Annotated in this window: 53 protein-coding genes, 3 tRNA genes and 1 other RNA gene (2 of these 57 only partly in view); 34 read left to right on the forward strand and 23 right to left on the reverse strand. The window is 72.5% G+C overall.

Annotated features, from left to right (window positions below; translation table 11 throughout):
* The 4 genes from GGG17_RS12335 to GGG17_RS12350 form a co-directional block, all read left to right on the forward strand.
* On the forward strand, positions 1-483 hold the 3' portion of the coding sequence (locus GGG17_RS12335; protein WP_311966654.1) for an isoprenyl transferase. Its footprint begins 327 nt before the window's first position; 483 of the gene's 810 nt are visible here — the last part of the coding sequence; the start codon falls outside the window, past its left edge; the stop codon is at positions 481-483.
* Positions 484-551: 68 nt separating this feature from the next.
* A complete protein-coding gene (gene argG, locus GGG17_RS12340; protein WP_154594022.1) occupies positions 552-1976 on the forward strand; it encodes an argininosuccinate synthase in 1425 nt (474 codons plus the stop codon).
* 96 nt (positions 1977-2072) lie between these two features.
* Entirely contained in the window at positions 2073-2849 is a 777-nt protein-coding gene (gene map, locus GGG17_RS12345) for a type I methionyl aminopeptidase (protein ID WP_288797768.1), read from the forward strand.
* A 74-nt stretch (positions 2850-2923) separates the two neighbouring features.
* Positions 2924-3424 (forward strand): PaaI family thioesterase, encoded by a 501-nt coding sequence (locus GGG17_RS12350; protein WP_154594023.1) that lies wholly within the window; start codon positions 2924-2926, stop codon positions 3422-3424.
* 51 nt (positions 3425-3475) lie between these two features.
* Here the strand turns inward: GGG17_RS12350 and GGG17_RS12355 are convergent, their stop codons facing one another.
* Entirely contained in the window at positions 3476-3769 is a 294-nt protein-coding gene (locus GGG17_RS12355; protein WP_154594024.1) for a DUF6703 family protein, read from the reverse strand.
* Between GGG17_RS12355 and GGG17_RS17220 the strand changes: the two genes are divergently transcribed.
* The 6 genes from GGG17_RS17220 to dusB all read left to right on the forward strand — a co-directional run bounded on the left by GGG17_RS17220 (position 3756) and on the right by dusB (position 8529).
* On the forward strand, positions 3756-4190 hold the full coding sequence (locus tag GGG17_RS17220) for a His/Gly/Thr/Pro-type tRNA ligase C-terminal domain-containing protein (protein ID WP_154594025.1): 435 nt from the start codon (positions 3756-3758) through the stop codon (positions 4188-4190). The two genes, GGG17_RS12355 and GGG17_RS17220, sit on opposite strands and share 14 nt — an antisense overlap.
* A gap of 89 nt (positions 4191-4279) precedes the next feature.
* Positions 4280-4537, forward strand: coding sequence for a DUF2277 family protein (locus tag GGG17_RS12365; protein WP_154594026.1), 258 nt, complete (start codon positions 4280-4282; stop codon positions 4535-4537).
* A 130-nt stretch (positions 4538-4667) separates the two neighbouring features.
* A complete protein-coding gene (locus GGG17_RS12370; RefSeq protein ID WP_154594027.1) occupies positions 4668-5810 on the forward strand; it encodes an LLM class flavin-dependent oxidoreductase in 1143 nt (380 codons plus the stop codon).
* Positions 5807-6478 (forward strand): FMN reductase, encoded by a 672-nt coding sequence (locus GGG17_RS12375; RefSeq protein ID WP_154594028.1) that lies wholly within the window; start codon positions 5807-5809, stop codon positions 6476-6478. Before GGG17_RS12370 ends, GGG17_RS12375 begins: the two co-directional genes overlap by 4 nt.
* A 71-nt stretch (positions 6479-6549) precedes the next feature.
* Positions 6550-7188 carry a phosphatase PAP2 family protein gene (locus GGG17_RS12380; protein ID WP_154594029.1) on the forward strand — a complete coding sequence of 213 codons (639 nt, stop codon included), beginning with the start codon at positions 6550-6552 and terminating at the stop codon, positions 7186-7188.
* A 153-nt stretch (positions 7189-7341) separates the two neighbouring features.
* Positions 7342-8529, forward strand: coding sequence for a tRNA dihydrouridine synthase DusB (gene dusB / locus GGG17_RS12385; protein ID WP_154594030.1), 1188 nt, complete (start codon positions 7342-7344; stop codon positions 8527-8529).
* A 39-nt stretch (positions 8530-8568) separates the two neighbouring features.
* Here dusB and GGG17_RS12390 read toward each other — a convergent pair whose 3' ends face one another.
* The gene (locus GGG17_RS12390; RefSeq protein WP_230082951.1) at positions 8569-9435 is read right to left on the reverse strand and encodes a sulfurtransferase; all 867 of its coding nucleotides are present in this window, start codon (positions 9433-9435) and stop codon (positions 8569-8571) included.
* Positions 9436-9529: 94 nt separating this feature from the next.
* Here GGG17_RS12390 and GGG17_RS12395 point away from each other — a divergent pair, with 94 nt between their 5' ends.
* From GGG17_RS12395 to GGG17_RS12410, 4 genes are all read left to right on the forward strand, one after another.
* Positions 9530-10795, forward strand: a complete 1266-nt coding sequence (locus GGG17_RS12395) for a deoxyguanosinetriphosphate triphosphohydrolase (protein WP_154594031.1) — start codon at positions 9530-9532, stop codon at positions 10793-10795.
* 62 nt (positions 10796-10857) lie between these two features.
* On the forward strand, positions 10858-12765 hold the full coding sequence (gene dnaG, locus GGG17_RS12400; protein WP_288797762.1) for a DNA primase: 1908 nt from the start codon (positions 10858-10860) through the stop codon (positions 12763-12765).
* Positions 12765-13310, forward strand: a complete 546-nt coding sequence (locus GGG17_RS12405; protein WP_154594032.1) for a hypothetical protein — start codon at positions 12765-12767, stop codon at positions 13308-13310. The genes dnaG and GGG17_RS12405 overlap by 1 nt, the downstream gene beginning before the upstream one ends.
* Before the next feature lie 89 nt (positions 13311-13399).
* Positions 13400-13472 (forward strand) — tRNA-Asn (locus tag GGG17_RS12410).
* 154 nt (positions 13473-13626) lie between these two features.
* Here the strand turns inward: GGG17_RS12410 and GGG17_RS12415 are convergent.
* Positions 13627-14451, reverse strand: a complete 825-nt coding sequence (locus GGG17_RS12415) for a transporter substrate-binding domain-containing protein (RefSeq protein ID WP_195849229.1) — start codon at positions 14449-14451, stop codon at positions 13627-13629.
* Positions 14452-14565: 114 nt separating this feature from the next.
* On the opposite strand from GGG17_RS12415, the gene GGG17_RS12420 reads away from it, so the two are divergent.
* Positions 14566-15396 carry a DUF1206 domain-containing protein gene (locus GGG17_RS12420; protein ID WP_154594034.1) on the forward strand — a complete coding sequence of 277 codons (831 nt, stop codon included), beginning with the start codon at positions 14566-14568 and terminating at the stop codon, positions 15394-15396.
* A 13-nt stretch (positions 15397-15409) separates the two neighbouring features.
* Here GGG17_RS12420 and GGG17_RS12425 read toward each other — a convergent pair whose 3' ends face one another.
* Together GGG17_RS12425 and GGG17_RS12430 are read right to left on the reverse strand one after the other, a co-directional pair.
* Positions 15410-16483 carry a hypothetical protein gene (locus tag GGG17_RS12425; RefSeq protein ID WP_154594035.1) on the reverse strand — a complete coding sequence of 358 codons (1074 nt, stop codon included), beginning with the start codon at positions 16481-16483 and terminating at the stop codon, positions 15410-15412.
* Positions 16484-16612: 129 nt separating this feature from the next.
* Positions 16613-16686: transfer RNA gene (locus GGG17_RS12430), tRNA-Ile, on the reverse strand.
* 223 nt (positions 16687-16909) lie between these two features.
* Between GGG17_RS12430 and GGG17_RS12435 the strand changes: the two genes are divergently transcribed.
* The 3 genes from GGG17_RS12435 (at position 16910) to GGG17_RS12445 (ending at position 20717) form a co-directional block, all read left to right on the forward strand.
* A complete protein-coding gene (locus GGG17_RS12435) occupies positions 16910-18547 on the forward strand; it encodes a DUF1800 domain-containing protein (RefSeq protein WP_195849230.1) in 1638 nt (545 codons plus the stop codon).
* Between the two features lie 12 nt (positions 18548-18559).
* Positions 18560-20038: a DUF1501 domain-containing protein gene (locus GGG17_RS17225; RefSeq protein ID WP_311966655.1), complete on the forward strand. Its 1479-nt coding sequence runs from the start codon at positions 18560-18562 to the stop codon at positions 20036-20038.
* Positions 20039-20180: 142 nt separating this feature from the next.
* The gene (locus GGG17_RS12445; RefSeq protein ID WP_154594037.1) at positions 20181-20717 is read left to right on the forward strand and encodes a DUF3145 domain-containing protein; all 537 of its coding nucleotides are present in this window, start codon (positions 20181-20183) and stop codon (positions 20715-20717) included.
* 150 nt (positions 20718-20867) lie between these two features.
* On the opposite strand, the gene fabF is transcribed toward GGG17_RS12445, so the two are convergent.
* The 5 genes from fabF to GGG17_RS12470 form a co-directional block, all read right to left on the reverse strand.
* Positions 20868-22121, reverse strand: a complete 1254-nt coding sequence (gene fabF / locus GGG17_RS12450) for a beta-ketoacyl-ACP synthase II (RefSeq protein ID WP_154594038.1) — start codon at positions 22119-22121, stop codon at positions 20868-20870.
* A gap of 94 nt (positions 22122-22215) precedes the next feature.
* Entirely contained in the window at positions 22216-22464 is a 249-nt protein-coding gene (locus GGG17_RS12455; protein ID WP_019284666.1) for an acyl carrier protein, read from the reverse strand.
* A 116-nt stretch (positions 22465-22580) separates the two neighbouring features.
* Positions 22581-23624 carry a beta-ketoacyl-ACP synthase III gene (locus GGG17_RS12460; protein ID WP_154594039.1) on the reverse strand — a complete coding sequence of 348 codons (1044 nt, stop codon included), beginning with the start codon at positions 23622-23624 and terminating at the stop codon, positions 22581-22583.
* Complete coding sequence (locus GGG17_RS12465) at positions 23621-24574, reverse strand: ACP S-malonyltransferase (RefSeq protein WP_311966656.1); 954 nt, start codon at positions 24572-24574, stop codon at positions 23621-23623. The genes GGG17_RS12460 and GGG17_RS12465 overlap by 4 nt, the downstream gene beginning before the upstream one ends.
* Before the next feature lie 131 nt (positions 24575-24705).
* Complete coding sequence (locus tag GGG17_RS12470) at positions 24706-25884, reverse strand: PucR family transcriptional regulator (protein ID WP_311966657.1); 1179 nt, start codon at positions 25882-25884, stop codon at positions 24706-24708.
* A gap of 103 nt (positions 25885-25987) precedes the next feature.
* Between GGG17_RS12470 and GGG17_RS12475 the strand changes: the two genes are divergently transcribed.
* A complete protein-coding gene (locus tag GGG17_RS12475) occupies positions 25988-27208 on the forward strand; it encodes a glycerophosphodiester phosphodiesterase (RefSeq protein ID WP_230082952.1) in 1221 nt (406 codons plus the stop codon).
* 189 nt (positions 27209-27397) lie between these two features.
* On the opposite strand, the gene aceE is transcribed toward GGG17_RS12475, so the two are convergent.
* Complete coding sequence (aceE, locus tag GGG17_RS12480) at positions 27398-30154, reverse strand: pyruvate dehydrogenase (acetyl-transferring), homodimeric type (protein ID WP_288798196.1); 2757 nt, start codon at positions 30152-30154, stop codon at positions 27398-27400.
* A 162-nt stretch (positions 30155-30316) separates the two neighbouring features.
* The gene (gene fdhD, locus GGG17_RS12485; RefSeq protein ID WP_154594041.1) at positions 30317-31204 is read right to left on the reverse strand and encodes a formate dehydrogenase accessory sulfurtransferase FdhD; all 888 of its coding nucleotides are present in this window, start codon (positions 31202-31204) and stop codon (positions 30317-30319) included.
* A gap of 155 nt (positions 31205-31359) precedes the next feature.
* On the opposite strand from fdhD, the gene GGG17_RS12490 reads away from it, so the two are divergent.
* The 6 genes from GGG17_RS12490 to GGG17_RS12515 all read left to right on the forward strand — a co-directional run bounded on the left by GGG17_RS12490 (position 31360) and on the right by GGG17_RS12515 (position 35507).
* Positions 31360-31788, forward strand: coding sequence for a DUF3052 family protein (locus GGG17_RS12490; RefSeq protein ID WP_311966658.1), 429 nt, complete (start codon positions 31360-31362; stop codon positions 31786-31788).
* Between the two features lie 84 nt (positions 31789-31872).
* A complete protein-coding gene (locus tag GGG17_RS12495; RefSeq protein ID WP_154594042.1) occupies positions 31873-32355 on the forward strand; it encodes a peroxiredoxin in 483 nt (160 codons plus the stop codon).
* A 192-nt stretch (positions 32356-32547) separates the two neighbouring features.
* A tRNA-Val gene (locus tag GGG17_RS12500) sits at positions 32548-32620 on the forward strand.
* 1 nt (position 32621) lies between these two features.
* Positions 32622-33551, forward strand: a complete 930-nt coding sequence (locus GGG17_RS12505) for a Nif3-like dinuclear metal center hexameric protein (protein WP_154594043.1) — start codon at positions 32622-32624, stop codon at positions 33549-33551.
* The gene (locus GGG17_RS12510; RefSeq protein ID WP_311966659.1) at positions 33541-34281 is read left to right on the forward strand and encodes a zinc ribbon domain-containing protein; all 741 of its coding nucleotides are present in this window, start codon (positions 33541-33543) and stop codon (positions 34279-34281) included. Before GGG17_RS12505 ends, GGG17_RS12510 begins: the two co-directional genes overlap by 11 nt.
* Positions 34278-35507: a bifunctional RNase H/acid phosphatase gene (locus GGG17_RS12515; protein WP_311966660.1), complete on the forward strand. Its 1230-nt coding sequence runs from the start codon at positions 34278-34280 to the stop codon at positions 35505-35507. The genes GGG17_RS12510 and GGG17_RS12515 overlap by 4 nt, the downstream gene beginning before the upstream one ends.
* Positions 35508-35669: 162 nt before the next feature.
* Here GGG17_RS12515 and GGG17_RS12520 read toward each other — a convergent pair whose 3' ends face one another.
* Complete coding sequence (locus GGG17_RS12520) at positions 35670-36416, reverse strand: YaaA family protein (RefSeq protein ID WP_288798181.1); 747 nt, start codon at positions 36414-36416, stop codon at positions 35670-35672.
* Between the two features lie 33 nt (positions 36417-36449).
* On the opposite strand from GGG17_RS12520, the gene GGG17_RS12525 reads away from it, so the two are divergent.
* The 5 genes from GGG17_RS12525 to GGG17_RS12545 all read left to right on the forward strand — a co-directional run bounded on the left by GGG17_RS12525 (position 36450) and on the right by GGG17_RS12545 (position 41990).
* On the forward strand, positions 36450-37904 hold the full coding sequence (locus GGG17_RS12525) for an RNB domain-containing ribonuclease (protein WP_154594045.1): 1455 nt from the start codon (positions 36450-36452) through the stop codon (positions 37902-37904).
* Between the two features lie 13 nt (positions 37905-37917).
* An RNA gene (rnpB, locus tag GGG17_RS12530) (RNase P RNA component class A) lies at positions 37918-38288 on the forward strand.
* Positions 38289-38370: 82 nt separating this feature from the next.
* Complete coding sequence (locus GGG17_RS17230) at positions 38371-39909, forward strand: GGDEF domain-containing protein (protein ID WP_154594046.1); 1539 nt, start codon at positions 38371-38373, stop codon at positions 39907-39909.
* Positions 39906-41333 carry a GGDEF domain-containing protein gene (locus GGG17_RS17235; protein ID WP_154594047.1) on the forward strand — a complete coding sequence of 476 codons (1428 nt, stop codon included), beginning with the start codon at positions 39906-39908 and terminating at the stop codon, positions 41331-41333. Before GGG17_RS17230 ends, GGG17_RS17235 begins: the two co-directional genes overlap by 4 nt.
* Positions 41334-41342: 9 nt before the next feature.
* Complete coding sequence (locus GGG17_RS12545) at positions 41343-41990, forward strand: MBL fold metallo-hydrolase (protein WP_154594048.1); 648 nt, start codon at positions 41343-41345, stop codon at positions 41988-41990.
* A gap of 231 nt (positions 41991-42221) precedes the next feature.
* Here the strand turns inward: GGG17_RS12545 and ppgK are convergent, their stop codons facing one another.
* Both ppgK and map (GGG17_RS12555) read right to left on the reverse strand, forming a co-directional pair.
* The gene (gene ppgK / locus GGG17_RS12550; RefSeq protein ID WP_154594049.1) at positions 42222-42998 is read right to left on the reverse strand and encodes a polyphosphate--glucose phosphotransferase; all 777 of its coding nucleotides are present in this window, start codon (positions 42996-42998) and stop codon (positions 42222-42224) included.
* Positions 42999-43018: 20 nt separating this feature from the next.
* Positions 43019-43888: a type I methionyl aminopeptidase gene (map, locus tag GGG17_RS12555; RefSeq protein WP_154594050.1), complete on the reverse strand. Its 870-nt coding sequence runs from the start codon at positions 43886-43888 to the stop codon at positions 43019-43021.
* Positions 43889-43985: 97 nt separating this feature from the next.
* Between map (GGG17_RS12555) and GGG17_RS12560 the strand changes: the two genes are divergently transcribed.
* Positions 43986-44201, forward strand: a complete 216-nt coding sequence (locus GGG17_RS12560) for a methionine aminopeptidase (protein ID WP_154594051.1) — start codon at positions 43986-43988, stop codon at positions 44199-44201.
* A gap of 106 nt (positions 44202-44307) precedes the next feature.
* Here GGG17_RS12560 and GGG17_RS12565 read toward each other — a convergent pair whose 3' ends face one another.
* The gene (locus GGG17_RS12565) at positions 44308-44727 is read right to left on the reverse strand and encodes an SRPBCC family protein (protein WP_154594052.1); all 420 of its coding nucleotides are present in this window, start codon (positions 44725-44727) and stop codon (positions 44308-44310) included.
* A 234-nt stretch (positions 44728-44961) separates the two neighbouring features.
* Between GGG17_RS12565 and glnA the strand changes: the two genes are divergently transcribed.
* From glnA to GGG17_RS12580, 3 genes are all read left to right on the forward strand, one after another.
* Positions 44962-46311, forward strand: a complete 1350-nt coding sequence (gene glnA / locus GGG17_RS12570) for a type I glutamate--ammonia ligase (RefSeq protein ID WP_154594053.1) — start codon at positions 44962-44964, stop codon at positions 46309-46311.
* Positions 46312-46319: 8 nt separating this feature from the next.
* Entirely contained in the window at positions 46320-49370 is a 3051-nt protein-coding gene (locus tag GGG17_RS12575) for a bifunctional [glutamine synthetase] adenylyltransferase/[glutamine synthetase]-adenylyl-L-tyrosine phosphorylase (RefSeq protein WP_154594054.1), read from the forward strand.
* A 203-nt stretch (positions 49371-49573) separates the two neighbouring features.
* Positions 49574-51601 carry a PhoX family protein gene (locus tag GGG17_RS12580; RefSeq protein WP_154594239.1) on the forward strand — a complete coding sequence of 676 codons (2028 nt, stop codon included), beginning with the start codon at positions 49574-49576 and terminating at the stop codon, positions 51599-51601.
* 131 nt (positions 51602-51732) lie between these two features.
* Here GGG17_RS12580 and GGG17_RS12585 read toward each other — a convergent pair whose 3' ends face one another.
* The 7 genes from GGG17_RS12585 to GGG17_RS12615 all read right to left on the reverse strand — a co-directional run.
* On the reverse strand, positions 51733-52602 hold the full coding sequence (locus tag GGG17_RS12585) for a diacylglycerol/lipid kinase family protein (protein WP_154594055.1): 870 nt from the start codon (positions 52600-52602) through the stop codon (positions 51733-51735).
* A 41-nt stretch (positions 52603-52643) separates the two neighbouring features.
* Positions 52644-53573 carry a triphosphoribosyl-dephospho-CoA synthase CitG gene (gene citG, locus GGG17_RS12590; protein WP_154594056.1) on the reverse strand — a complete coding sequence of 310 codons (930 nt, stop codon included), beginning with the start codon at positions 53571-53573 and terminating at the stop codon, positions 52644-52646.
* The gene (locus GGG17_RS17240) at positions 53557-54030 is read right to left on the reverse strand and encodes a citrate lyase holo-[acyl-carrier protein] synthase (protein WP_154594057.1); all 474 of its coding nucleotides are present in this window, start codon (positions 54028-54030) and stop codon (positions 53557-53559) included. Before GGG17_RS17240 ends, citG begins: the two co-directional genes overlap by 17 nt.
* A gap of 78 nt (positions 54031-54108) precedes the next feature.
* The gene (locus GGG17_RS12600) at positions 54109-54813 is read right to left on the reverse strand and encodes a SanA/YdcF family protein (RefSeq protein ID WP_154594058.1); all 705 of its coding nucleotides are present in this window, start codon (positions 54811-54813) and stop codon (positions 54109-54111) included.
* Between the two features lie 222 nt (positions 54814-55035).
* Positions 55036-55365 carry a hypothetical protein gene (locus GGG17_RS12605; protein WP_154594059.1) on the reverse strand — a complete coding sequence of 110 codons (330 nt, stop codon included), beginning with the start codon at positions 55363-55365 and terminating at the stop codon, positions 55036-55038.
* On the reverse strand, positions 55362-55958 hold the full coding sequence (locus GGG17_RS16620; RefSeq protein WP_230082953.1) for a head-tail connector protein: 597 nt from the start codon (positions 55956-55958) through the stop codon (positions 55362-55364). The genes GGG17_RS12605 and GGG17_RS16620 overlap by 4 nt, the downstream gene beginning before the upstream one ends.
* 2 nt (positions 55959-55960) lie before the next feature.
* On the reverse strand, positions 55961-56196 hold the final stretch of the coding sequence (locus GGG17_RS12615) for a phage major capsid protein (protein WP_154594060.1). It continues 664 nt past the right edge of the window; 236 of the gene's 900 nt are visible here — the last part of the coding sequence; its start codon lies beyond the right edge, outside the window; its stop codon occupies positions 55961-55963.

Raw genomic sequence — 56196 nt, forward strand, 5'->3', positions numbered from 1 at the left:
GTGATCCACCGGCGCCGCGACCAGCTCGCGCAGTGGGGCGTGCGGATGCGCTGGGTCGGGCGGCGGCCGCGCCTGTGGTCCAGCGTCATCAAGGAGCTCGAATACGCCCAGGAGCTGACCCGCGACAACGACGTGCTGACGCTGTACTTCTGCGTCAACTACGGCGGGCGCGCCGAGATCGCCGACAGCGTCCGCCGGATCGCCGAGGAGGTCGCGGCCGGCCGGCTGTCGCCGCGCGGCATCGACGAGCGCACCGTCGCGCGCCACCTGGACCACCCGGACATGCCCGACGTCGACCTGTTCCTGCGCTCGTCGGGGGAGCAGCGCACCAGCAACTTCCTGCTGTGGCAGAGCGCGTATGCCGAGATGGTCTTCCTCGACACGTTGTGGCCCGACTTCGACCGGCGTGACCTGTGGCGGGCCGTGCAGATCTACGCCGAGCGGGACCGGCGGTACGGCGGGGCGGTCGACGCGCCGGCATAGTGCGAGAGGGGCGCCGGCACGGCATACGCAAATGTGCATATCCATGCAGTGCCACGTATGATGTGGGCATGCCCAAGGTCCTCACCTCCCTCCCCATCGGCCGGCGCGTCGGCCTGGCCTTCTCCGGCGGCCTCGACACCTCCGTGGCGGTCGCGTGGATGCGCGAGAAGGGCGCCGTGCCCTTCACCTACACCGCCGACATCGGCCAGCCGGACGAGCCGGACATCGAGGGCGTCCCCGGTCGCGCGATGGAGTACGGCGCCGAGGCTGCCCGTCTCGTCGACTGCCGTCCCCAGCTCGTCGAGGAGGGCCTGGCGGCGCTGACCTGCGGGGCCTTCCACATCCGGTCCGCAGGCCGGCACTACTTCAACACGACGCCGCTCGGACGCGCGGTGACCGGGACGTTGCTCGTGCGCGCCATGCTCGAGGACGACGTCCACGTGTGGGGCGACGGCTCGACCTTCAAGGGCAACGACATCGAGCGCTTCTACCGCTACGGCCTGCTCGCCAACCCGGGCCTCAAGATCTACAAGCCCTGGCTGGACGCGGAGTTCGTCGACGAGCTCGGTGGCCGCACGGAGATGTCGGAGTGGCTGTCGACCCGCGACCTGCCCTACCGCGACGCGACGGAGAAGGCGTACTCCACCGACGCCAACATCTGGGGCGCCACCCACGAGGCCAAGACTCTCGAGCACCTCGACACCGGCCTGGAGTCGGTCGAGCCGATCATGGGCGTGAAGTTCTGGGACCCCTCCGTGCAGATCGACACCGAGGACGTGAGCATCCGCTTCGAGCAGGGACGGCCGGTCGCCATCGACGGCAAGCGGTTCGACGACGACGTGACCCTGGTGCTCGAGGCCAACCGCATCGGCGGACGCCACGGCCTCGGCATGTCCGACCAGATCGAGAACCGCATCATCGAGGCCAAGTCGCGCGGCATCTACGAGGCGCCGGGCATGGCGCTGCTCTACATCGCCTACGAGCGGCTGCTCAACGCGATCCACAACGAGGACACCCTCGAGACCTACCACGAGATGGGCCGCAGGCTCGGCCGCCTGATGTACGAAGGCCGCTGGCTCGACCCGCAGTCCCTGATGCTCCGGGAGTCCGTGCAGCGCTGGGTCGGCTCCGCCGTGACCGGCGAGGTGACCCTGCGGCTGCGTCGTGGAGAGGACTACTCGATCCTCGACACGCAGGGCCCCGGCTTCAGCTATCACCCGGACAAGCTGTCGATGGAGCGCACCGAGGGGGCGGCCTTCGGTCCCGTGGACCGCATCGGCCAGCTGACCATGCGCAACCTGGACATCGCCGACTCGCGCTCGCGGCTGGAGCAGTATGCCGGGATGGGGCTGCTCGGCGTGGCTCAGGGCAGGCTGATGGGCGAGCTCGAACCCGGTGGCGCCGAGCGCATCTCGCGCGACCGTCGCTACCTGGAGGCGGACGAGGACGTGGAGAGCCTGGACCACGCCGCGATCGAGTTCGGTGTGGACTGACGACGAAGGCGCGCTCCGGCGCAATCGGGACGTTCGTGCTCGCTCTACGGGCACGAACGTCCCGTCCTCGCGAGGTGGGAATGAGAGGGTGGGCTGGTGATCGACTACAAGACGCCCGCCGAGGTCGAGGCGATGCGTCCCGCGGGGGAGTTCGTGGCGGGGGTGCTGGCGACGCTGCGCCATGAGGTGGGTGTCGGCAGCGACCTGCTCGAGATCGACGCACGGGCGCACGAGCTCATCCGGGCGCGCGGGGCGACCAGCTGCTACCTCGACTACCACCCGAGCTTCGGGGACTCGCCGTTCGGGCATGTCATCTGCACCAGCGTCAACGACGCTGTGCTGCATGGGCTTCCGCATCGCTACCGGCTGCGCGACGGGGATCTCGTCAGCCTCGACTTCGCTGCCGCGGTGGATGGCTGGGTGGCCGACAGCGCCATCAGCTTCGTGGTCGGTGACCCGGCGCCCGCCGATCTCGAGCTGATCGACACCTGCGAGCGCGCGCTGGCCGTGGCCATCGACACGGCGCGGGTCGGCCACCGGCTCGGTGACGTCAGCGCGGCGATCGGGGCGGTCGCGGCGGAGGCGGGCTACGGGGTCAACACGCAGTTCGGCGGTCACGGCGTCGGGCGCACCATGCACGGTGAGCCGCACGTCCCCAACGACGGTCGCGCCGGTCGCGGCCTGGTCCTGCGCCCCGGTCTGGTCATCGCGATCGAGCCGTGGCTGATGGCCACCACCGACGAGCTCGCCAAGGACCGCGACGGCTGGACCTTGCGCAGCGCCGACGGCTCCCGCACCGCGCACGTGGAGCACACGGTCGCGGTCACCGAGGACGGGCCGCTGGTCCTCACCGACCGGCGCCACCTCGGCTGATCCCTCGGGGCGCGCGGGCGGCATACGGCCGAGGTCCCTAGGCTCGGTGGGACCGACACGAGAGGGGCAGGGCGATGAGCGACGGCAGGGCGTTCCAGGACGGCTACCCCGAGGACGTGGCGCACTGCTACGGCTGCGGGCGGCTCAACGAGGCGGGGATCCAGCTCAAGAGCTACTGGGACGGCGACGAGACGGTGGCGCGCTACACGCCGCGGCCGGAGCATACGGCGATCCCGGGCTATGTCTACGGCGGGCTGGTGGCGTCGCTGATCGACTGTCACGGGACGGGGTCGGCGGCGGCGGCCGGGTCGCGGGTGGCCGGTGTGGACGAGGCGAGCGAGCCGCTGCTGCGCTATGTCACGGCGAGCCTGCAGGTGGACTACCTGGCGCCCACCCCGATGGGGGTCGAGCTGGAGGTGCGCGGCGTGATCGAGCAGGTCAAGGGCCGCAAGGTGGTCGTCGAGGAGACCGTGTCGGCGGGGGACGCGGTCGTGGCGCGCGGCCGGGTCGTGGCGGTGCAGATGCCGCAGACGATGACGCCCGCCGAGGGGCCGGTCGAGACCCGCCTCCGGTAGGGGCATCAGCCTGGGGGACGAAGGCCGGTCGATGCCCCGGCCCCCGGCGGGTCAGCGGGGGAGCAGGCGGACGAGGACCAGGGCCGCCCCGAGCAGCGCCGTGGCGACGCGGATCAGCTTGGCGTTGGTGGAGGCATACGGCCACGCGAGATAGAGCAGCCACGCGACGAAGGCCACGGCGATGGTGAGCAGCACCCAGCCGACCGGCCCACCGACGACGGCGGCGAGGACCAGCAGGGCCACCCAGGCGGCGGTCGTGGCCCAGCCGGGAAGTCGGGACAGTGCGGTGGCGGTGGGGGTGCTGGCGCGTTCGACGGACTGACGCAGGGGGGTGGGCTCGGGCACCGGACCACCCTACCGACTAGATTTCGGCGCGTGGCTGCGCCGGACCGAGCGCCCGCCGGGGGACCTGGCGCACTTCGCGACGCGGGGCACGGCGCTGGCGTACCACTACCGCGACCCGGAGTCCGAGTGGGGCGAGCTGGAGCGCATCGTCGACCGCTCGGACGACGACCTGGCCCGGCACGCGCGCGCCTCCTGGGCGGACCTGCGCTACTACGACCAGCGGACCGGGGATTGCTACGCAGGCCATCGGGCGGCGATAGCGGCGCCAGGACGAGATCGAAACCCCCACTGCGTCACCGTGGACTCTTACACGCTGGGGGACCGGTCCGTGACCGTCCGGGACCGGGACACCATGCGCCAGGAACGCATGGGGCTGGATGCGTTGGAGGGCTACCTCGCCGAGCGGCTGGTGGGGTGCTGAGGGCACCACCGCCGGTCGTTCAATGGTCTATAAGACCTCATTCGTCCGTATTCACCACCGGACGCGGTGCGCTGTGCCATCGTTGATCCATGGCCCGACAGCTACGAGCACTGCACGACGAGGAGATGATCTCCACGTCGGCCGAGGCGCGCGCCGCTGCCCTGCAGTACGTCCGCGTCGTCACCGGTTCCGCCCGCCCGCGGCCCGAGCACCGCGAGGTCTTCGAGGAGACCGTCCTGCAGGTGGCCGTCGCCACCCAGGCGCTCATCGACCGCATGGAGTCGATCGGCGAGGCCGATGCCGCCGCCCGTCGTGAGGACGGGCATTCGTTCGACGTCGCCGGCTGACCGCACCATCGCGCCGGAGGCCCGCCCGACCACGACGTCGGGCGGGCCTTCTCGGCATACGGGAATGGAACCCGACACCCCGTCTGTTAGTATGATTGAACTTTCAACCAACAGCGTGGAGGAGGACCCCATGCAGTTCGGCGTCTTCTCGGTCGGCGACGTCACCACGGACCCGACCACCGGTCGCACCCCGACCGAGCACGAGCGCATCACGGCCATGACGCAGATCGCCCTCAAGGCCGAGGAGGTCGGCCTGGACGTCTTTGCGACCGGCGAGCACCACAACCCGCCGTTCGTGCCGTCTTCCCCGACCACGCACCTCGGCTACATCGCCGCCAAGACCGAGCGGCTGCAGCTCAGCACCGCCACGACGCTGATCACGACCAACGACCCGGTCAAGATCGCCGAGGACTACGCGATGCTGCAGCACCTGTCCGGCGGCCGCGTCGACCTCATGATGGGGCGCGGCAACACCGGCCCGGTCTACCCGTGGTTCGGCAAGGACATCCGCCAGGGCATCGCGCTCGCCGTCGAGAACTACCACCTGCTGCGCCGGCTGTGGCGCGAGGACGTCGTCGACTGGGAGGGGCGGTTCCGCACCCCGCTGCACGGCTACACCTCGACCCCGGCGCCCCTGGACGGCACCCCGCCGTTCGTGTGGCACGGGTCGATCCGCAGCGTCGAGATCGCGGAGCAGGCGGCGTACTACGGCGACGGCTTCTTCCACAACCACATCTTCTGGGGACCCGAGCACACCCGGCAGATGGTCGGGCTCTACCGCCAGCGGTTCGAGCACTACGGGCACGGGTCCGCGGACCAGGCGATCGTCGGGCTCGGCGGGCAGGCCTTCATGGCCGAGACCGAGGCCGAGGCCAAGCGCCGCTTCCGGCCCTACTTCGACGTCGCCCCGGTCTACGGCCACGGGCCCTCGCTGGAGGAGTTCACGAGCGCCACGCCGCTGACCGTCGGCACGCCCGAGATGGTCATCGAGCGCACCCTGGCCTCGGCCGACTACGCCGGTGACTACCAGCGCCAGCTCTTCCTCATGGACCACGCCGGCCTGCCCCTGGACGTCGTCCTGGAGCAGATCGAGATCCTCGGTCGCGAGGTCGTCCCCACCCTGCGCACCGAGTTCGAGCGGCGTCGCCCGGCACATGTGCCGAGCGACCCGCCCACGCACGCCTCGCTCGTGGCCGCAGGCCCCGAGTCCCCCCACCACCTCGTCATCCCCGCCGCCCCCGTCGCGGCGGCCACCTCGGAGGAGACCGTATGACGCGCCGCATCGTCGCCGTCACCGCCGGGCTCTCGCAGCCCTCGTCCACCCGCCTGCTCACCGACCAGCTGACCGCCGCCGTCACCGCCCAGGTGAGCGCGCGCGGCGAGGCCGCCACCGTCGAGGTGATCGAGGTGCGCGAGCTCGCGACCGACCTGGCCCATCTGATGACCACGGGCATGGCGAGCGCGCGCCTCGACGCGGCCCGCGAGCTCGTGTCGTCCGCCGACGGGCTCGTGCTGGTGACCCCGGTCTTCAGCGCGAGCTACTCGGGGCTGTTCAAGATGTTCGTCGACGCCCTGTCGCCGGACGCCCTCACCGGGATGCCGGTGATCGTCGCCGCCACCGCGGGCACGCCCCGGCACTCGCTGGTGCTGGACTTCGCGATGCGGCCGCTGCTGACCTACCTGCGCGCCGTGGTCATGCCGACCGGGGTCTTCGCCGCGACCGAGGACTTCGGTGGCGGGGAGGCCGGCTCCGGGCTGGCGTCCCGGGTGCGGCGCGCGGCCTCGGAGCTGGCGGCGCTCGTCGTCGCCGAGTCCGGTGCGGTGGCCGGGTTCGCGGAGGACGAGCAGGACCGTGAGCCGGTCCGTCCAGACCGGTCGTCGGGCGTCGGCCTCGGGTCCGTCACCCCGTTCGAGCAGCTGCTCGCCGGGCACCGCGGCTGAGCGTGAGACGGCAGCGGGCGTCATACGATGCTCGCCGCCGACTGCTCGGCTCCTCGGCTAGGGTCGGCGCCATGAGCGAGGTCCGGCAGCCGTGGCTGCGCGAGGTCGTCCTGCCCGGAGCGGTGATCAGCGCCGGCATCGCGGGCGTCGGGCGGGTCATCGAGGGGCCGCTGCGCGGCTGGCCCGCCGAGGACGAGCTCAACCGCTGGTTCGTGCGCCACCGCACGCCGCTGGGCAACGCCCTCACCTGGGTGCCGTCGACGTATGCCGACACGCCCGCCACCATCGCCATGTCGTTCGTCTACGGCGGGTGGCTGTGGCGCGAGACGGGCAGCGTGCGCGAGGCCATCGCGCCGCTGGCCGCCATCACGGTCGAGACGGTGTGCTTCATGAGTGCGGCTCGCGTCGTGGGTCGGGCGCGTCCGGACGTGCCGTGGCTCGACAGGCCGGCCCACACGTCGAGCTTCCCGTCCGGGCACACCGGCGCCACCACCGCCATGAGCCTGACCGTGGCACACGCCTTGGCGCGTCGGGACGTGCCTGGGTCGAGGCGGCTGGCGCATGTGGTGCGGTGGGGTGTGCCGGTGAGCGTGGCGGCGTCCCGCGTCTATCGAGGGATGCACCACCCCTCGGACGTCGTCGTCGGGTCGCTGCTGGGCGCGTGGACGGCGGGTGCCGTGCGGCGGGCCCTCGGCATACCGACGCTGTAACCGGTGATGTGTACCGCTGATCCTGCCTGACCCGCCCCTTGACCCGCGTCGTGACCCGCGTCGTGACCCGCGCGGGGCGGCGGTGCGGGAGGCGGCGGGCATGGCGTCATACGGCACGTGACACCCAGCGCGGGCTGAGACAATGGGCGGGATATGACTGCTGTCCTGCCCCCGCTCGTCATCGGCCGCCACACCTACGAGTCGCCGGTCGTGCTCGCCCCCATGGCGGGGATCACCAACCGTGCCTTCCGCCGGCTGTGCCGCGAGCACGGGGCCGCCGGGCTCGCGGCGGCGGGCACGCCCGGCGCCAAGCAGCTCTTCGTCTCCGAGATGATCACGACGCGGGCGCTGGTGGAGCGCGTGCCGCTGACGATGAAGCTCATCGAGATGGACCCGGGCGAGTCTCCCCGGGGGATCCAGCTGTATGGCGTGGACCCGGTCACCGTCGGCCAGGCCGCCCGGATCATCGCGACCGAGGACCGCGCCGATCACATCGACATGAACTTCGGCTGCCCCGTCCCCAAGGTGACCCGCAAGGGGGGCGGCTCGGCGCTGCTGTGGAAGACCGAGTGGTTCCGGGCGATCGTGCGGGCTGCTGTGAGGGAGGCCGCGCCGTACGACATCCCCGTGACCGTCAAGATGCGTGTGGGGATCGACGCCGACCACGTCACCTACCTCGAGGCGGGCCGGATCGCCGAGCAGGAGGGTGCCTCCGCCGTCGCGCTGCACGGTCGCACGGCCAACCAGCACTACTCGGGGCAGGCCGACTGGTCCACGATCGCCCGGCTCAAGGAGGCCGTGACCACGATCCCGGTGCTCGGCAACGGCGACATCTGGTCCGCCGAGGACGCCGTGCGGATGGTGCGCGAGACCGGATGCGACGGCGTCGTGGTCGGGCGTGGCTGCCTCGGGCGGCCATGGCTCTTCGCGGATCTCGCGGCTGCCTTCGCCGGGGTGACCTATCGCGCCCGGCCGACGCTGGCGGAGGTGGGCGAGACCATGCGCCGGCACGCCGGCTACCTCACGGAGTTCTACGAGGACGAGACCAAGGCCTGCCGGGACATCCGCAAGCACATCGCGTGGTATCTCAAGGGATTCCCCGCCGGCCACGACGTCCGCAACCGCCTGGCCCTGGTGGACTCCCTGGCCGCGCTGGACGAGCTGATCGCCTCCCTCGACGGCGCTCAGCCGTGGCCGGGTGACGCCGCCGAAGGGCCGCGGGGCCGGGCGGGCTCGCCCAAGGCCGTGGCCCTGCCGGACGGCTGGCTGGCGTCGCAGCAGATCGACGAGCGCCAGCAGCGGCTCATCGCCGAGGCCGAGCTGAGCGTCAGCGGCGGCTGAGCACCGGGGGCGGGGGCTGCGGCATACGGCCTGGACCGCTCAGGCGCCGGTCTCGACCGGCCGGCTCGGGTCGGTGATGTAGTCGCTCCACGATCCCGCATAGACGGCCAGGTCGTCGCTGATGCCGACCGCCGCCGCGGCCAGGGCGACGTGGCAGGCCTGCACCCCGGACCCGCAGTAGACGCCGACGGTGCTGCCGTCGTGCACGTCGCGCCGGTGGAACCTGGCGAGCAGCTCGTCGCGCGGCAGGAAGCGGCCGTCCTCGTCCACCAGCTCGAGCGCCGGGAGCGAGACGGCCCCGGGGATGTGCCCGGCCACGGGGTCGACGACCTCGTCCTCGCCCCGGAGTCGGTTGGCGGGACGCGCGTCGAGCAGCGTCCCGCTCTCGGCATAGCGCACCGCCTGGTCGGCATCCAGCACGGTCAGGGCTCCCGGACCCAGCTCGACGTCGCCCGGCTCGGGCACGACCTCGCCGGTCTCGACGGGCAGGTCCGCGGCCTGCCACGCGCCCCAGCCTCCGTCGAGGACGCTGACCTCGGCGTGGCCGGCGTGCCGCAGGAGCCACCAGGCCCGGGACGCGGCGATCGAGCGCCAGTCGTCGTAGACCACGACCGGGCGGTCCCTGCGCACACCGGCGGCGCGCAGCCCGGCCTGCAGCTGCTCCGGCCGGGGGAGCGGGTGCCGGCCACCGGCGCCGTCCGGGCGGATGTCGGCGAGGACAGTGTCCAGGTCCACGTAGGCCGCCCCCGGCACGTGGCCGGCGGCATGCTGCTCGCGCCCGTCCGAGCGACCCATGGCGTAGCGCACGTCCAGCACGACCGGCCGGTGCTCGACGGGGGCTCGCAAGGCCTCGCCGAGCTCGTGGACCGAGATCAGGGGCAGGCGGGACAACGGCATCGTGGTCATGGCACCCAGCGTAGGCCCGGCCACCGACAGACCCCGGGGTCTGTCGGTGGGTGACCCTAGAGTGCTGGCACAGGTGAGGGAGGGGTTGATCGGTATGACGCAGCAGGGACATCCGGCCTACGAGGGGTATGCCGCAGCCGACCGTGAGCGCTGGGTCGGCGAGGACCCGGCGCAGAAGTCGGGGGACCGGGACGACTTCGCGCGTGACCGGGCACGGCTCGTGCACTCCGCGTCCCTGCGGAGGCTGTCGGCCAAGACCCAGGTCGTGCGGCCCGGGACGAGCGACTTCGTCCGCAACCGGCTGACCCACTCGCTCGAGGTCGCCCAGATCGGTCGCGAGCTCGGCGGAGCGCTGGGGTGCAACGCCGACGTGGTGGACACGGCCTGCCTGGCGCACGACGTGGGCCACCCGCCCTTCGGCCACAACGGTGAGCAGGCGCTCGACGAGATCGCCCAGGACATCGGGGGGTTCGAGGGCAACGCCCAGACCTTCCGGCTGCTCGTGCGGCTCGAGGCCAAGCGCTTCCACCCCGGCAGCGACCGGTCGGCGGGTCTCAACCTCACCCGCGCCAGCCTCGACGCCTCCTGCAAGTACCCCTGGGGACGTGGCCAGGGACCGACCGTCACCCGCAAGTTCGGGGTCTACGACGACGACCTCGAGGCCTTCGACTGGGTGCGCGAAGGGTCGCCGACGAGCCATCGGTGCATCGAGGCGCAGACGATGGACTGGTCGGACGACGTCGCCTACTCCGTGCACGACGTCGAGGACGCCATCGCCTCGGGAGGCCTCGACGTCCGTGAGCTCCACCGCGGGGCGGCGGTCGAGCATGTGCTGCCGATCGCCCGCGACCGCTACGCCCGCGACGTCGAGATCGGCTCGCTGGAGGAGGCCTACTGGCGCCTGGTGGTGCCGCACCTCGTTCCCGTGACCTTCGACGGGGGTTCGCGGCGCGACCTGGCGCGGCTCAAGGACCTCACGTCTCGCCTGGTCGGACGCTTCGCCGGGGCCGCCGAGCGGGCCACGCGCGAGCGCTACGGGCAGGGCCCGCTGACCCGCTACGCCGCCAACCTCGTGGTGCCCGAGGACGTCCGCGCGGAGGTCGCCGTCCTCAAGGCCATCGCCGCGCACTACGTCATGCAGACGCGCGAGCGCGTGGACCTGATGGCGCAGGAGCGCGTCGTCGTGGCCGGTCTCGTCGAGGGCTTCCTGGCCGACCCCGAGGCCCGGCTCGACCGCGAGCTGGTCGCCGACCACCGGGCAGCCGCCTCCGACGCCGAGCGCCTCCGGGTCGTGATCGACCAGGTCGCCAGCCTCACCGACGCCCGTGCCCTGGCCCTGCACCGGGCCTGGCACGGGTGAGGGTGCCTCGTGCGCTCCGGCAAACGACCTAGACTCGACCCGACGACGACGGGGAGGTGCAGGTGGCGCTGATCAAGCCCGAGGACATCGCGCTGGTCAAGGAGCGCGCCTCGATCGAGGACGTCGTCCGCGAGCACGTCACCCTCCGCAACGCGGGCCCCGGCAGCCTCAAGGGGCTGTGCCCCTTCCACGACGAGAAGACACCGTCCTTCACGGTGCGGCCCGCGGTCGGCGCCTACCACTGCTTCGGGTGCGGGGAGGGCGGCGACGTCATCCGCTTCGTGCAGGAGGTGGACCACCTCAGCTTCGTGGAGGCGATCGAGCGGCTGGCGGCGCGGGCGGGCGTGGAGCTGCGATACGAGGACGGGGACGCTCCGCAGCGCGAGCCCGCGGGCAAGCGGCAGCGACTCGTCGAGGCCCACCGGGTCGCGTCCGAGTTCTACGCCGAGGCGCTGCTCGCGATGCCCGAGGCTCGCGCGGGGCGAGACTTCCTGCGTGCCAAGGGGTTCAGCGGCAAGGACTGCGCCGTCTTCGGTGTCGGCTACGCGCCTCGTGGGGGCGAGCTGGTCACCGACCACCTGCGCGCCAAGGGGTTCAACGACGACGAGATCGTGACCTCCGGGCTCGCCGCGCAGGGACGACGCGGCCCCTACGACCGCTTCCGTGGCCGCGTGGTGTGGCCCATCCGTGATGTCACCGGGGACACCGTGGGCTTCGGGGCGCGGCGCATCTTCGACGACGACCGGATCGAGGCCAAGTACCTCAACACGTCCGAGACCCCCATCTACAAGAAGACCTCCGTCCTCTACGGCCTGGACCTGGCCAAGCGGGCCATGGCCCGGGACCGGCAGGCCGTGATCGTCGAGGGCTACACCGACGTCATGGCCTGTCACCTCGCCGGCGTCGAGCAGGCGGTCGCGACCTGCGGCACCTCCTTCGGCGTCGACCACATCAAGACGCTGCGACGGATCCTGCGCGACGAGGCGGGGCAGTCCCCGGCCAAGGTGATCTTCACCTTCGACGGCGACGCCGCCGGGCAGAAGGCCGCCATGCGGGCCTTCGCCGAGGACCAGCGGTGGGCCTCGCAGAGCTTCGTGGCCGTGGCGCAGGCCGGTCAGGACCCCAACGAGCTGCGCCAGTCCGGCGGCGACGACGCCGTGCGGCACCTCGTCGAGGACGCGGTCCCCATGTTCGAGTTCGCGGTGCGCACCACGATTGGCCGGTTCGACCTCGAGACCGCCGAGGGCCGGGTCATGGCGATCCGGTCGGTCGCCCCGATCATCGCCGCCATCCGCGACCAGGGCCTGCGCCCTGAGTACATCCGGACCGTCGCCGGCTGGCTCGGCGTCACGGTGGAGCAGGTGGCGCACGAGGTGACGACCGCCGGTCAGGCCGCCACGCGGGTGCCCGTCTCGCCGCCACCGCACGCCCCGGCGCGGGAGGGGACGACCGACCCGCGCAGCACCGCCCTGCCGCGGCCCGACCTGCGCGACCCGGTGGTCTTTGCCGAGCACCAGCTGCTGCAGTGCCTGCTGCAGTACCCCTCCTTGTTCGACCCCGCGGAGGTCGACGCGCTCGCCCCCGAGGCGATGGTCGCCCCGGCCTACCAGCTCGTGCTCCGTGCGGTGCACGACGCCGGCGGGCTGTCGACCGCGGTCGCGGTGTCGGGCCAGGCCTGGACCACCGCCGTCAGCGAGCACGCCGACGAGGAGGTGCGCCCGTTGCTGCACGAGCTGGCCGTGGCTCCCGTTCCCACCCGTCTCGACCCGTCGACCGGCATCCCCAGCCGTCGCTACACCGACGAGCTCCTCCGCCGCGTGCGCGAGGTGACCTTGCGCCGCCGGATCGCCGACGCCATCAGCGCGCTGCAGCGCATGGACCCCACCCAGGCCGACGAGTCCCGCGCGCTCGGCATCCGCATCCAGGGGCTCCAGCGCGAGCTCGCCGTCCTCCGATCGGAGATGTCCTGATGGTGTCCTGGCCCCGGCGCGGCAGGCCCCGCCCCACGCCGACGCTGACGCGCCCCGACGTCGAGCGCCTCGGGCTCGCCAGGCAGGACCGGGTCCTCGCCGTGCTCGAGGCGCCTTCGTCCGACCTGCGCCTCGTGATCACCCAGCACCAGCTGGTCCTGCTCCCGGATGTGGGGACCCCGGTCGCCCGACCCTGGCACCTGGTCGACCGTGGCGCCTGGTCGCGCGAGGACGACGCTCTCACCGTCACGTGGGTCGACGGCTCGGCGGCCTGGCGGTTCGCCCTGCCCGAGCCGGACGCCACCGCGCTGGCTGCGCTGCGCGAGCGGGTGCAGGCCAGCGTCATCACCCACCACGACGTCAAGGTCCACGGGGGGCGGGGGAGCGTCCGCGTCGTCGTCCGCAACGACCTGGCGACCCGCGAGGTGCTCGTGCAGACGCTCTACGGCCAGGGCGTCGTGGCGGGCGACCCCGCCGTGGAGCGTGCTGTGGCTTCGGCCACCGCTGAGCTGCGCGACGCCGTGGGGCTCCCGCCGCAAGACTGACCGGAGTCGTGACGAGGCACAGGTGTCAGGCGGATTCGGCCGCGGGCGCACTTGCTGCTAAAGTCTCTCTCGCGCCGCACGCGGTGTGATCCCCTGTAGCTCAATTGGCAGAGCAGCCGGCTGTTAACCGGCAGGTTATTGGTTCGAGTCCAATCGGGGGAGCAGCGAGGCCCTGACCAGCAAGGATACGGTCAGGGCCGTTCTGTTGGCGGTGCCTTCGCCCGAGGCTGTCGTCCTGACCCTGCTGCCCAGCTACCCAGCCCTGCCCAGCCCAGCCCAGCCCGCTCCCGGCGCGCAGGCCGGGGCGCGGCTCCCCTCATGAGCAGCCGGTCACCGGTGAGGGCGGCGCAGGGACGCTGCCCACGACGCCTGTCTTGACCAGCTGGTCGGCATACAGCCTGGCCCACGAGCCGTCCTTGATGGATTCCTCCAGGGCGGTCTTGACCCGCCCGCACAACGCGGCGTCCTCGTCCGTGACCCGCACGTAGTAGTCGATCGTGCCCATGTCCGCCCCGACCACCCGGATGCTGCCCCGGAAGGGTGCCTCCGAGGCGTAGCCGCGCAGCGCCAGGCCCTCGTCGCTGACCGCGTCGACCGTGCCCTGCCGCAGCTCGGTGAGGCAGGTGGACAGGGTGCGGCGCAGCGCGAGCTTGGCCCCGGGGAAGGTCGTGGCCGCCGCGCGGGCCAGGTGGGTGCCGTCGACGAGGCACACCCGGCGACCGGCCAAGGACCGCGGCGTGACCTGACCCTGCTCCCCGGCTCGCACGGCGATGTCCTGCCCGCCGCGCAGGTACGGGCCCACCAGTCGCACGCCCGCCGGAGGCGTCGTCCCGGTGGGATAGGCCGCGACCAGCAGGTCGTAGGGCACGGCTCCGTTGGTCGGGGTGGCGCGGGGCTCGGGGACGTTGCTGAGGTTGACGTCCTTCTTGCCGGGGTAGCCCAACCGGGCGGCCAGGTCCCGGGCCAGCTCGCTCTCGAAGCCTGACTGGTCCCGCAGCACCCGCAGGCCCAGCCCCGGCCGGTCGTAGGACACCCCCACGACCAGGGAGTCGCGCCCGCACGCCGCGGTGACCAGGGCAGCGACCGTGGCGAGCGCCAGGCCCGCGGCGCGTCGACGACGCGGTCGTGGCGTGCGGGGCATCGCGGTCCTCTCCTCGGGGTGGTCCGTGGCCAACCTATCGGCCCTCGGGCACGATCCCGGCACGGCAGGCCGGAACGGCCCACGCCGAGGACCGGTGACGGGCATCATGTGCCCATGAGCGTGCAGAGACGCAGCGGGTCCGCCTCCGGCGACGTGAGGGACCACCTGGAGGACGTCGCCCAGGCGGCCGGCGACCACCCCGCGACGGAGGCGGCGGTGAGGACGGGCTACGCCGTCAACGGCCTGCTGCACCTGCTGATCGCCTGGATCTGCCTGCAGCTGGCCATGCTCCACGCGACGGGCGACGCCGACCAGTCCGGCGCCCTCGCGGCCCTGTCCCAGCACACGCTCGGCCGGGTCGCGCTGTGGCTGGGGGTGCTGGGCTTCCTCGGGCTCGCCCTGTGGCAGCTGACGGAGGTGGTCGTCCCCGGGCTCGGGGGCGACAGCTGGCAGTCCCGGCTCAAGGACGGCGCCAAGGCCGTGGTCTACGCGATCCTCGCCTGGTCCGCCTTCGGCTTCGCGCGCGGCACGGGCTCGTCGGGCAAGCAGCAGGTGCAGGGCTACACCGCGAGCCTGCTGGGCGCGCCGGCCGGCCGGATCCTCGTCGCGGTGGTCGGGCTCGCCATCATCGGCGTCGGCATGTACCACGTCGTCAAGGGGCTGCGCCGCCGGTTCCTCGGTGACCTCGAGGACGACCCCGGCCCGCTCGCGGTCTACGCGGGGATGCTGGGCTACCCCACCCGCGGGGTCGCCCTGGCCGTCGTCGGCGGGCTCTTCGTCGCGGCAGCTATGGCCAACTCGTCGTCGCGGACCAACGGTCTCGATGGCGCCCTGCGCTTCCTGCTCGCCCAGCCCTATGGTCGGGTGGTCGTCGCCTTCATGGCCCTGGGGTTCGCGGCCTTCGGGGTCTACTCGTTCTTTCGGGCGCGGCACGCGGACGTATGACGGGGGCCCGGCCTCAACGGCCGTAGTCCACGGGGAGCACCTCGAGGCGGTCGATGGGGAACGGCTCGTGCTGGCCGTCGCCGCTGCCGTTGAGCGACTCCCACCCGCTGTCGGCACCGAGCAGCCTCGGGTAGGGGTCGGCCGTGAACGCCGAGGCGTTCTCCGCGCGGAAGCTCACGGCCCCGCTGGTGTCCCACACCACCAGGCCGAACTCCTGGGCCGCGCGGGCGATGGTCCGGGCCGTCCGGGTCAGGCGGAGGGAGTCCAGGTCGAGATCGGCGGGAAGCCGCAGTCGCTGGCCCTGGCGCAGCACCGACAGACCGCGGGGGTTGCGGCCGTCCGAGCGCACCGCGGGCCACGAGTGGGTCGGGGCGGGAGCGGCATACGGGACGGCCACCCCCACGACATGGTCGATGTGCCCACGGCGCAGCTCCTCGGCCCGGACGAGTCCACCGGCGAAGGGAAGCCCGGTGGCCGTCGTGCCGAGGGGGAACGGAAAGACCCCGTCGCTGCGCGAGGCGCCCCGGATCGACCCCCCGCCGCACGCCGTCCACGTCCCGTCCTGCCCGCGGGACAGCCGCCACAGGTCGGTGTAGCGGTCCGTGGCGGGGTCGTGCAGCGCCGCCTCGTGGTCGCTGCCGCCCGCCGGACGCAGGTCGTCCGGGATGCGCAGACCCCGCAGCGAGGAGACGACGCGAGGGTCCAGCCGGCACCCGGGGGCCGCGCGGACGTCGTGGACCGGGTCGTTTGCGGTGGTGGTCACGAGTGGTGGCGTGTAGTCGTGCGTGTTGAGGGTGACGTTGGGCAGGCCTGGTCGGCCGTGCTCGACGGCGGCGACCCGCAGGTCGCGGACGATGGCGGCGCTGTCGGCAGCCGTGGGGGTGGACGCAGGCAGCGGGGTGTACCAGAACGAGGACGCGGCGAACACGCGCTGGGGGACGGGCGTGCGACGAGCCGCCGGCGCCGGCCCAGCGCCGGCGGATCCTGACCCCTCCGTCGTCGTGGGGCCGGACGAGCATGCGCCGAGCGGTGCGCAGAGCAGCGCCGCGAGGGTCAGGCCGACGGTGAGGGCTGCGCGCGGCGGCATACGGCTCCCGTCTGGCCAGTCTTGGGCCACCGAGGTGAGGCCACGGACCACCCTGCGTCGAGTGGCCCGCCCCGAGCTGGTGGGCGGCGGGCCCGGGAGCGAGCGCTCCCGGGCCGTGCTCGCCAGGCGTAGGCCGGGTCGGGCTTGAACCGACGACCGACGGATTATGAGTCCGCTGCTCTGACCGACTGAGCTACCGGCCCTGGGTCCGACGAGGGACCCCTCACCCTACCGTCACCGTCGGTGCGACCCCGCGTCGGGACAAGCGTCACCCACCATGGCTCGACCCAACCCCCATCATCGGCAGGCTTACGCTAAGTCAGCGAAGATCGTTCAGGGATTGGGCTGTGAGGGTGATAAGCCCCGCACTTCTGGTCATTCATGGCTACAGAATGTGTACTCCCTCTCGCTCACGAAGGTGGTCGCATGCCTGCCTCCCCCCTCCTCACCAGGCTCATCTCGGGGTCGACCGGTCCCACCCCTCCTCCCCGGCCGGCGCCTCGGCCGACCACCACGCCCAAGGTCGTGAACCCGGACCCACGTCTCGTCCACACCGTCCCGGCGGTCGCGACGTCCGTGCACGCCCCCACGCTGCCGCTGCGCACGACCCCCGCGTGGCACCTCGCGCGCCGCGCGGCCCAGGCCCCCACAGCGGCCATCGTCGCCGACATCGAGCGGCTGGGCACGAGGGCGTGGATCAACCAGCAGCTCGACCCGGCGTCGATCCCCGACACGACGTGGGACGGCCTCGTCCAGCGCTGCTTCCCGTGGCTCAACCTGACCAACAAGCAGGTGCAGGACCTGACGGGAGGCGGCTTCCGTGGCAGCCCCGTCATGGCCCACGCCAACGCCGCGCGGCCGTTGTTCACCCACCGGGTTCTCTGGGAGAACGTCGTCACGATGTGGGGCGACCTGCTCTACGTCCCCTACCGCAGCAAGGCGGACAGCTTCACCCTCGAGTACGACTGGAAGGTCCTGCGTCGCCACGCCTTCGGGCGGTATGCCGACCTCCTGCACGCCGCCGTCACGCATCCCGCGATCCTCAACAACCTCGACAACGACGTCAGCTCCAGGGACAACCCCAACGAGAACCTCGGCCGGGAGATCCTCGAGCTCTACACGGTCGGGGTCGGGACCTACACGGAGACCGATGTCCGGCAGTCCGCCCTGATGCTGACGGGACACTCGGTCGACTGGGGCACCCGCGACTACGTGTACCACCCCGGGGCCCACCACGTGGGGCCGATCACGGTCATGGGCTTCAGCCACGCCAACGCCACGTCCGCCGGCGGACCGACGGCGCTGCGCGCCTACACGGACTACCTGGCGCGTCACCCGGCGACCGCGCGTCGCCTCGCCCGCGTGATCGCCACGAGGTTCGTGTCGGACACGCCGAGCGACGCCCTGGTGCAGACCCTCGCCTCGACCTACCTGGCGTCGGACACGGCGATCGTGCCGGTGCTCCGGCGCCTCTTCGACCACCCTGAGTTCTGGGCGTCGGTCGGCCACAAGTGGTCCCGGCCGGCCGAGCTCGCCGCCAAGGCCGTGCGTGCCTCCAAGCCCACCGGGTACTCCTTCGCGCAGCCCATCACCGCGAACCCGTGGGCCATGAGCAACTACTTCTGGTTCCTCTACCAGTGCGGTCACGCACCGCGCGACTGGCCGCGCGTGGACGGCTACCCGGACGACGCCGACGCGTGGCGCAGCACCATCGCCACGCTGTCGTCCTGGAATGTCATGCACGCCCTGGCCTGGGGATGGGGCGACGGGCCGACCTACCCGGACGAGCCGGACCAGGACCCCGGCCAGGGCCTCCCGCACTGGCACACCGCCCTCGGCGTCAAGGAGGGCGACAACGTCCTGGCGACGGCGCGGCGCATCACCTTCGCCCTGACGGGCTACGTCTGGCGGGACGAGGACATCGCCCCCATCGCGTCCTGGCTGTGCAGCTACGGCGAGCGGCCGGCCACGGCGGGGGACACGCTGCCGGACTACGCGGCCCGCGGCTGGCTGCGCGAGGCCGTGCGCCTGATCCTCGCCAGCCCCTACTCCTTCCTGCGCTGATCGGAGAGCACCGTGAGCACCCCCCGCAGCACGTCGACGGTCGCGGCCGACCGTCACGCACCCCTGGTCCATGAGGACCTGGTCACCCCGATGCACCATCACGACGAGTCACGCAATCACCTCGTGGTGCGCACCGAGGACGGGCCTCGGGTCATGTCGGCGGCCGACGCGGCGTCATACATCGCCCACGTCCGTCCCCCAGCCTGTCCGCACGAGGTGACCGAGGCAGCCGGCTGGCGCGGGCCGGTGCGGCGCCGCACCGTCCTGCAGGGCGCGGCCCTCGGCCTCGGGGCGCTGCTGGCGGAGTCCGCCGTGCCGCGCTACGCCTTCGCCGAGACGGCGACCCAGCGCGACCTGCTCGTGGTCATCTTCATCCGTGGTGGGGCCGACGGGCTCTCGCTCGTCCCGCCCGTCCAGGACAGCGCCTACCTCGCGGCCCGACCGACCATCCGGGTCACCGCGTCCCAGGCCCTGCCGCTGGGCGGCGCGGTGGGGCTCAACCCCGCGATGACGGGCCTCAAGGCGCTCTACGACGCGGGGGACCTCGCGGTCGTGCTCGGCGCGGGCAACCCGGCGGTGCGGCGTTCTCACTTCGAGGACATGAACGCCATGGAGTGGGCGGCCCCCGCCAACATGCGTTCGGGGTGGCTCGCCCGGCACCTCACCAGCAGCGGACCCACGACCGGGACCATCCGGGCGATCACCCGGGGGTCCCAGGTCGCCCTGTCGCTCAGCGCCCCCAGCATGGAGACCCCCGCAGTCGCCGAGCTGGCGAGCTTCGGGCTGCAGCCGACCTACACCAAGGACGGCGTCACCCGGGAGCGCATCACCGCCATCGTCGACCAGATGTATGCCCGCGCCGGCGGCGGTGCCGCCCTCACCGCGCGCTCCACGCTCGACGCCGTCGCCCGCCTCGCGGACCAGCGCGCGATCGCCGCCGAGGGCAAGTACGTGCCGGCCAACGGCGCCGCCTACCCCGACACGACCTTCGGCAAGGGCATGCGCGACGTCGCGCAGATCGCCAAGGCGGGCAAGGGGCTGGAGGTCGCCTGCATCGATAACGACGACTGGGACATGCACCGCAACCTCGGCGTCGCGCAGGACACCAACGGGTGGATGTGGCGTCGCGCCGCCGACCTGTCGGCCGGGATCACCGCCCTGCGCGCCGACCTCGGTGACCTCTGGCAGCGCACGACCGTGGTCACGATGAGCGAGTTCGGCCGCCGCGTCCAGGAGAACGGCGACCAGGGCCTGGACCACGGGCACGGCAACGTCATGTTCGTGGCCGGCGGGGGAGTCAACGGCGGCAAGGTCTACGGCACGATGCCCTCGCTCGCTCCGGCCAACCTCGTGCAGGGCGACGTCCCCATCACCACGGACTACCGGCAGGTGCTCAGCGAGGTCGTCGGGGGGCGACTGCTCAACGGCGGCAACCTCGCGACGATCTTTCCGGGCTTCACCCCCAGCGCGACCCCGCTCGGCGTCGTCTGAGGTGCTCGCACGGTGTGTCGTTCACCCGGAAGGCCTGGCGTCTCCAGGAATGATGGGGCATGATTGACGACGCAGCGTGACCAAAGCTCTCCTGGGTCCCGAGGTCGTTGGGGAAGACGTCCCTCGCACACAGGAGGTCCGGATGTCCGTTGCAGCCGATCTGCACAGGGGCGGCGACGCCACCCCGACGACGCGAGGCGTGGTGTTCATCCACAGCGCCTCTACTGCGATGTGCCCGCACGTGGCCTGGGCGCTCGAGGGTGTCCTCGGCACCGCGGTGACCCTCGACTGGACGAGCCAGCCTGCTGACGCGCGCCTCCGGCGCACCGAGGTCAACTGGGTCGGGCCGGCGGGCACCGGTGCCGCCCTCGCCAGCGCGCTCCGCGGCTGGGACTCGTTGCGCTACGAGGTGACCGAGGACCCGAGCCCCGGGTGCGACGGCTCCCGGTGGGCGCACACGCCCGACCTCGGCCTGCACCACACATGGATCTGCGCCAGCGGCGACGCCGTCGTCAACGAGGACCGGCTGCGCCACGCGCTGGCCCAGGCGCAGGGCGACCCCCGCGTGCTGGCGGAGATCGTCGACCAGATCCTCGGGGCCCCGTGGGACGCCGAGCTCGAGGCCTACCGCGAGGCCGGCGACGGTGCGCCCGTCCGCTGGTTGCACAAGGTCGGCTGACCGGAGCGTCACCTGGGCGGTGTGCGCGCCCGGGTGACCGAGACCGTATGCCGAGGGCCCGGCCGCTCCCGTGGTGGGAGGGGCCGGGCCCTCGCTGCTGCCACCCCGCGGTCACGGTCACGGTCACGGTCGCGGCGGCGCCACGAGTGCTCAGCCGTGGCTCTTGATCACGAGTGCGACATTGGCCCCGCCGAACCCGAAGGAGTTGTTGAGCGCGGCCAGGTCGCCCTCCGGCAGGGTGCGCGCCGTGCCGGTGACGACGTCCAGGTCGATCTCGGGGTCCTGGGACTCCAGGTTGATCGTCGCCGGGATCGTGCGGTCCCGCAGCGCCAGCACGGTCAGGATCGTCTCCAGGGCGCCGGCGGCGCCGAGGAGGTGGCCGGTCATGGACTTGGTGGCCGTGACGGCGATATCGGCGGTGTGCTCCCCGAACGCCCGGTGGATGGCCCGGGTCTCGGCGACGTCGCCGACCGGGGTCGAGGTGGCGTGCGCGTTGACGTGCACGATGTCCGTGGTGGTCAGGCCCGCGTCCTCGATGGCCTCGACCATGGCGCGGGCGGCGCCGCGTCCCTCGGGCTCCCCGGCCGTGATGTGGTAGGCGTCGGCCGAGGCGCCCGCGCCGGCGATCTCGCCGTAGATGCGGGCGCCACGAGCGGCGGCGTGCTCCTCGGACTCCAGGACCAGCAGTGCGGCGCCCTCGCCGAGCACGAACCCGTCGCGGTCCTTGTCGTAGGGACGCGAGGCGCGCTCGGGCTCGTCGTTGCGGGTCGACAGGGCTTGCATCGCGGCGAACCCGGCGACCGGGAGGGGGTGGATGGCGGCCTCGGTGCCGCCGGCGACGACGACGTCGGCCTTGCCGCTGCGGATGAGGGTGAGGGCCTGGGCGATGCCCTCGGCGCCGGACGCGCAGGCGCTCACCGGCGTGTGGGCGCCTGCGCGGGCGGTCAGCTCGAGCGAGACCGCGGCGGCGGGGCCGTTGGCCATGAGCATCGGGACCGCGAGAGGGAAGACGCGGCGGGGTCCCTTGTCGCGCAGCACGTCCCACTGGTCCAGGAGGGTCTGCACGCCACCGATCCCCGTGCCGAGGCAGACCGCGAGACGCTCGGGCTCGACCTCGGGGGACCCCGCGTCGGCCCAGGCCTCACGCACGGCCACGAGGGCGGCCTGGGTGCTGGGGTCGTTACGACGGACCTCGACCTTGCTGAGGACGTCAGCCGTGGGGACGGCCAGGGTCGCGGCGAAGGTGACCGGCAGCTGGTGCTGCGCGACCCAGTCGTACGGCATGGGGCGGGCGCCGGAACGGCCCGCGAGGATCGCGTCCCAGGTGTCCTGGACGTTACCGCCGACGGGCGTCGTGGCACCGAGACCGGTCACGACGACGCGGCGGCTGCTCGAGGTGGTCATCTCGCTGCTCCTTGGTCGGTGAGGTGGGGGCCGGACGGGGCGGGCCGGGCGTCCAGCCGCGGCTCGCCCCGTCCGGAGGCGGGTGCGCCTCGGGTCAGCCCTGGGCCCCGTTGATGTAGGACACGGCGTCGCGCACCGTCTTGAGGTTCTTGACCTCGTCGTCGGGGATGCGGACGCCGAACTTCTCCTCGGCGTTGACCACGATGGTCATCATCGACAGGGAGTCGATGTCGAGGTCCTCGGTGAAGGACTTGTCCATCTGGACCTCGGCCGCGTCCAGGCCGGTCTCCTCGTTGACGATCTCGGCCAGGCCCTGGAGGATCTCGTTCTCGTTCATGGCCATCTCAGGCTCCTTACTCGGTTGCTCCGACCGTGCGGTGCGGAGGGTGGGATGGTGCGGGCTGACCCGATGGGTCCCGTCGGGCCGCGGGGTACTGGGGGAGGCGCCGGGCGCCACGGTCACGGCAGGACGACGACCTGCGCGGCATAGACCAGACCGGCGCCGAAGCCGATCTGCAGCGCCAGCCCACCGTGCGGTGCCTGGCCCTCGGTCAGCATGCGGTCGGTCGCCAGCGGGATCGAGGCGGAGGAGGTGTTGCCCTGGTGCCGGATGTCGTCCGCGACGGGGACGTGCTCCGGCAGCTTGAGCTGCTTGACCAGCGCGTCGACGATGCGGATGTTGGCCTGATGGGGGATGAAGGCGTCCAGGTCGCCGGCCGTGATCCCGGCCGCGTCCAGGGCCTCCCGGCAGACGGGAGCCATCGCGTAGACCGCCCACCGGAACACGCTCTGGCCCGCCATCGTGAGGTAGGACCACGGCATCGCGTCGCGGGGGCTCTGCTCCTCGAGGCTGCCGACGTGCGCGTGGTCGCGCAGGTCCACCCAGGAGTACTTGTTGCGGATGACGTCCCAGTCCTCGCCCTTGGAGCCCCACACGGTGGGTCCGATGCCCGGGAAGTCCGACGGCCCCACGACGGCGGCGCCGGCGCCGTCGCCGAAGATGAAGGCCGTGCCGCGGTCGTGCTTGTCGGTGAAGTCCGAGAGCTTCTCCACCCCGATGACGAGGACGAACTCGGCAGTGCCGCCGCGGACCATGTCGTTGGCCAGGCCGATGCCGTGGCAGTAGCCCGCGCAGGCCGCCGACAGGTCGAAGGCCGCCGCGGGCGTCGCGCCGATGCGGTGGGCCACGGCCGCGGCGGCGCTCGGCGTCTGGAAGGGGTGCGTCACGTTGGCGACGATGACGGCACCGAGCTGGTCGGCGCCGACGCCGGCCTTGGTGAGCGCGTCCTCGGCTGCGGCGCAGCTCATGTCGATCACGGACTCGTCCTCGCGGGCCCAGCGACGCTCCTCGATCCCCGACCGGCTGCGGATCCACTCGTCGGACGAGTCGATCCACTGGCAGACCTCGTCGTTGGTGACGACACGCTCGGGGCGATAGCCCCCGACGCCCCAGATGCGGGCGTGGGCGGCGCCGGAGCGCTCGGTGATGGTGGGCCTGGTCATGCGCTCGCTCCTTGGGTCGCCGCCTCGCCGTGCTCGCGGATCATCCGGTGCGCGGCCTCGAGGTCGTCGGGCGACTTCAGCGCCAGCAGCTCCACGCCGGGCATGGACCGCTTGGCCAGACCCACGAGGGTGCCGGCCGGGGGGATCTCGATGAGCCCGGTCACGCCCTGCTCGACCATCGTCTGCATGCACAGGTCCCAACGGACCGGGCTCGCGACCTGGCTGACCAGCCGCTGCAGCACCTCGCGACCGTCCCGCACGATCTGGCCGTCCTTGTTGGAGACGATCGGCACCCTGGCGTCATGGCTGGTCACGCCACGGGCGAGGACCTCGAGGCGAGCCTGCGCAGGAGCCATGTGCTCGGTGTGGAAGGCCCCGGCGACGGGCAGGGGGATGACCCGGGCCTTGGCCGGCGGGTCCGCCTTGAGGGCCTCGAGCTGCTCCAGGGTGCCCGCCGCGACGGTCTGCCCACCGCCGTTGACGTTGGCCGGCGTCAGCCCGTGACGCTCGAGGGTGGTCCGCACCTCGTCCGCCTCGCCCCCCAGGACCGCGGTCATGCCGGTGGGGGAGACGGCAGCGGCCTTCGCCATACCGGCTCCGCGCTCGCGCACGAAGACCAGGGCCTGCTCGGCGGTCAGGACGCCGGCGGCGCAGGCCGCGGTGATCTCACCGACCGAGTGGCCGCTGCCCAGTCCGATGGCCGGGTAGCTGGCCGAGGGGTGCTCGAAGAGCGCCAGGAGGCTCAGCAGGCCGGCGCCGACGATGAGCGGCTGCGCGACGTCGGTCTCGGTGATGGTGGGCTTGTCCGACTCGGTGCCGTGGGTGACCAGGTCGGTGCCGGCGACCGCGGAGAACCACTCCAACCGGTTGCGGAATCCGGAGAGCTCCAGCCAGGGGGCGAGGAAACCGGGGGACTGGGAGCCCTGTCCAGGGCACACGATCGCTAGCACCCGACCACTCTCCCCCGAAGCGGCCACCGGCGCCGTGCCGGAACGGCACGAGAATCGGTCTGGTTCCTTGGAGGATTCCTACAAAGCAGGGTCGTATGCCGGAACCTCCCGCGGGAGGGGCCTGCGCTCGCTCATCGCCAGGACTGCGGCGCCGCAGCGCCCAGCCGACCGAGCGCCAGCGCCAGCCGGACCGTGAAGGCGTCCCGGGACGAGGTGAGGTCCTGGCCCGTCACCTGCGCGATCCGCCCGAGGCGGTAACGGACCGTGTTGGGGTGGACGAACAGCACCCGGGCGGTCGCCTCGAGGCTCGCCTCGTCGAGGTACGCCGCTGCCGTCTCGAGCAGGCCGCCCCCGCTGTCGACGAGGGGGCGGTGGATGCGCTCGAGCAGCGCCCGGCGGGCGTGGTCGTCCCCCGCGAGCACGCGTTCGGGGAGCAGGTCCGAGGCGGCGACGGGGCGCGGCGCGTCCGGCCAGGCCCGGGCCGCGGCCAGGCCGGACAGGGCGGCCCTCGCCGAACGTCCGGAGGCGAACAGGTGCGGGACGGTGGGCCCGAGCACCACCGGCCCGTCGCCGAAGTAGGCCAGGAGCCGGCCGGCCGCGTCGGCGACGTCGCCGGTGCCACCCAGGATGACCACGAGGTGGCGCCCCTGGACCGCGCTCAGCGCCTCGACGTGCAGACGTCCGGCCGCTCGCCGCACCGCGTCGATCACCGCCGCGGTGTCCTCGTGCGGGCTCAGCCCCGCCACGACCGTCACGTGCCGGATCGACCCCCACCCGAGCGCGGTGGCGCGCGAGCGCAGCGAGTTGTCGGCCTCACCACGGATGACGGCGTCCACCACCAGGGACTCCAGCCGGGCGTCCCAGGCACCCCGCGACTCGGCGGCCTCGGCATACACCTGGGCGGCGGCGAAGGCCACCTCCCGGCTGTAGCGCAGCACCGCCTCGCGCAGGGCGGGCTCGTCGCCGGCGACAGCCAGTCCCTCGACCTCCTCCTCGACCACCCCCACGACCGACCGGACCAGGTCCAGGGTCTGGGCGAGCGAGACCGACCGCGTCAGCTCGCGCGGTGCCGTGCCGAAGACATCCGCGGTGACCATCGGGGGCGCCGTGGGGTCGCGCAGCCAGCCCAGGAAGCTGCCGATGCCGGCCTGGGCGACCAGCCCGACCCAGCTGCGGTCCTCCGCGCTGAGCGAGCGGTACCACTCGTGCTGCGCCTCGATGCGGGTCGTGGCGGCGGTCGCCAGGCGTCCGGCGCTGTCCTGGACCCGCTGCAGGGTGGCGGGTGAGGGGGCCGGGCGGGGGGAGGGCACGACGGCAGCCTAGTTGTATGACGCCGACAAGCCGTCACGCGGACGGCGGGCGTTCACCCGGTGGCCGGGCGACGGTCGCCTGCCAGGGCTAGCGTGCACGCCCATGAAGCGAACCACCACCCTCGCGGCCGTCGTCCTCGCGGCGGCCCTGCTGCCCGTCAGCGCCTCGATGTCCTCCGCCAGCCCGGCCGGGTCCGGTGCCGCGCGCCCGTCGGCCGATGACGACTCGCGCTCGGCGGACCATCGCGGCAAGGACCACGGCGGCAAGGACCGCCGCTACACCGACGCCAAGGGCATGCCGTCGCCGCTCGTGGTCGCGCACCGCGGCGCGTCCGGCTACCGGCCCGAGCACACGATCGCCGCCTATGAGCTGGCGGTCGCGATGGGCGCCGACTACATCGAGCCCGACCTGGTGATGACCAAGGACGGTCAGCTGGTCGACCGGCACGAGCCCGAGATCTCCGGCACCACCGACGTCGCCGCGCACCCCGAGTTCGCGTCCCGCAAGACCACCAAGAAGCTCGACGGCGTCGACGTCACCGGTTGGTTCACCGAGGACTTCACGCTGGCCGAGCTGCGCACCCTGCGCGCCAAGGAGCGTCTGGCCACCGTGCGTCAGCGCAACACGATCTACGACGGGATGTACCAGATCCCGACCTACGAGGAGGTGCTCCAGCTGCGCGAGCGCCTGTCGCGCCAGTACAACCGCACCATCGGCATCATCCCCGAGATCAAGCACTCCACGTACTTCCACGCCAAGGGCCTCAACCCCGAGCCGGTGGTCGTGCAGCTCACCGAGAGGTACGGCCTCAACAAGCGCAACGCGCCCATGTGGATCCAGTCCTTCGAGATCACCAACCTCAAGGACCTGCGCTTCCGCCACGGCTACAAGGCGAATTCGACCTTTCTCGCATGGACCGGGACCGGCCCGCTGGACGGCCCCTACGACCTGGTGTCGCGCGGCGACAAGCGGCTCTACCAGGACTGGATGACGCCGAAGGGCCTCAAGGAGATCTCCCGCTTCGCCAACGGCATCGGGCCGGAGAAGTTCTTCGTCATCCCCAAGAAGGCCGACGGCACCCTCGGCCAGCCCACGTCCTTGGTCGGCGACGCCCACCGGCTCGGGCTTAAGGTCATCCCCTGGACCTTCCGCAACGAGAACCAGTTCATGGCCAAGGACTTCCAGAACGGCACCAACCCGGCCGACTACGGCAAGGCGGTCCAGGAGCAGGTGACCTATCTGCGCACCGGGCTCGACGGGCTGTTCACGGACAACCCCGACACCGGCGTCGTCGCGCGCGACGTCCTCTGGGGTCGTCTCTAGCCGCCACCTCCGACAGCCCGCGGCCGGCGCCGAGTGGCCGGCCGCGCCGAGGGGTCGCAGAGTCACGCGACACGCCGTGAGACGCGGATCTGCGCCCCCTCGGCGGGACACCGCAGCAGACGTGAGGGCCTGGTCCACGTGGACCAGGCCCTCACGATCTCGGGGCGGGGAGGGGGCGGGGGGCGCCCGTCAGGCGTCGCCGCCCGCGTTGCCGCTGGTGCCCGCCGTGACGTCCGTCAGGCGGTACTTGTCCATCGCCTCCTGGGCGACCGAGCGCTCCACCACACCCTGCTTCGCGAGCGCCGCGAGGGTCTGCACGACGATGGACGGGCCGTCGATGTGCAGGTGGCGACGAGCCGCGGCCCGCGTGTCGGAGAAGCCGAAGCCGTCGGCACCCAGCGTGAAGTAGTCGCCCGGCACCCACGCGCGGATCTGATCCTGCACCGCGCGCATGTAGTCGGACACCGCCACGACCGGGCCCGGACGACCCTTGAGCGCCGTCGTGACATAGGCCTCGGGAGCGTCCTGCGAGGGGTTGAGGAAGGCCTGCTTGTCGACCGCCAAGCCGTCCCGGCGCAGCTCGTTCCACGAGGTCACCGACCACACGTCGGCGGCCACGCCCCAGTCCTTGGCGAGCAGCTCCTGCGCCTCGAGGGCCCACGGGACCCCGACGCCCGACGCGAGCAGCTGGGCCCGCTTGTCGCCCGCGTCACCGGCGTCCTCGGCCTCCTTGAGGAGGTACATGCCCTTGAGCAGGCCCTCGACGTCCAGACCCTCGGGCTCGGCCGGCATGACGATCGGCTCGTTGTAGACCGTCAGGTAGTAGATGACGTCCTCGGCGTTCTCGCCGTACATCCGGCGCAGACCGTCCTGCATGATGTGCGCGATCTCGTAGGAGTAGGCCGGGTCGTAGTGCACGACCGCCTCGTTGGTCGAGGCCAGCAGCGGGGAGTGCCCGTCCATGTGCTGCGTGCCCTCGCCGGTGAGCGTCGTCTTGCCGGCCGTGGCGCCGATCAGGAAGCCGCGGGTGAGCTGGTCCGCGGCGGCCCAGATGGAGTCACCGGTGCGCTGGAAGCCGAACATCGAGTAGAAGACGTACATCGGCACCATGGGCTCGCCGTGCGTCGCGTATGACGTGCCCGCCGCCGTGAACGCCGCCAGCGACCCGGCCTCGTTGATGCCGAGGTGCAGGATCTGACCGTTCTTGGCCTCGCGGTAGGCCAGCATCAGCTCGTGGTCGACGGGGGTGTAGTTCTGCCCGTGCGGGTTGTAGATCTTGATCGTCGGGAAGAACGAGTCCATGCCGAAGGTGCGGGCCTCGTCGGGGATGATCGGCACGACGCGTTGGCCGAACTCCTTGTCGCGCATGAGGTCCTTGAGCAGCCGGACCCACGCCATGGTCGTGGCGATGGTCTGCTTGCCCGAGCCCTTCTTGACCGTCGCGTAGGCCTTGTCCTCCGGCAGCTTGAGGGCCTTGCCGGGGTCGCGTCGCGACGGCAGACCGCCACCCAGCTCCTTGCGCCGCGTCCTCATGTAGGCGATGCGGTCGTCGTCCATGCCGGGGTGGTAGTACGGCGGCTGGTAGGGGTCGTCCTCGAGCACCTTGTCGGCGACGGGGATCTCGAGCCGGTCGCGCAGGTCCTTGAGGTCGTCGAGAGCGAACTTCTTCATCTGGTGCGTCGCGTTGCGGCCTGCGAAGTGCTGCCCGAGGAAGTAGCCCTTGATCGTGTGGGCGAGGATGACGGTCGGCACGCCGGTGGTCTCGGTCGCGGCCTTGTAGGCGGCGTAGACCTTCGTGTAGTCGTGGCCGCCACGGGTGAGACGCCATACCTCGTCGTCCGACCAGCCCTCGACCATCTTGGCCGTGCGCGGGTCGCGACCGAAGAAGTGCTCCCGGACGTAGGCGCCGTCGTTGGCCTTGAAGGTCTGGAAGTCGCCGTCCGAGGTGGTGTTCATGAGGTTGACCAGGGCGCCGTCGCGGTCGGCCGCGAGCAGCGGGTCCCAGCCGCGGCCCCAGACCACCTTGATGACATTCCACCCGGCCCCGCGGAAGAAGCTCTCGAGCTCCTGCATGATCTTGCCGTTGCCGCGGACGGGGCCGTCGAGGCGCTGCAGGTTGCAGTTGACGACGAAGGTGAGGTTGTCGAGCTCCTCGTTGGCCGCCCACTGCAGCGCACCGCGGGACTCCACCTCGTCCATCTCGCCGTCGCCGAGGAAGGCCCACACGTGCTGCTGCGAGGTGTCCTTGATGCCGCGGTTGTGCAGGTAGCGGTTGAACTGCGCCTGGTAGATCGCGTTCATCGGACCGATGCCCATGGACACCGTCGGGAACTCCCAGAAGTCGGGCATCTGGCGGGGGTGCGGGTAGGACGGGATCCCCCGGACCGTGCCGTCCACGACGTGCGAGTGCTCCTGGCGGAAGCCGTCGAGCTGGGCCTCGTCGAGGCGCCCCTCGAGATAGGCGCGGGCGTACATGCCGGGGGAGGCGTGGCCCTGGAAGAAGATCTGGTCACCGCCGCCGGGGTGGTCCTTGCCGCGCCAGAAGTGGTTCATCCCGACCTCGTAGAGCGTCGCGGCGGATGCGTAGGTCGAGATGTGGCCGCCCACGCCGATGCCGGGGCGCTGGGCACGGTGCACCATCATCGCGGCATTCCACCGCAGCAGGCGGCGGTAGCCGCGCTCCGTGGTCTCGTCGCCCGGGTACCAGGGCTCACGCTCGGGCGGGATGGTGTTGACGTAGTCCGTGGACGTCAGCGAGGGGACGCCGACCTGGCGCTGGCGGGCCCGCTCCAGGAGCTTGAGCATGACGTAGCGGGCACGCTGCCGACCGCCCTCGTCGATGATCCCGTCGAGCGACTCGATCCACTCCTGCGTCTCCTCCGCGTCGATGTCGGGGAGCTGGTTCGGCAGTCCGTTGATGATCGGACCGACACCATCGCGTGCCACCACGCCTGTGTCCTTTCCTAGAGGAACCTCCCGGCGCACCTCGGATCTGGGCGCCGGGCGGGACGATCGCCCCCATCCTCCACCCAAGATGGGGTGCAGGTCACACCGTGGGCCGTTTGCCGGAAGGGCGAGCCCATTTGGCGGGGATCGGGCCGTGCAAAATCAGGCCGCCGTCGTCTCGTCGATCCGGTCGGGACGGCTGTATGCCGTGAACCGGGGCGGCCGGACGAAGGCCGCGAGGGTGACCCCCACGTCCCTGGCGAGGTCGACCGCCAGGGACGAGGGCGCCGACACGGCCGAGAGCACGGGGACCCCCGCCATGGCGGCCTTCTGCGTCAGCTCGAAGCTCGCCCGCCCGCTGACCTGCAGCACGTGACCGGTCAGGGGGAGCAGACCCTCGCGCGCCGCGGCCCCCAGGACCTTGTCGACCGCGTTGTGCCGCCCTACGTCCTCGCGGACGAGCAGCGCCTCGCCCCCGGGGGTGAACAGGCCCGCGGCGTGGACGCCGCCCGTCCTGTCGAAGGCCCCCTGGTGCTCGCGCAGCCTGTCCGGCATACGGACCAGGTCCGTCGCCCGGACGCGGACCGGGTCCGCGGCCACGTCGTGGGGGAGGCGGGTGCGGATGGCGTCGATCCCGGCCTTGCCGCAGACCCCGCAGGAGCTGGTGGTGTAGGTGCTCCGCGTCGCGCTGGTCAGCGCCTCGGCGGACCCGGCCCCGTCGCGCAGCGTCACGTCGACGACGTTGTAGGTCGGGGAGCCGTCCTCGCCCTCGTCCAGGCAGTGCATGAGCCCCAGGACGTCGTCGGCCGCCGCGATGACCCCCTCGGTGACCAGGAAGCCGATCGTCAGGTCGAAGTCGTCCCCGGGCGTACGCATCGTGACCGCGACGACCTCGCCGTGGACCCGGATCTCGAGCGGCTCCTCGACGGCGAGCGTGTCGGGGCGCGGTCGCACCGACACGCCCGGGCCGTCCGTCCCGGCCTGGCCGTCCTGCCCGCCCTCGTCCACCACGAAGCGGGTCGCCGGCACCCTCGTCGTCACGCGTCCCATGCCTGCCAGCGTACGCCGCAGCCGCCCCCGCCTGGCGAGCGTCCTTGCCATGCGGCCTCCGATTGGGTGGACTAGGCCTCACGACCTCATCGTGGGGCCGTGATCGGAGCGTCCCCCCGGACGCGCCGGATCCGGACGGAAGGACCAGGACGACAGTGACGACGACCGCGGAAGCGGCCGCTGCGGCAGCCCATCTGACCAAGCTGGGGCTCGTCGAGGGCGCGGTGGTGCAGGAGCTCGGCTTCGATGACGACGTCGACCTCGACCTGCGCGACCGCATCATGGACCACATCGGTGCTGACCTCGCCGACGAGGATCACGGCGACGTGGTCGACGCGGTGCTCTTCTGGCACCGCGACGGCGACGGGGACCTCGTCGACGCGATCGTGGACGGCCTGACCGACCTCGACGACCAGGGCTTCATCGTGCTGATGACCCCGCGGGCCGGCCGGGGCGGGCACGTCGACCCGGCCGAGATCGCCGAGGCTGCGACCACCGCTGGCCTGCACGTCTCCGGCGCGCTCACCGGCTCGGCGGACTGGACCGGCACCCGCCTGGTCCCGCCGCGCGCCAAGAAGAAGTAGCCCCGCCGCGCGCCGGGGCGGTCGACGTACGGCACCGTCCCGTCGCTGAGTTGCGCTCGGGGCACGGGTTGACAGACTGGGGCCATGAGCGACTCCCAGACCGCACCGTCGGTGGGCTCCGAGGCCCCCGACTTCACCCTCAAGAACCAGTTCGGCGAGGACGTGACCCTGTCCTCCTTCCGCGGCTCCAAGAACGTCGTGGTCGTCTTCTACCCCTTCGCCTTCTCCGGGATCTGCACCGGCGAGCTCTGCGAGATCCGCGACAACATCGCCGGCTTCCAGGGCGAGGACGTGCAGGTCCTCGCCGTCTCGTGCGACCCGATGTTCACGCTGCGGGCGTGGGCCGAGGACCAGGGCTACGACTTCCCGCTGCTGTCCGACTTCTGGCCGCACGGCAAGGTCGCCCAGGACTACGGCGTCTTCCTCGAGGGCGGTGGCCTGGCCAAGCGCGGCACCTTCCTCGTGGACCAGGACGGCAAGGTCGCCTGGACGCTGGTCAACGAGCCGGGCGAGGCGCGCGACTTCAGCGGCTACCACGAGGCGCTGGAGGCCCTCCGCACCCGCTGACCTACCGGGGGTAGGGGCATCGACCGGCCTTCGTCCCCCAGGTCGATGATCCCGCCGGGGGCAGGGGCATCAGCCGGGCTTCGTCCCCCAGGTCGATGATCCCGCCCCCGGTAGGCCGCGAGCCGTGGCGCGTCCGCACTCCTCGGCCCTGGCACAATGGGCGACCGCGACGGCCGACGGGTCGTCGCGACGGGGCCTGTAGCTCAGCTGGTAGAGCACTGCGTTTACACCGCAGCCGTCGTCGGTTCGAACCCGGCCGGGCCCACATGGACAGCGCCGCGACCGACGGCCACCGCACCCCCTCGCTCGCCGAGGTCCTCGAGGTGCTGCGTGGCCTCTACCCAGAGGACACCGCCCAGTCGTGGGACCAGGTGGGGCTGGTGACCGGCGACCCCGACCAGCCCGTCAGGTCGGTCCTCCTGGCCGTGGATCCCACGCTCGACGTCGTCGACGAGGCCCGCGACCTGGGTGCCGACCTACTGGTCACGCACCACCCCCTGCTGCTGCGGGGCGTGCACAGCGTGGCCACCACGACGGCCAAGGGCGCCGCGATCACCCGGCTCGTCGTCGCGGACGTCGCGCTCTACTGCGCCCACACCAGCGCGGACGTCGCCGACGCCGGCGTCTCGCCGGCCCTGGCCGACGCGCTCGGCCTGCTCGACGTGGAGCCGCTGGCCGTCGAGGAGGGCCAGCGGCTCGGACGCGTCGGACGGTTGGCCCGGCCGACGACGCTGAGGTCGCTGACCGAGCACTTGGCGCACGCGCTGCCGCCGACCCCCGTCGGCATCCGGGTCTCGGGCCCGGCCGACGCCCAGGTGGCTCGCGTGGCGGTGCTTGGCGGTGCCGGCGACAGCCTGTTCGACGAGGTCCGCGCGAGCGGGGCCGACGTCTACGTCACCTCGGACCTCAGGCACCACCCGGCCCTGGAGATGCGCGAGGAGGCCCGGGGCGGTGCGCCATACCTCGTGGACGCCGGCCACTTCGCGACGGAGTGGCTGTGGCTCGACGTGGCGCGAGAGGCGCTGCTCCAGGGTCTGTCGGCGCGCGGGGCTACGGTGGAGGCCACGGTGTCGACACGCACGACCGACCCGTGGACCTTCCTCGTCCCCACCGACGGCGGCTGCGACAGCGCCGATCACACCCGCACCCAGGGCGCCGGCCCTGCCCGACCCAAGGAGGACGCCGGTGAAGGCTGAACCCGCACGCCAGTGGCGCCTGCTCGACCTCGCCGAGCTCGACACCCGCCTGGACCAGATCGCCCACCGCCTCCGTTCCTCCGACGAGCAGCGAGCGGTCGACGCCGCCACCCAGCGGCGGCAGGCCCTGGACACCGAGCTCGTGCTCGCCCGCACCGCGGTGAGCGACGTCCAGCGCGAGATCACGCGGGCGGAGGACGAGGTCCAGATGGTCCGCGACCGGATGACCCGCAACCAGGGCCGTCTCGACTCCGGGCAGGGCACGGCCAAGGACCTGCAGGCGCTCCAGCACGAGCTCGAGTCGCTGCGCCGCCGCCAGGGCACCCTGGAGGACCTCGAGCTCGAGGTCATGGAGCGGGCCGAGGAGCACCAGGCCACGCTGGACCGGCTGGAGGCCCGGGCGGCCACGCTCCAGCAGGAGCTCGACGAGGCGACGGCTGCCCGCGACGAGCTGGTCCGCACCCTCGAGGCCGAGCGGGAGCAGGTGACCGGCCGTCGCGAGGGCGTCGCGGCCGGTGTCGGGGATGACCTGCTGGGTCTCTACACCAAGGTGCGGGACCAGGTCGGGGGCGTCGGGGCGGCGGCGCTGCGCCAGCGTCGCTGCGAGGGCTGCCACATGGAGCTCAACAACGTCGACCTCGGCCGCATCCGGGCAGCCGCCGAGGACGAGGTCCTCCGCTGCGAGGAGTGCCGCCGGATCCTCGTGCGCACGGCCGAGTCGGGTCTGTGACGCGGCTCGTCGTCGAGGCCGACGGGGGATCCCGGGGCAACCCGGGGGTCGCGGGCTACGGCGCGTTGGTGCGTGACGGCGCCACCGGCCGGGTGCTCGCCGAGCGCGCGGCGCCGCTGGGCAAGCAGAGCAACAACGTCGCGGAGTACTCCGGCCTCATCGCCGGACTCGAGGCGGCGGCGCGCATCGACCTGGCCGCCGACGTCGAGGTCCGCATGGACTCCAAGCTCGTCGTCGAGCAGATGTCCGGCCGGTGGAAGGTCAAGCACGAGGACATGCGCCGACTGGCCCTCGAGGCGCGCGAGCTGTGCCGCGCGCGGTCGGCTGCCGGCGGGTCGGTGCGCTTCACCTGGATCCCGCGGGCCGACAACACGGCGGCCGACAAGCTGTCCAACGACGGCATGGACGGCCTCACGATCGACAGGTCGTATGCCGAGGGCCCCGGCGCGTCGACCAACGACGGGACCCGGCCGGACGCCGTGATCGACCGCGCCCCCGGGCAGGCACCCGTCATCGAGGAGGAGTCGGCGGACCGTGAGGAGGGCGCCGAGGGGGAGCCCCTGACCGGCCGTGAGGTCACCGACCCGGTGCCTGGCGCGGCCCCCGATCTCGGGGTGCCCACCCGCGTCCTGCTGGTGCGCCACGGCCTCACCGACTTCACCGTGCGTGGGTGGCTCGACGGGCGCGGGGGAGAGGACCCAGGGCTCAACCAGGACGGCGTCGCCCAGGCGCAGGCCTGCGCGGACGCCGTGCGGCGGCTCGTCGGGCCGGATGCCCGTGTGCTCACCAGCGGGTTGTACCGCGCCCGCCAGACTGGTGCGGCGATCGCCGCGGCCCTCGGCGTCGAGGCCACCGAGGACGACCGGTTCGACGAGCAGGGCCTGGGGGACTGGGACGGGAAGTCCATGGGCCAGGTCGCCGCGCGGTGGCCGGACGAGCTGGCGGCCCTGCGGACCGACCCCGCCTACGCACGCCCCGGGGGAGAGAGCCATGACGAGCTGCGCGAGCGCGTCCTCGCCGGGTGGCGGGAGGTCGTGGCCGCCGGAGGGGCCACCGTGCTGGTCGGGCACCGCAAACCCTTCCTCGTGGTGCTGGCCGAGGTGCTCGGGATCCCGCACGACCGCTTCTGGCGGCTGGCGCTCGCGCCCGGCTCGCTGACCGGCGTCGAGGTGTGGGCCGACGGCAACGCCTCCGTGTCGTTCGTCAACCGGACCTCCCACCTCTGACCCTCTGCCAGGCGTCGACCCGGGCCCATTCGTCACCAATGACGTCTTCGCGGGAGACCATGAACGATCCACTCCCGCCAGAGGTGACCACTCGACGAGCGAGGGGCCCCGCCAGAGGTGACCACTCGACGGGGGAACGGAGGCAGAGGTCGGGCGGTGTGCCTAGCGCGGGGACGTGTCGAGGACGAAGGGGCGTCCGACCCGGGCTGGCGGCTCCAGCGTCACGTCGAAGGTCGCCGAGAGCGCGTCGGCCAGCGCCCGCGGGGTGCGAGGCGTCGTGCCCAGCTCGCAGATCGCCCGCGTGACGAGCCCACGTGTGTGCTTGGCCATGTGGGTGGCGCCGGGCACCCGCACCTGCACCCAGCGCCGTGCGAGCTCCCCCGCGGGAGGCCAGGCTGCGGCATACGTGCTGGACCGGCAGTCCACGACCAGGCCGCTCCCGGCGGCACCGGCGAGCAGCGGCTCGACCCGCGGCCGCCACCACGTCGCCAACGGCCCCAGCGCGCCGAGCCGCACGCCCATCGACAGCCGGTACGGCGCCACACGGTCGGAGAGGCGCAGCGCGCCGTGCAGCGCGGACTGGACCACGACGAACCTCCGGGCCCGGCGCAGCCCCGCGGCGTCCAGGGACGCGAGGTCGAGCGCGTCGTACAGCACGCCGGCGTAGAGCTCGGACACCGGCACGGCGGGGGCGGTGTCCAGGTGCAGGTTCCGGGCGATCTCGTCGGCGAGCCCCCTCGACACGCCGAGCGTCGCGGGGGCGTCCTCGCGGGCGGACACCCGCTCGAGCTCCCGCGCCACCGCGAGCCGGGAGGGGGTCAGCTCCGGCCACGACAACGACTCGGGGCGCCAGGCCCGGCCCCGGGGGCGGGACGACTTCGACTCCGACGGGGGCAGCAGGATCAGCACCGGGACAGCCTAGGGCCCCCTAGAGTGACGCCCATGGCTGCGACCCGCACGATCCTGACCTCCGCCCCGGGGGGCGACGAGCTTCATCGCGCGTTCGACGCGATCCGCGCCGAGCTCGACGTGCCAGGCGAGTTCCCCGCCGAGGCGCTGGCCGAGGCGGAGCAGGCGGCTGCCCGCGCGGTGCGGGTCGGCGCCGACCTGACCGACCTGCCGTTCATCACCATCGACCCGGCGGGGGCCATGGACCTCGACCAGGCCATGCACCTGGAGCGGGACGGCGCCGGCGGCGTGCGGGTCCGCTACGCCATCGCCGACGTGCCGGCGTTCGTGAGCCCGGACGGCCCGATCGACGCGGAGGCGCGCCGCCGCGGCCAGACCATCTATGCCCCGGACCGGCGCACGCCGCTGCACCCGACGCGGCTCAGCGAGGACGCCGCGAGCCTGCTGCCCGGGGTGGAGCGTCCCGCGTTCGTGTGGGACCTGCGGGTCGACGCGGACGGCGCCGTGCGGCTGGAGTCCCTCGACCGCGCCATGGTGCGCTCCAGCGCGAGGCTCGACTACGAGCAGGTGCAGCGCGACCTCGACGCCGGCACCGCCGACCCGATGCTGGGGCTGCTCCGGCAGGTCGGCCTGGCGCGGCAGGCCCAGGAGCGCGCCCGCGGAGGGGCGAGCCTGCCGATGCCCGAGCAGGAGGTCGAGGGTGACGCCGAGCACGGCTACCGCCTCGTGCTGCGGCCGCTCGCCCCCGTCGAGGACTGGAACGCCCAGATCTCGCTCATGACCGGCATGGCGGCGGCCGAGGTGATGCTCGGCGCCGGCGTCGGGATCCTGCGCACCATGCCGCCGGCCGACGAGCGCGACGTCGCCCGGCTGCGGCGCCAGTGCGCCGCCCTCGGCGTCGCCTGGGGCCCGGACCAGCCGTATGGCGAGATGCTGCAGTCGCTGGACCGCACCGACCCGCGTCACCTCGCGGTGATCCACGCCGCCACGAGCCTGTTCCGGGGCGCGTCCTACACGCCGTTCGACGGCGCCGCGCCGGAGCAGACCCGCCACGCCGCCCTGGCCGCGAGCTATGCCCACGTCACGGCGCCCCTGCGGCGGCTCGTCGACCGGTTCGGCCTCGTGGTCTGCGAGGCTGCTGCGGCGGGCCGCGAGGTGCCGGGCTGGGCCCGGGCCGCTCTCCCGGCTCTGCCCGAGCTCATGCGCTCCTCAGACCGGCGGGCCAAGGCCGTCGAGCGCGCCTGCACCGACGCCGTGGAGGCGTCGGTGCTGGCGCCCCGCGTCGGAGAGACCTTCGCCGCCAGCGTCGTCGACCGGTCGGACAAGGGGCCCGCGCTCGTCCAGCTCGTCGACGTGCCCGTCCTGGCCCCCTGCTCCGGCGATGACCTCGAGCTGGGCAGCACCCTCGAGGTGAGACTGGTCGAGGCCTCGGTCGAGCGCCGCCGGGTGGCCTTCGAGGCGGTGGGCTCCCCGGCATACGGCCGCTAGACTGGCCCCGGGATGAGTCGGTCGGGCGATCGCGTCACCGTCATGGTGCCGAGGAACGTCCGGGCTTCGAAGGGCAAGGTGGTGGCTAACGGCCACCCGGGGCGACCCGCGGGACAGTGCCACAGAGAACAGACCGCCACCCGGCTCCGGCCGTGGTGGTAAGGGTGAAACGGTGGTGCAAGAGACCACCAGCGTCGTGGGTGACCACGGCGGCTAGGTAAACCCCACCTGAAGCAAGCTCAGACAGTGCGCGTCCGAGGGCTGCCCGCCCGAGCGCACGGGTGGAGCGCTCGAGGTGGTCGGCAACGGCCACCCTAGATGGATGATCGCCCATCCCCGGGAGACCGGGGTGGACAGAACCCGGCGTACAGACCGACTCATCCCGCCCACGGGCGAGTCACCGGATCACTACACTGCGTAGTCCAGGGTCTGCGGCGCCCCGCCGCCCCCCGAAAGCGAGGTATCGGTGGGACGTTGGTCGACCTCCCTCGGCCTGGGCTGCTTCTATCTCCTGCTGGCCGTCGTGGACCTGGTCCCCTCGCGGACCGGGTGGGGCCTCGACCCCGCTCGGACGGTGCGGTTCGCGACGTATGCCGCGGCCTACCTCGTGCTGATGGGCTCCATCGCCTGGGCCCTGCGCCGGCACCCGTCGCGCCGCAACGCGTTCACGTACGCCCTGCTCGTGGCCTTTGGTGTGTACACCGTCGGGGACTACGTCAGCGACCTCACGGTCGACCTCGTCTACGGCCACGACCGGCAGCTGGCCGACCCCGGGGACGCCCTCATGCTCGGTGCCTACACCATCGCCCTCACCGGCTATGTGCGGCTGGTGGCGAGGGCGCGCGAGCGGGTCAGCCTCGCCCGCACCCTGGACACGATGATCCTGACCGTGGCTCTCGGCACGCTCGCGTGGATCACCCTCGTGGTTCCCGGGCTGCGGTCCCCGCTGTTCCAGGGGCACCCGTCCTCGGCCATCGTCTGCGCGCTCTTCCCCGTCCTGGACCTCGTGCTCCTGGCGGTCGGGGCGATCCGCGTGATGTCACGGCTCCCCGTCAGCTGGGGCGCGATCATCGGGCTGGCCTGCCCGGCCCTGCTGCTGGTGGGCGACTGCCTCGACTTCGCCAACCTGATCCGTGACCGCCAGGCGCCGGACGCCGCGCACGTCGCGTGGCTGCTCGCCTACGGGGCCGTGGCCGTCGCCGTCAACGCCCCCGCCGGCGCCAACCTGGGGACCGGCGCCCGGGAGCTGGATGCGCGGCTGACCGCGCGCCACCACGTCCCCTGGCTGTTCGGCATGGGGATGCTGCCCGTCGGCGTCTACGGCTGGCAGCTGGTCCACGCGCCGAGCGGCGGCTCCGTGCCGGACGGGTCTGCGCTGTCGGTGTCGATGCTGCTGATGTTCGCGCTGGTCGTGGCCAGGGCCGCCGGCATGCTCCGCACCTCCGACCAGCAGTCCGAGGTCCTCGAGGTGCTGGCCCGCAACGACCACCTCACCGGGCTGCCCAACCGGCGCACCGGTGACGCCGAGCTGGGCCGGGCGCTTCTGCGGGTGGAGCAGACGGGGGAGCCCCTCAGCGTGACCATCATCGACCTGGACCGGTTCAAGGCCTTCAACGACAGCTTCGGGCACCACGCGGGCGACGAGCTGCTCGTCGGGTGCGCCCACCGCTGGAGCGACCTGCTCGGCCCGGCCGAGGTGCTGGCGCGCTACGGAGGAGAGGAGTTCGTCCTCGTGACCGTGGGGCTGCCCACCTCGGCGGTCCTGGACCTGCTGGACCGGCTCCGAGCAGCGACCCCCCGGCAGCAGACCTTCTCCGCCGGGGTTGCCCAGTGGCAGCGCGACGACTCCGCCGCAGACCTGGTGGCCCGCGCCGACGAGGCGCTCTACGCCGCCAAGGCCAACGGGCGTGCGCGCACCTACCTGTGGGAGACGCGCGATCGTGCCGTCGACGCCGCAGGTGGCGCGAGCGGCGCGCGGCACGGGTCGGGTGGCAGGTCGCGGTGAAGGAGCGCCAGCTGGTCTTTCGCCTGGCGGCGACCATCGCCGCGGGCGTCCTCGTGACCTACCTGTGGGTGCCGGTCGAGGAACGACTCGACCTGGCCCGGGTGGCGATCGCAGTCGTGCCCCTCACCTTCCTCGCCGGCATCCTCCTCTATCGCCCGCCCGGCCGTGCCATCTGGTGGTGCCTGCTGGTCGGGACGGGAGCCTGGGGCCTGCTCACCCTCCCGCTGCCGGCGATGCGCGCGGAGGTCCTCCCGGGGGTGCTGGTGAGCGACCTGCTGTCCATCGTCGGTTATGTCGTGGTCATCGCGGGGGTCGTGTCGGCGTCCGGTCGCGTCACCAGCGAGGCCGCGCGCAGCGTGGCGCTGGACGGCACGATCTTCGGTCTCGGGTGCGCAGCCGTCATCTGGTCCTTCGCTGCAGAGACGCAGGTCGCCACCTCGGCGAGCACCTTCAGCACCGTCACGTCACCGTTGCTCGACCTGCTCGTGATCATCGCCGCGTCCCGGATCGTGCTGACGTCCGGCGGGGCGCCCTCCCCGGTCCTGCTCGTGCTCGGGCTGAGCGCCAAGACGGTCGGCGACGTCCTGCAGGTGGTCGACCCCATCCGCGTCCAGGGTGGCTACTCGAGCGCCATGTTCTGGTATGTCCTCAGCGCGCTCGTCTCCGGCCTGGGGGCCCTCCATCCGTCCATGGCGCGGTTCGCCGTGCGGTCGCACAAGCCGTCCGCCGGGCTCGAGCGGATCCATCTCAGCGTCCTGGCCGTCGCCGCAGTGATGCCGCCGCTGATGCTCCTGCGCCAGCACGACCGGCCCCAGGGGCTGAGCGCCTGGCCCCTGCTGGTCATGACGGCTGTCGTCTTCGGCCTGGTCATGCTTCGGCTGGGCCGGATGATGCGCCTGGTGGACCAGCAGCGCGACCAGCTGCAGTCGCTGGCCCGGACCGATCACCTGACCTCCTTGCCCAACCGGCGCACGGGGGAGGCGGAGATGCACCGGATGGTGGCGGAGGCCATCGAGCAGGACGTCCCGCTGGTGGTGGCCCTGCTCGACCTCGACCACTTCAAGGCCTACAACGACCTGCACGGCCACCCGGCGGGCGACCGGCTCCTCGAGACGACCGCGTCGGCCTGGCGCCGGAGCCTCCCGCCGGACGTCTTCCTCAGCCGGCATGGCGGCGAGGAGTTCCTTATGCTCGCCAAGGGGCGGCACCCGGACAACGTCCGGCTTCTGCTGGAGGGGCTGCGGGGCGCCGCGCGGACCGGCCAGACCTTCTCGGGCGGCGTCGCCGTGTGGGACGGCATCGAGAGCGTCGCGGCGATGGTGGCCCGCGCCGACGTGGCCCTGTATGCCGCCAAGGCCGGGGGCCGTGACGCCGTGCGGTTCTCCCAGACGCGCCCCGTGGTGCTGGACAGGGCCGACGCCTAGGGTTGAGGCATGCGTCTGACACATCTCGGTCATGCCTGCCTGCTGGTGGAGATCGCCGACCAGCGCGTCCTCATCGACCCCGGCACCCTCGCCGCAGGGTGGGAGGACCTGCGCGACCTCGACGCCGTCGTGGTGACCCACCAGCATCCGGACCACCTGGACCCCGAGCGGGTGCCCGAGCTGGTGCGGGGCAACCCGGACGCCGCGTGGTACGTCGAGGCCCAGGCCCGCGAGCTGGTCGAGGTGCCCGGCTCGGTAGCCTTGGTGGGGGGCGACGAGGTGAGCGTGGGCGACGTCACGCTCCGCGGTGTGGGCGAGCAGCACGCGGTGATCAACGAGCACGTCCCGCGGATCGGCAACACCGGCGTGGTGCTGAGCGTCGACGGCGAGCCGACGGTCTTCCACCCCGGGGACGCCTACGACGCCGAGCCGGGAGAGGTGGACGTGCTGGCACTCCCGCTCAACGCCCCGTGGTGCGCCAGCAAGGAGACGATCGCCTTCGTCCGGCGGATCGGACCGAGGTATGCCGTCCCGGTGCACGACGCCCTGCTGTCACCTGCGGGGCGAGGCATCTACCTCGGGCATGCCAGAGACTTCAGCCTTGACCGGACCGAGGTCGTCGACCTCGCCGGCGGGGATGCCCGCACCTTCTCCTGAGCCGCGGCAAGGCATACCTACCGGGGGCCGGATCATCGACCTGGCGGACGAAGCCGGGCTGATGCCCTTACCCCCGGCGGGATCATCGACCTGGGGGACCAAGCCCGGCTGATGCCCCTACCCCCGGCGGGATCATCGACCTGGGGGACCAAGCCCGGCTGATGCCCCTACCGGGGGCGGGATCATCGACCTGGCGGACGAAGCCCGGCTGATGCCCCTACCCCCGGTAGGTCAGTGGCGGCGGGCGGCCTCGTCCGCCGCCAGCGCCGCAGCACCCACGATCCCCGCGCTGTTGAGCAGGGTCGCCGGGATGATCGGCGTGCGCAGGTCGAGCAGCGGCAGGAACTTCTTGGACTTCTTGGACACGCCGCCCCCGACCACGAACAGGTCGGGCCACAGGAGGTTCTCGAGGTGGGAGTAGTAGCGCTGGAGCCGCTCTGCCCACTCCTCCCAGGAGAGCTCCTTCGCCTCGCGCACGCCGTTGGACGCGCGGGTCTCGGCGTCGCGGCCGTCCAGCTCCAGGTGGCCGAGCTCCGCGTTGGGGATCAGGACGCCGTCGTGGATGAGGGCGATGCCGATCCCCGTGCCGAGGGTCGTGAGGATGACGAAGCCGTCCTTGCCGCGGGCCGCGCCGTAGCGCACCTCGGCCACGCCCGCCGCGTCGGCGTCGTTGACCACGTGGACGTCTCGCCCGAGCCGCTCGGTGAAGAGCTTGTCGGCGTCGCGGTCCAGCCACCGCTTGTCGATGTTGGCGGCCGAGCGCACCACACCGTGGGTGACGACGCCCGGCACCGTGATGCCCACCGGCGCGTCCGGCCCCACTTCGTCGAGCTCGTCGATGATCTGGGCGATCACGTCGGCGACGGCCTCGGGCGTGGACTCCTCGGGGGTGGGGATGCGCACCCGCTCGGCGGCAAACTCGCCGGTCTCGAGGTCGACGGGGGCACCCTTGATCCCGCTGCCCCCGACGTCGATGCCGAGGGGGAGACTCTTGCTGCGTGAGGTCATGTGGTCCAGCGTATGTCGACTCACGCCGCCGTCAGGATCTGCGCACCGTCGTCGGTGACGACGATGGTGTGCTCGAACTGTGCGGACCGGCTCAGGTCGGCGGTCACGACGGTCCAGCCGTCGTCCCACAGGTCCCAGTCGCTGCCGCCACCGAGCGTCAGCATCGGCTCGACGGTGAAGGTCATGCCGGGCTCGATGACGGTGTCGTAGGCCGGTGCCGAGTCGTAGTGCGGGATGATCAGTCCGCTGTGGAACTCGGTGCCGATCCCGTGCCCGGTGTAGTCCCGCACCACGCCGTAGCCGAACCGCCGGGCATAGGACTCGATGACGCGGCCGATGACGTTGACCTCGCGGCCCGGCCGAGCGGCCCGGATGCCGCGCATCATGGCCTCGTGCGTGCGCTCGACGAGCAGGCGGGACTCCTCGTCCACGTCCCCGACGAGATAGGTCGCGTCGGTGTCGCCGTGCACGCCGCCGAGGTAGACGGTGACGTCGAGGTTGACGATGTCGCCGTCCTCGAGGGGCCGGGAGTCGGGGATGCCGTGGCAGATGACCTCGTTGACGCTGGTGCACAGCGACTTGGGGAAGGCCTTGTAGCCGAGGGGCGAGGGATAGGCGCCGGCGTCGCAGATGAACTCGTGCACCACGCGGTCGATCTCGTCGGTCGTCACGCCGGGGGCGACCAGCGCCGCGCCGACTGCCATGGCCTGAGCGGCGATCCGTCCCGCGACGCGCATGCGCTCGATCGTCTCGGCGTCCTTGACCAGCCGGTCGCCGTCCTCGCGGATGTCCTGGCCCCGGTCGACGTAGTGCGGCCGCTCGATCTGGGAGGGGACGGCGCGCCGTGCGGAGACGCGGCCGGGGGCGACGGTGGGAGGGCTGATCGACATAGGCTGCAGTCTAGGGAGCCGCGCGCCCGGCTCCCCAATCACGACGGCACGACCGCCGGCTCACGGCACGACCGCAAGCTCGAGGAGGAGACCGACGATGGCCTACTGGTACAACGTGAGGACGAACCAGGTGGAGACCGATCAGGATCGTTCGCGCGACGATGACGTCATGGGGCCCTACGGCTCCGAGGCCGAGGCCCGTGCGGCGCTGTCGACCGCTCGCTCGCGCACGGAGGCGTGGGACGAGGAGGACGAGCGTCGGGCCCGCGAGGACGGCGACGAGCCGGATGCCCCGGGGCCGCTGGGTCTGTGAGTCGGCTCCGACACACCTGAGGACGGACCTGACGTATGCCGGAGCCGGTCACCCCCAGCAGGGGTGACCGGCTCCGGGCGTGCTTCTCGCTGGCGGGGAGGGTCTGTCAGAGGGCGTCCTGGTCGATGCGCTCGAGGGCGGCCTCCCACCGGGCCTTGAGGGCGTCGCGGTCGGCGTCGGCGTGCAGGTTGCTGTGGGTGACGTCCAGGCGGGTGCTGGACTCGCCGTCCTTGACGAGGTCCAGCTCGACCACGGAGGCAGGGGAGTCGGGTGTGTCGTCGGGGTGCCAGGAGAACCTGATCTGCTCGAGGGGGTGGAAGCTGCGGGCGACACCGTGCGAGCCGTCCGTGGCGCGCCAGGGCTCACCCTTGCTGCCGAGCTCGCCGCCCTCACCGAGGAGGGCCTCCGCGCCGTGCGGCTTCATGAGGACGTTCCACACGCTGTCGATGGGGTGGGACACCACGCGGCTCACGCTCACGGTGGTGTCCACGGCCTTGTCGACCGACTCGCTGCTCTGCTCTGTCATGGCGGACCTCGATCCGTTTCCGATCCTCGTCGACCGGTCCGGGGTGAACCGGCGTGCTGTCACCCTACTCCCGGCCGTGGCCGTCGGCGGGCCCGGGGGTGCCGGGTCACGGGCGGGGCACGAGCGCCGTCGCAGCGCGGTCCCGGGCGCTCGCGCCGGCGCTCGCGGCACGGGTCGGCGACACGCCAGCGCGTCCGTAACGCGGGCGAAACAACTGTGGGGGAGGCTGGGGTTATGAATCGCCAGGAGGAGTTCGTCCTGCGCTCCATCGAGGAGCGCGACATCCGGTTCGTACGCCTATGGTTCACAGACGTGCTCGGGACGCTGAAGTCGGTGGCGATCTCGCCCGCGGAGCTGGAGACGGCGTTCTCCGAGGGCATCGGCTTCGACGGGTCCGTGATCGAGGGGCTGGCCCGGGTCAACGAGGCCGACATGCTGGCCAAGCCCGACCCCACGACCTTCCAGGTCCTGCCGTGGCGCGGCGAGTCGCCGGGCACCGCCCGGATGTTCTGCGACCTGCACTCCACCGACGGGCAGCCGTCGCTGGCGGACCCGCGGCACGTCCTGCACCGCACGCTGACCAAGGCGGCGGACATGGGCTTCACGTTCTACGTCCACCCGGAGATCGAGTTCTTCCTCTTCGAGCAGGACGGCGACGGCTCCCGACGCGTGAGCAACCCGCCGCGCCCGATCGACCAGGGCGGTTACTTCGACCACCTGCCCCAGGGCACCGCCCACGACTTCCGCCGCGCCGCGATCACCATGCTGGAGTCGATGGGCATCTCGGTGGAGTTCAGCCACCACGAGGGTGCCCCCGGCCAGAACGAGATCGACCTGCGCTACGCCGACGCGATGAGCATGGCCGACAACATCATGACCTTCCGCACGGTCATCAAGGAGGTGGCGCTGGAGCACGGCGTCTACGCCTCGTTCATGCCCAAGCCGCTGGCGGACCACCCGGGGTCGGGCATGCACACCCACGTCTCGCTGTTCGAGGGCGACAACAACGCGTTCTACGAGCCCGGGTCCCGCTACCAGCTGTCCAAGGTGGGTCGGCAGTTCGTCGCCGGGATGCTGCGCCACGCACCGGAGCTCACGGCCGTGACCAACCAGTGGGTCAACTCTTACAAGCGGCTGTGGGGCGGTGGCGAGGCGCCGGCCTACGTCTGCTGGGGGCGCGCCAACCGCAGCGCGATGGTCCGCATCCCGCTCTACAAGCCCAACAAGGGCCAGGCGACACGCGTCGAGATCCGCACGATCGACACCGCCGCCAACCCCTACCTCGCCTACTCCGTGCTCCTTGCTGCCGGGCTCAAGGGGATCGAGGAGGGATACGAGCTGCCGGAGGAGGCCGAGGACGACGTGTGGGCGCTCACCGACGCCGAGCGCCGCGCCCTCGGGATCGAGGCGCTGCCGCGGTCCCTGGGTCGGGCGATCGATGCCATGGAGCGATCGAACCTGGTCGCCGAGACGCTCGGCGAGCACGTCTTCGAGTTCTTCCTCCGCAACAAGCGCCAGGAGTGGGAGGAGTACCGCTCCCAGGTCACCCCCTTCGAGCTCGAGCGCCTGCTCCCGCGGCTCTGACCGGTCGTATGACGAGCGACCAGCCCTCGCCCCGGACCGCCGCTTCGTCGCGGACGGTCTCGGCCACGGGCGCGCTCGCGCGGCAGGGCTTCCACGACCCGACCCGTGCCCAGTCCCTGCTCGACGACCCGGCGCTCACAGGCCTGGTGGGAGATGCCCGCGACGACCTGGTCGCCGCCCTGCGGCCCACCGCGGACCCCGACCTGGCGCTGCTGTCCCTGGTCCGGCTGGCCGAGTCCGTGGCGGGTGACGGCCGCGACCCCGCCCCGTCGCAGGAGCTCGGCCGGTCGCTGCGCGAGGACCCCCTGGGCCGCGACCGGCTGCTGCACGTGCTGGGCGCCTCGTCGGCGCTCGGGGACCACCTCGTGTCCCACCCGCAGGACTGGCGGCGAGCGGCCGGTGCCTCTCGGCATACGGCCGAGGAGCTCGTCGCCGTCCTGACCGACGCGGTGCGAGACCTCCCGACGGACCGGGCGCACGACGCCCTGCGGGCGACCTATCGCCGGGAGCTGCTCGCGATCGCGGCCCTGGACCTGACCAGCGACGACCCGCTCATGACCCTGCCCGACACGGCCCGGTCGCTCGCCGACCTGGCCGCGGCGGCGCTCGAGGCGGCACACGTCGTGGCCTGCGCCGAGACCGACGGTGCGCAGGGGGTGCGGCTGGCGGTCATCGGGATGGGCAAGTGCGGCGGACGCGAGCTCAACTACGTCAGCGACGTCGACGTGATCTTCGTGTGCGAGCCGGCTGACCCGGCCGTCGAGCCCGGCAGCCCCGAGGAGATGGCGGCGATGCGGGTCGGCACCCAGGTCGCCGGCGCCCTGATGCGGGCCTGCGCGGCCTCGACCGCCGAGGGATCCCTGTGGCCCGTCGACGCCGCGCTGCGTCCCGAGGGCAAGAACGGCCCTCTGGTCCGCACCGTCGCGAGTCACCTGCACTACTACCAGCGGTGGGCCAAGACCTGGGAGTTCCAGGCGCTGCTCAAGGCGCGTCACGTGGCGGGCGACGCCGAGCTGTCCGCCCGCTACCTCGAGGCGGTCACCCCGCTCGTGTGGGAGGCGTCGTCGCGCGACCACTTCGTCGAGGACGTCCAGGCGATGCGCCGACGCGTGGAGCAGCACGTCCCCGCCAAGGAGGCCGACCGGCAGCTCAAGCTCGGACCCGGCGGGCTGCGCGACGTCGAGTTCAGCGTGCAGCTCCTGCAGCTCGTCCATGGTCGGCTGGACCCGAGCCTGCGCTCCGGCACCACCCTCGAGGCCTTGGCGACCCTGGCTCGTGGCGGCTACGTCGGCCGCGACGACGCGGCCGTCCTCGACGAGGCCTATCGCATGCTGCGGTCGCTCGAGCACCGGATCCAGCTCTACCGGCTGCGGCGGACCCATCTCATGCCGACCGCCGAGGCGGAGCTGCGCCGGCTCGGCCGGTCTCTGCACCTCGACGGCGACCCGGCGACGGTGGTCGTCAAGGAGTGGCAGCGCCGGGCCCACGAGGTGCGCCGCCTGCACGAGCGGCTCTTCTACCGCCCCCTGTTGTCCGCCGTCGCCCGGCTGTCCGCCAGCGAGGGCCGGCTGACGCCGGAGGCCGCCGGCGATCGGCTGGCCGCGCTGGGCTTCCGGGACCCCCGCGGCGCGCTGCGTCACCTGGAGGCCTTGACCGAGGGCATCTCGCGCCGCGCGGCGATCCAGCGGACGCTGCTGCCCGTGATGCTCGGGTGGTTCGCCGACGGCGCCGACCCGGACGCGGGCCTGCTGTCCTTCCGCAAGGTCAGCGAGGAGCTCGGCACCACGCACTGGTACCTCAAGATGCTCCGCGACGAGGGCAGCGCCGCCCAGCGGCTCGCTCACGTCCTGTCGTCCAGCCGGTTCGCCTCGGAGCTGCTCGAACGCACCCCCCACGCCGTCGCGGTCCTCGGCGACGACGTCGGGCTCACCCCCCGGTCCCTGGAGTCCCTGCGCTCGGTGATGCGGTCCGCCGCGCAGCGCAAGGACAGCTCGGAGGACGCGATGCTCGCGGTGCGCGGGGTGCGGCGACAGGAGCTCTTCCGGGTGGCCGTCGCAGACCTCGTCGGGCTGCTCCCGCTGGACGAGGTCGGGCGGGCCCTGACCGCCGTGACGGCCGCCACGCTCGAGATCGCGCTCGAGACGGCCGTCCACAAGGTGGAGATGGAGCTGCGCGAGCCGCTCGGCACGCGGCTGCTGGTCGTGGGGATGGGGCGGCTCGGCGGCGGGGAGCTCGGCTACGCCAGCGACGCCGACGTGATGTTCGTCCACGAGCCCGAGGAGGGCGCGGCTCACGACGAGGTCGAGCTGCAGCGACGGGCGACCGCGGTCGTGCAGGAGCTGCGGCGCCTGACCGCCTGGGGCGGTCCCGAGCCGGCCGTCGGCGTCGACGCGGACCTGCGCCCCGAGGGCAAGAACGGACCCCTCGTGCGGTCGCTGGAGTCCTACCGCACCTACTACGAGCGGTGGGCCCTCACGTGGGAGCGCCAGGCGCTGCTGCGGGCCCGTCCGGTCGCGGGTGACGCCGGGCTGGGGGAGCGCTTCGTCGCCCTCGTCGACCCCTACCGCTATCCCGACGGCGGGCTCGGCGCGTCGCAGCTGCGCGACATACGCAGGCTCAAGGCCCGGATGGAGAGCGAGCGGCTGCCGCGGGGAGCCGACCGGCGGACCCACCTCAAGCTCGGGACCGGCGGGCTGAGCGACGTGGAGTGGACGATCCAGGTCATCCAGCTGCAGCACGGCCACGACGTGGCCGGGCTGCGGACCACGGGGACCCTGCCCGCCATCGAGGCCGCGCGGGCCGCCGGGCTGCTCGCCGACGACGAGGCGAACCTCCTGACCGAGGCCTGGGGGTCGGCCTCGCACCTGCGCAACGCCGGCATGCTGTGGCGCGGGCGGCCGGTCGAGAGCGTGTCCACCGACGCCCGCGACGCCGACGGGATCGCCCGCATCATCGGGCGAGGACCCGGCGAGGGGGGACTGCACGTCGACACCTACCTGCGGATCGCCCGCCAGGCCAGGGTCGTCGTCGACCGCCGGTTCTACGGCCACGAGGGGTGAGCGGTCACGCACCGTGAGGGCGGGTCACACCGGCCCGGCCCCTTTCACGGAGCGTTCACCTGGCATCCATCTGCGGGCCCTGACCGGGGCTGGCGGGGCTGGCTAGGTTCGGCCCGAACGTCCGACCCCCGCGTCGGCGTCGCCCCCTCCACCTCGCACCGATCCGGGAGATCACCGTGACCCACGAGCGCACCCTGCTGCCCATGGCCGGCATCACGCACGCCAACCGCAGCGCCGTCACCTGCCACCTCCGCTGCGGCGACGCCTGCTCCAGGCCCACCCCCAACGAGTCCACGCACGAGACCTTCGCCGAGGTCGCCTCCGCGGCGCTGTCCCGCCGTTCCGTCCTCGGTGGCGCGGGCGCCCTGGCCCTGGCCTTCGGTGCCGTCTCGACCGCCGTGGCCGAGCCGGCCGCCGCGCTGGTCGGCGCCAAGGACGACGGTCGCGGTCGCGGCCACGCGGGGCGTCGCGTCTCCGGCCTGTCCTTCATCGGCATCGCCCCGGTCGCCGACGACGTCGACCGGCTCACGGTCCCGGGCGGGTTCACCTACGCCCCGATCATCCGGTGGGGCGACCCGGTCCTCAAGGGCGCCCCGATGTTCGACCCCGAGCACCAGAGCGCCGAGGCCCAGTCGATGCAGTTCGGCTACAACAACGACTACACCGACATCATCGTGACCGACAAGCACGGCAAGAAGGCGCTGCTGGTCTGCAACCACGAGTACACCAACGAGAGCATCATGTTCCCGCCGACCATGGACCCGACCGAGGCGATCCGCACCGCCTGGGCCGCGCACGGCATGTCGGTGGTCGAGCTCACCCGCCCGGCCCGCGGCGAGCGGTGGACCTACCGCCGCGGTGGTCGCCTCAACCGGCGCATCACCCTGGACACCCCCTTCGCGGTCGACGGCCCTGCCGCCGGCAGCCCGCTGCTGCGCACCAAGGAGGACCCGACCGGACGCACGGTCCGCGGCACGATGAACAACTGCTCCGGCGGCACGACGCCATGGGGCACGGTGCTCTCGGGCGAGGAGAACTTCAACCAGTACTTCAAGGCCGAGGGCACCTCCAAGCAGGAGAAGCGCTACGGCCTGTCCCCGACGCAGGACACGCGCGGCTGGTCCAAGGTCGACCCGCGGTGGGACGCCCGTTCCGCCGACTTCCGCAACGAGCCCAACCGCTTCGGCTGGATCGTCGAGATCGACCCGATGGACCCGACCTCCACGCCGGTCAAGCACACCGCGATGGGCCGCTTCAAGCACGAGGGCGCCAACGTGATCGTGGCCGATGACGGCCGCGTCGTCGCGTACATGGGCGACGACGAGAGGTTCGACTACATCTACAAGTTCGTCTCCAGGCGCCGCTACGACGCGCGCCCCGGCAACGCCGCGCGCCAGCACAACCTGCGGCTGCTCTCCGAGGGCGACCTGTATGTCGCGCAGTTCACCGGCGACGGCATGGAGGACAAGGTCAACGACGGGTCCGGCGAGTGGATCGCCCTGACCCAGGGCGGCCGGTCCATGGTCAACGGCTTCACCCTCGAGGAGGTCCTCGTCTACACCCGCCTGGCCGCTGACGCTGCGGTGGGCTCCAACGGCAAGGGCCCCACCAAGATGGACCGTCCCGAGGACGTCCAGCCCAACCTCGTCACCGGTCGCATCTACGCCGCCTGCACCAACAACTCCGACCGCGGCAAGGAGGGCAAGGCCGGCACCGACGAGGCCAACCCGCGGCCGCTCAACAAGGACGGCCACATCGTCGAGATCACCGAGGTGGGCGGCGACCACACCGGCCGCCGGTTCACCTGGGACCTGGTCCTGATCTGCGGCGACCCCAAGACCGCCGGCACCTACTTCGGCGGCTACACCGGGCCCGTCGCCCCGATCTCGTGCCCGGACAACGTGGCCTTCGACAGCCGCGGCGACCTGTGGATCGCCACGGACGGCATGCCGAGCTCGCTGAAGTACAACGACGGGTTGTTCCACGTCGAGCTGGGCGGGCCCGAGCGCGGACGCGTGACCCAGTTCCTGGCCGTGCCGGCCGAGGCAGAGACCTGCGGGCCGGTCATCCACGACCGCGACGGCTCGGTCTTCGTGGCAGTGCAGCACCCGGGCGAGGACGGGACCTGGGCGGACCAGCACTCCTTCTTCCCGGACTACGTCAAGCAGTCCGGTCGGGGTCGCTTCGCCGGTCCGCGGCCCACGGTCGTGCAGGTCACTCGCATCGGCTGACGACGCCCCGGTCGTATGCCGACCGCCCCGGCGCCCCGTCGGATCCCCGTGATCCGGCGGGGCGCCGCCGTGCAGTGCCGTGGCTGTCGGTGTCGGTGCCGGTGTCGGTGTCGGTGCCGGTGCCGGTGCCGTCAGCGGCGCGGAACCAGCAGCCTCACGGCACGGGGGAGGACCCGGATCGTGCAGGGCGTCGTGCCGACGCGCTCCCCGTCGGCGTAGACCGGCATCGGCCGAGGTGTCTCCAGCCGCAGGGACGCCACACGCTGGTGCTGCACCGAGCGGTCGCGCAGCGGACGGCGCAGGAGGGTCGCGACCAGACCGACGACGAAGCGCCACCAGGTCCGCGCGTCGTGGCACACCACGTCGAGCAGGCCGTCGTCGGCGACGGCCCCGGGGGCGACCTGGATGCCACCGCCCTGGCTGCTCGTGCTGGCGACGCAGACCATCCAGGCGTCGAGGGTCGTGCGGGTCCCGTCCGCGACGTGGGTGATGGCCGTCGGCCGCACGAGAGGCAGCAGCGCCACCGCTGCCGCGACATAGATGAACGGGCCCCGTCGGTGGACTCGGTTGGCCTGCTCGTTGATCGCGGCGGTGAAGCCCAGGGTGGCGATCGTGAGGAAGGGCTGTCCGTCGACGTCCCCGAGATCCATCCGCTGCTCGGTCCAGGACGGCAGCGCGGCCGCGGCGCGCAGCGGGTCCAGGGAGATGCGCAGGTGACGGCACAGATCGTTACCGCTGCCGCCGGGCAGGGGAGCGAGGACGGCGCCGGACCTGGCCACGCCCGTCGCGGCCGCCCGCAGCGTGCCGTCGCCGCCCAGCACGACCAGCACGTCGTCGACCGCGGCGCCGGCCGCGACGGCGGTGACGTCCTCGAGGGACTCGCTCGCGACGACGGTGGCGTCGGCATACGGCCCGGTCAGAGCCTGTCGCGCCTCGTCCGGCAGCGCGGGGCGGCGACGCACCGCCCGGCAGGCCGGGTTGACCAGCAGGATGACGGTCATGCGCGGCCTCGGGGTGAGTGGTGGGTCCGGTCTGCGTCAGCCTAGTCGGCGCCGCTCGGCAGGTGCGCGAGGAAGTGGGTGACCGCGAGGAGGTCGGCGCACCCCCCTGGGCTGAGCCCTCGACGGGTGAGGTCGACGTCGAGCCGGTGCAGCCGGGTCAGGGCGTCCGGGGCCCGGACGCCGCCCGCGCCCAGGAGGTCCCGCGCGCTGCGCTGCACGTGCCGCAGGCCGTCGAGGGAGCCGTCCTTGACGAGGGTGGTGTCGTCGGTCGTGGCCATCAGCACGAGCAACGCCTGCAGCATCGCGCCCCGGCCGTCCCCCGTCGCCTCCAGCACCGCCCGGTAGGCCGGGAGGGCGTGCCGCCGCACGGACGCATAACCGCCGGCGGCCTCGCCCCGCGCGCCGGCCAGCCGGTGCTCGACGAAGGCCGCCTCGCCGTAGGTGCCCGGGCACTCCACGGCCGGGAGCTCGACCTCCACGAGGGGCCGTGCCATCCGTGCGGCCAGGTCCGTGAGGGAGCGCGCGGTGACGGGCAGCCCGCCGGCGGCCAGCCGCCCCGCGCAGCCGAGCAGCAGCCCGAAGGCGAAGACCGCCCCCTTGTGCGTGTTGACCCCGCGGGTGGCGGCGAACATCGCGTCCTCGCACCCCATCCCGGGCCTGCGCAGCCGCTGCAGGAACCGCGACGGTGCGTCGCGGTGCCCGGCGCGGCCCGTCTCGTGCAGCACCGGGAACCACGGCGCGATCGCGGTGATGCTCGCCCGGAAGGTCTCGGCGTCCATGTCGTCGTGCGCCCCGCACGACACCGGGTCGACGAGCCCGGGCTTGGGGCTCAGCTCGACCTCGGCGAGCAGGGCCTGCGTGGCGAGCCGGGACAGCCGGCCGGCCTGACCCCGGTCGTGCAGCGCGATCACGGTGGCCCGTGGCGGAGCGTCGCCGGTGGGGGTGGGGGTGGGTTCAGCGGTGGGCAGCACGGAGCACCTCCACGGCGCGCGCCAGGTCCGAGGCGTCGTGGGCCCGCGAGCGGGCGCAGGCGTGCGCCGGGCCGTCGCCCACCAGGCACCGTCGAGGGGGCGGCCCGAGCGACGTCCGCGACAGGGGGTGGTCGCCGTCGTGGACGTCGAGCACCCGCCACCGCTCCCCCTCGACCCCTGCCCGGACCGCGGCGACCGCCTCGTCCCTCGTCCGCACGAGGTCAGGGGAGGTCTTGACGGCGCCGGGCACCAGGAGCGTCACCCCGACGACCTCGCCACCCACCTCGATCGGTCGGGGCACACCGGTGATCGACACCGCCCGCTCGTAGAGCTCGAGGATTGTGGTCAGGGGCAGGCCTGCGGCGCGCAGGCGTTCCTCGACGTCGGGGCGGCACGGGTTGGCCGTGATCCCGTGGTCGGTGACGAGCACGCAGATGATGTCGAGGTCGTCCTCCACACTCGGGACACTACGGCCCGGGGCTCGCGGCTCCTCCGGCGGGGTGGCCGTATGCCGACCGCCCGTCGCCCCCGTGGGTCACCGAGATCGGGCGTGGGCGAGCGCTCGCTGGACCGCCGGGTCGTGCTGCGGGTCGTCCTCGCGCCGAGGCCGGACGAGATCGATCAGGACCTTGCCACCGGCGACCCACTCGCGGGCCACGCCGTAGGCCCAGACGTTGCGGTCGGCGACCATCAGCGGCGTCCGGACCGACCAGTCGGCCACACCCACGGCGTCCAGCCCGGCAGCCCGCGCGATCGCCAGGGCCCGTGGCAGGTGATAGGCCTGGCTGACCAGCGCGATCCGGCGCAGCCCGTAGACGCGGCGGGCGCGCCGGCAGGTGGCGTAGGTGTCGACGCCCTCGCGGTCCTCCACGATCAGCGCCGGGTCGACGCCGTGGTCCTCGAGGTAGCGGCGCATGACCCCCGGCTCGTCGGTGCCGGGCAGGTCGGCGCCGGACACGACGACGACCTCGACGCGCCTCAGCCGCAGGAGCTCCAGCGCGCGGTCCAGCCGGGCAGCCAGGTAGCGGCTCGGCCGCCCGTCGGGCAGCACCCCCGCCCCCAGCACGACCGCCGCCTCGACGGTGGGCGAACCGCCGGGGGAGTGGATCCGGTCGCGGGCGGACGTCAGGGCCCACGCCCGGGTGCCCGCGACGGCGGCCGCGGCGGCGACACCGCCGGCGAGGGCCGTGAGCGAACCCCAGCGCAGGACGGCGGCGGGGGAGGCGGGGGGCTTCGGCATACGGCTGATCCTGCCACCCGCCCACGCCGAAGGCGCCCCCTGCGGTCGGCAGGTGGGCGCCTTGGGCGTGACGGCTCAGATGGAGAAGTACATCTCGAACTCGTCTCGCATGAATGGTAGGTGTTGGCCATGTTGGCTATCCCTTCCTGACCTGCCGAAACGCGATTGGCGACGTTGGCTAACGATGGTCCCGGCTGGACGTCTTGCGGACTATTTGCGGACTCAGCCCGTGACGAGCTTGATCGGGATCGTCAGGTGGTGGGGCGTGCCGCCACGCATACGGATCAGCGGCTGCCCGTTCGCCTGGTAGAGGGTGCCGCGCCAGCGCACGCGGTGCTTGGCGGCGTCGAACCCGACAACGGGGACGATGACCCGCAGTTCCTGGGACAGCATGAAGTCGCCGCCCCCGTCGTTGAGCGCGGTCGACAGGTACGTGACCTGTGCCGGGAGCGTCCACACGAGGGTGGGATGCGCCCAGTCGTATTGCACTTCCCCGAATCCGTCCTCCCACGTCCTCGCGGTGACGATCTCGATCTGGTCTGAGAGCTTCACCGCGCCCGCCTCCGGTACCGGTTGAGGGTGACCAGCTCGGGGAGCGTGAAGCCGGCGAACGTGGCGAAGGACTCGCTGTAGTCCCCCACGGTCACGGTCCGGGATTGCTCGGGGTTGGTGACGAGCCGGGCCGTGGCGGACACGATGACGGCGGCGAGGGCATCGTTCGGGACGCCCGCCGTGTCGAAACCCTCGTCTCGCGTGTATGCGCGCACGAACTGCGCCACGACGGGGAGGGACTGCTCGGCAAGGGCGAGCGCGGAGGGGTCGTCGCCCTTGCCGAGGTACTGGGCGACCTTGGCGGCGGTGGGCGCCAGGGCCGGGTTGGACACGCGCACGACGTAGGGCGTGACGGCGTGGTGACCGGTCGTGTCGGCCCAGAAGATTATGAGCTGGTAGTCACCGGACGCGGCCGGGTCGATCAGGCCGTGCACGCGGTCCCACTGGACGGTGACGCCGGGCGGGACAGCGGACGCGGTCATATCCACCTCCCAGACCTGACCGGCGGGCAGGGTGAGGCGCAGCTCGGCGGCGACGTCGGCCGCCGTCAGGTACAGCACCTGGCCCGCCTGCGCGGTGCGGTTCGGGGTCATCGTCAGCGCGTGATGCCCGTGAGCGTGACGATGGCCTCGGGGTTGAGGGGCGCGGCGTCCATGCGGGTAACCACCTTGACGCCGACCTGGTCGTACGCGGCGAACAGCTCGGGCAGGATCTGGACCGAGGGGGCCACGTCGCGGGCGACGGCGACCTGGGACATGTCGGCCAGCGCGGCGCGGCCGGTCGGGGTGGCGCCGGTGGTGTTGGGGATGCGCGCCGAGACGACCACGGGGG

The sequence above is a fragment of the Arsenicicoccus cauae genome, assembly GCF_009707125.1.
Taxonomy (GTDB): domain Bacteria; phylum Actinomycetota; class Actinomycetes; order Actinomycetales; family Dermatophilaceae; genus Arsenicicoccus; species Arsenicicoccus cauae.

Bases quoted from the DNA above. Each gene is read 5' to 3' on its own strand.
- argG (WP_154594022.1), top strand. From the start codon at position 552: ATGCCCAAGGTCCTCACCTCCCTCCCCATCGGCCGGCGCGTCGGCCTG.
- GGG17_RS12350 (WP_154594023.1), top strand. From the start codon at position 2,924: ATGAGCGACGGCAGGGCGTTCCAGGACGGCTACCCCGAGGACGTGGCG.
- GGG17_RS12365 (WP_154594026.1), top strand. From the start codon at position 4,280: ATGGCCCGACAGCTACGAGCACTGCACGACGAGGAGATGATCTCCACG.
- GGG17_RS12370 (WP_154594027.1), top strand. From the start codon at position 4,668: ATGCAGTTCGGCGTCTTCTCGGTCGGCGACGTCACCACGGACCCGACC.
- GGG17_RS12375 (WP_154594028.1), top strand. From the start codon at position 5,807: ATGACGCGCCGCATCGTCGCCGTCACCGCCGGGCTCTCGCAGCCCTCG.
- GGG17_RS12380 (WP_154594029.1), top strand. From the start codon at position 6,550: ATGAGCGAGGTCCGGCAGCCGTGGCTGCGCGAGGTCGTCCTGCCCGGA.
- dusB (WP_154594030.1), top strand. From the start codon at position 7,342: ATGACTGCTGTCCTGCCCCCGCTCGTCATCGGCCGCCACACCTACGAG.
- GGG17_RS12390 (WP_230082951.1), bottom strand. From the start codon at position 9,435: ATGACCACGATGCCGTTGTCCCGCCTGCCCCTGATCTCGGTCCACGAG.
- GGG17_RS12395 (WP_154594031.1), top strand. From the start codon at position 9,530: ATGACGCAGCAGGGACATCCGGCCTACGAGGGGTATGCCGCAGCCGAC.
- GGG17_RS12405 (WP_154594032.1), top strand. From the start codon at position 12,765: ATGGTGTCCTGGCCCCGGCGCGGCAGGCCCCGCCCCACGCCGACGCTG.
- GGG17_RS12415 (WP_195849229.1), bottom strand. From the start codon at position 14,451: ATGCCCCGCACGCCACGACCGCGTCGTCGACGCGCCGCGGGCCTGGCG.
- GGG17_RS12420 (WP_154594034.1), top strand. From the start codon at position 14,566: ATGAGCGTGCAGAGACGCAGCGGGTCCGCCTCCGGCGACGTGAGGGAC.
- GGG17_RS12425 (WP_154594035.1), bottom strand. From the start codon at position 16,483: ATGCCGCCGCGCGCAGCCCTCACCGTCGGCCTGACCCTCGCGGCGCTG.
- GGG17_RS12435 (WP_195849230.1), top strand. From the start codon at position 16,910: ATGCCTGCCTCCCCCCTCCTCACCAGGCTCATCTCGGGGTCGACCGGT.
- GGG17_RS12445 (WP_154594037.1), top strand. From the start codon at position 20,181: ATGTCCGTTGCAGCCGATCTGCACAGGGGCGGCGACGCCACCCCGACG.
- fabF (WP_154594038.1), bottom strand. From the start codon at position 22,121: ATGACCACCTCGAGCAGCCGCCGCGTCGTCGTGACCGGTCTCGGTGCC.
- GGG17_RS12455 (WP_019284666.1), bottom strand. From the start codon at position 22,464: ATGGCCATGAACGAGAACGAGATCCTCCAGGGCCTGGCCGAGATCGTC.
- GGG17_RS12460 (WP_154594039.1), bottom strand. From the start codon at position 23,624: ATGACCAGGCCCACCATCACCGAGCGCTCCGGCGCCGCCCACGCCCGC.
- GGG17_RS12475 (WP_230082952.1), top strand. From the start codon at position 25,988: ATGAAGCGAACCACCACCCTCGCGGCCGTCGTCCTCGCGGCGGCCCTG.
- fdhD (WP_154594041.1), bottom strand. From the start codon at position 31,204: ATGGGACGCGTGACGACGAGGGTGCCGGCGACCCGCTTCGTGGTGGAC.
- GGG17_RS12495 (WP_154594042.1), top strand. From the start codon at position 31,873: ATGAGCGACTCCCAGACCGCACCGTCGGTGGGCTCCGAGGCCCCCGAC.
- GGG17_RS12505 (WP_154594043.1), top strand. From the start codon at position 32,622: ATGGACAGCGCCGCGACCGACGGCCACCGCACCCCCTCGCTCGCCGAG.
- GGG17_RS12525 (WP_154594045.1), top strand. From the start codon at position 36,450: ATGGCTGCGACCCGCACGATCCTGACCTCCGCCCCGGGGGGCGACGAG.
- GGG17_RS12545 (WP_154594048.1), top strand. From the start codon at position 41,343: ATGCGTCTGACACATCTCGGTCATGCCTGCCTGCTGGTGGAGATCGCC.
- ppgK (WP_154594049.1), bottom strand. From the start codon at position 42,998: ATGACCTCACGCAGCAAGAGTCTCCCCCTCGGCATCGACGTCGGGGGC.
- map (WP_154594050.1), bottom strand. From the start codon at position 43,888: ATGTCGATCAGCCCTCCCACCGTCGCCCCCGGCCGCGTCTCCGCACGG.
- GGG17_RS12560 (WP_154594051.1), top strand. From the start codon at position 43,986: ATGGCCTACTGGTACAACGTGAGGACGAACCAGGTGGAGACCGATCAG.
- GGG17_RS12565 (WP_154594052.1), bottom strand. From the start codon at position 44,727: ATGACAGAGCAGAGCAGCGAGTCGGTCGACAAGGCCGTGGACACCACC.
- glnA (WP_154594053.1), top strand. From the start codon at position 44,962: ATGAATCGCCAGGAGGAGTTCGTCCTGCGCTCCATCGAGGAGCGCGAC.
- GGG17_RS12575 (WP_154594054.1), top strand. From the start codon at position 46,320: ATGACGAGCGACCAGCCCTCGCCCCGGACCGCCGCTTCGTCGCGGACG.
- GGG17_RS12580 (WP_154594239.1), top strand. From the start codon at position 49,574: ATGGCCGGCATCACGCACGCCAACCGCAGCGCCGTCACCTGCCACCTC.
- GGG17_RS12585 (WP_154594055.1), bottom strand. From the start codon at position 52,602: ATGACCGTCATCCTGCTGGTCAACCCGGCCTGCCGGGCGGTGCGTCGC.
- GGG17_RS12600 (WP_154594058.1), bottom strand. From the start codon at position 54,813: ATGCCGAAGCCCCCCGCCTCCCCCGCCGCCGTCCTGCGCTGGGGTTCG.
- GGG17_RS16620 (WP_230082953.1), bottom strand. From the start codon at position 55,958: ATGACCCCGAACCGCACCGCGCAGGCGGGCCAGGTGCTGTACCTGACG.